Genomic DNA, 44,154 nt, shown 5'->3' with positions numbered 1-44,154 from the left:
GCCCTCCGGGCGCTTCCTTCGTTTCCGACTCTATCAGATCTTTCCGACCCGATTTCCTCGGTGCTTTCCGGTCCCGAATTCGATTTCCTCGGGGCCTTCCGGCGGGGTCAAACATTACCAGGCTTTCTCCGTCCCGCTGACCACTCGCCCGCTCGCTCCGTGAAGAACCGGGGCAGGCAGAGGTGTAGACCACTGGGGTTAGGATCTGGCTTGATTGGTGCTGCCGACCCACGACTCAAGGCCGCGTTGGGGTCAGGCAGGAGTACGACAGTACATCCCACCGTCAGTAGAGGCAAATCGTTCCCGGTAGTTCCTAGGTCCGCCAAGTGGTACGTCTCGTGCGGAACTGGGACTTCTTATGACTTACGCTTCTGAACAGTACGCGCCGCCCAGGACAGGTGTGGCGGCGCCACACGATCTCCGCCCCTGGGAGGCTTCCCATGACAACCGTGACGTCGCCACTTGCTGGACGCGCCATCGGTCTCGCCAACGTTCCCGACCCGGTCTTCTCCGGTGCCATGGTCGGGCCCGGCACCGCCATCGATCCCGTACGTGAGCCCTCCGAGGCGGTCTCCCCCATCGACGGGGTCGTCGTCTCCATGCACCCGCACGCCTTCGTCGTCGTGGACGGCGAGGGGCACGGGGTGCTGACCCACCTCGGCATCGACACCGTCCAGCTCAACGGGCAGGGCTTCGAGCTGCTCGTGAACAAGGGTGACACCGTGACGCGCGGACAGGCCGTCGTGCGCTGGAACCCCGCCGAGGTCGAGGCCGCCGGCAAGTCCCCCATCTGTCCCATCGTGGCCCTGGAGGCCACGGCCGACTCGCTCTCCGAGGTCCGTGAGGACGGCGACGTGAAGGCCGGCGACCAGCTCTTCGCCTGGAGCTGAGCCCGGTCCGTCGTCCGGACGGCCGCGAGTACGACATTCAACGCGGCGGCACGGCCGCCGCTTCTATCGGAGACGGGTGAGATGGAGACAACGCTGCGAGGCGTCGGCGTCAGCCACGGAGTGGCGATCGGCCAGGTGCGGCACATGGGTACGGCGGTTCTCGAACCGCCCGCCAAGCAGATCCCCGCGGAGGAGGCGGAGCGCGAACAGGGGCGCGCCCGTCAGGCGGTGGAAGCCGTCGCCGCGGACCTGATCGCGCGCGGCAACCTGGCCGGCGGTGAGGCGCAGGCGGTGCTGGAGGCCCAGGCGATGATCGCCCAGGACCCCGAGCTCATCGCCGACGTCGACCGCAGGATCGCGGTCGGCAGCACGGCCGAGCGCGGCATCTACGACGCCTTCTCGCACTACCGCGAACTGCTCGCGGGTGCCGGCGAGTACATGGCCGGCCGGGTCGCCGACCTCGACGACGTGCGGAACCGGATCGTGGCGCGGCTGCTCGGCGTGCCGATGCCCGGCGTGCCGGACAGCGACGAGCCGTACGTGCTGATCGCCCGGGACCTGGCGCCGGCCGACACCGCGCTGCTCGACCCGGCGCTGGTGCTCGGGTTCGTGACCGAGGAGGGCGGGCCGACCAGCCACAGCGCCATCCTGGCGCGCGCGCTGGGCGTGCCGGCCGTGGTGGCGCTGCCCGGCGCCGGCGAGCTGGCCGAGGGGACGCAGATCGCGGTGGACGGTTCCACCGGCGAGATCTTCGTGGACCCGAGCGAGGAGAAGAAGGCGACGCTGACGAAGGCCGCCGAGGCGCGGAAGGCGGCGCTGTCCGCGTCGAGCGGTCCGGGGGCGACCTCGGACGGGCACAAGGTGCCGCTGCTCGCCAACGTCGGCGGTCCCGCCGACGTGCCGGCCGCGGTGGAGGCGGGCGCCGAGGGCGTCGGTCTGTTCCGCACGGAGTTCCTCTTCCTGGACGACAGCAAGAAGGCTCCGTCCGAGGAGAAGCAGGTCGAGGCGTACCGCAAGGTGCTGGAGGCGTTCCCCGAGGGCCGTGTGGTCGTGCGGGTGCTCGACGCCGGTGCCGACAAGCCGCTCGACTTCCTGACGCCGGTCGACGAGCCGAACCCGGCGCTCGGCGTCCGGGGCCTGCGGTCGCTGCTCGACCACCCGGAGGTGCTGCGGACGCAGCTCACCGCGCTGGCGAAGGCCTCCGAGGGGCTGCCGGTGTACCTGGAGGTCATGGCGCCGATGGTGGCCGACCGGACGGACGCCAAGGCGTTCGCCGACGCGTGCCGCGAGGCGGGGCTCCGGGCGAAGTTCGGCGCGATGGTGGAGATTCCGTCCGCCGCGCTGCGGGCGCGCTCGATCCTGCAGGAGGTCGAGTTCCTGTCGCTGGGCACCAACGACCTGGCGCAGTACACCTTCGCCGCCGACCGCCAGGTCGGTGCGGTGTCCCGGCTCCAGGACCCGTGGCAGCCCGCGCTGCTCGACCTGGTGGCGCTGTCCGCCGAGGCGGCCAAGGCCGAGGGCAAGAGCTGTGGCGTCTGCGGCGAGGCCGCCTCGGACCCGCTGCTCGCGTGCGTGCTGACCGGCCTGGGCGTCACCTCCCTCTCCATGGGCGCCGCGTCGATTCCGTACGTGCGGGCGACGCTGGCGAAGTACACGCTGGCGCAGTGCGAGCGGGCGGCGGCCGCGGCGCGTGCCGCGGACACGGCGCACGAGGCGCGGCTGGCCGCGCAGGCGGTGCTGTCCGGGGAGTGATCCCGGGGTCGTAGCGCGTGGTCCGGAGGGGCTCCCCGTCACCTGGTGGCGGGGAGCCCCTCCGTCGTTTCCCGGGGCGGGTCAGGGGTGGCCGGGATGGTGGGCGTGCGGGTCGGGGGCGAGGGGGAAGCCGGCGCGGTGGTCGACGCCGTGCTCGGGCGGGAGGGGTTCGCCGGTGCGGGCGTCGGTGCAGTAGGCGGCGAAGACCTCGGCCTCGGTGAGGGGGCCGAGGGTGCCGTCCGCGAGCCGCCAGCCGTGGAGCCGGTCGGGGCGGCCGGGGCGGGTGGCGCGCAGGACGAGTCCGCCCGGCGAGGCGAGGACGAGTCCGGCGGCGAGGACGGCGGTGAACTCGGTGGCGGTGGTGGGGTCGTGGTGGCTGGTGCCGTGGTCGTCGCGGGTGGTGTGGAGGACGGCGATCAGGTGGTCGCCGGAGGCGGGGACGCTGCAGACGAGGTGGTGGGTGCCCGCCCCCGCGCCGTCGAGGAGGCCGAGGAGGAGGCGGGTGGCGCGGTCGAAGGCGTCGCGGCCGAGGTCCAGGCCGCAGTCGGGGCAGTCCCCCGCGGTGGCGAGGACGGTGGTGGCGTACTCCCAGGTGGCGCGGCGGACGGCCGTGTCGACCAGTTCGGGGAGGAGGACGGTGAGGGGCTGTCCGGTGTAGGTGACGCGGGCGCCGGTGGTGGCCAGGTGGTCGGTGAAGCGGCTGCGGCTGGTGGGGTGGTCGGGGTCGAGGCCGGTCTCGGCGCAGTAGGAGGCGTATTCGTCGGGGTCGAAGAGGGCGACGGTGGTGTGGGTGCCCTGGCGGGCGAGGGCCTTGAGGAGGGCCTCGACCTCCTGGAGGTAGGTGGGGTGGTCCTCGAAGGCGAAGGTGCGGTAGCGGCGCATGGCGGCGAAGTCCTGCTCGTCGGCGAGGAGTCCGACGGTGCTGGGGATCTCCCGGCGCAGGGCGCGGCGGAGGCGGGTCGTGGTGGTGGTCGTCATGGCTCCCCCTCGGATGTGGCGCTCCGATCAGACCGATCGATGCTCACTCACCGTAACCTTCGCCACTGACAGTGACGGTTCGGGGCGTTCGACGCGGTCGCGGAGGAGGCGGTGCTGGGCCGCGCCGGCTCCGACGAGGGCGAGGCCGAGCAGGGGCCAGGCGAGGGGGCCCGCGGTCATGACGCCGGTGACGAGGAGCGGCCCGGCGAAGCGCTGGGTGGACTGGGCGAGGCCGTGGACTCCGAGGTAGGCGCCCTGGGCGTCGTCGGGGGCGAGGGCGACGGAGAGTTCCCAGGAGGAGGTGGCGTGGACGATCTCGGCGAAGGTGAGCGCGACGACGGCGGCGACCAGGGCCGTGACGGCGAGGGCGCGCCCGCCCGCGGCGGAGGCGGCGAGGGCGAGGGTGCCGGCGACGAGGAGGCCGCAGAGGGGGACGAGCAGGCGCCGGGCGGCCCGGGTGGTGGCGCCGAAGCGGGCGAGCGGGACCTGGAAGAGGACGACGAGGACGGTGTTGAGGACGAGGAGCAGCGGCGCGAGGCCGACCGGGGCGTCGGTGGCGTGGACGATCCAGAGGGGGACGGCCACCTGGAGGATCGTGTCGTCGAGGAAGAGGGCCGCGTCGGTGGCGGTGTAGCCGAGGAAGGTCCGGTCCCGCCACGGGCTGGAGGCCTTGGGGCGGGGGGCGTCCGTGCCGGTTGCGGCGACGCGGGAGGCCGCGGGCGGCTCGGCGCAGCGCAGGGTGAGGACGGCGATGGCCAGGAAGGAGAGGACGTTGCCGACGAGGAGGTAGGCGTACGCCTGGGGGGAGCCGGTGGCGAGGGCGGCCGCGGCTCCGAGGCCTCCGATGGACCAGCCGATGTTGACGGTGGTGCGCTGGATGGCCTGGTAGCGGACGCGCTCGGCGCCCGCCTGGCGGGCGGCGTACAGCTTGACGAGGACGCTGCCGGCGCGGTCGGGGAGGGCGCCGAGGGCGGAGTAGAGGGTGAGGAGGAGGAAGTGGTCGGTGGTGAGGAGGGCGAGGAGGGTCAGTCCGCGCACGAGCTGGGTGGCGGCGATGACGCGGACGAGGGGGAAGCGGTCGGCGAGGATGCCGGCGAGGGGGGCGCCGGCTATGCCCACGCCGCCGGAGACCGTCATGAGGAGGCCGACCTGGGCGAGGCTCATGCCGGAGACGTAGGTGAAGTAGAGGGCGGTGCAGCCGGCCCAGAGGCCGGTGCCGGTCTTGTCGACGATGCTGACGACGAGCATGCGGCGGCCGTCGCGGCCTCCGGGGATGCGGTCGAGCGCGGTGCGGTGCCATGAGAGCGGACGGCCCACGGGTTCCCCCTTGACTGACATTATGTATTGATACATAATCTTGAACGTGGCAACACAATATTCGATCCAGGGGACGACGGCCAAGGGGATTGCCGCGTCCGTCGAGCGCGGCGTGACCGAGGGCGAGCTCGCCCCGGGCGACGCGCTACCCCCCGTACGGAGACTCGCGGACGAGCTCGGGGTGAGTCCGGGCACGGTGGCGACCGCCTACAAGGAACTGCGCGGGCGCGGACTCGTGGTGACCCGCGGGCGCGGCGGGACGGTCGTGGCGGAGGCGCCCTCGGAGGCGTCCCGGCGCCCGCCCCGGATGCCCGAGGGGCTGACGGACCTGGCCAGCGGCCTGCCCGATCCCGCCTTCCTGCCGGTCCTGCACCCGCCGGGCGAGGTGCGGCCGGTCTACGGCTCGCACCGGGCCGCGCCGCGGCTCGCGGCCCTGGAGGAGCTGACCCGGGCGTGGTTCCGGCGCGACGGGGTGCCCGCGGAGCGGGTGACCTTCGCGCACGGGGCGCTCGACTGCGTGGCGCGGCTGCTCTCGGTGGAGCTGCGGCCCGGGGACGCCGTCGCCGTCGAGGACCCCGGCTTCCACCACCTCCTCGACCTGGTGCCCGCGCTGGGCCTGCGGATGGTGCCGGTCGCGGTCGACGGCGAGGGGCTCACGCCGGACGCGCTGCGGACCGCGCTGCGGGCCGGGGTGCGCGCCGTCGTCTTCAGCCCGCGGGCGCAGTGCCCCACCGGAGCGTCGCTCACGCCCGCACGACGGGACGAACTGGGTTCCCTCTTCCGGGAGTTCCCCGAGGTCCTCGTGATCGAGGACGACTATCTCGCCGAGTTCGACGGGCCTCCGGCACCCTCCGTGGGCGCGCTGGCGCCGGGCCGCTGGGCACAGGTGCGCACGGTGTCGAAGCGGCTGGGCGTGGACCTGCGGTGGGCCGGTCTGACCGGTGACCCGGTGACGCTCGCCCGGCACGACGGCCGGATGCTGATGACGTCCGGCTGGGTCAGCCACGTGCTCCAGGAGACCGTGGTGCGGGTGCTCTCCGATCCGGGGACGACACGGCTCGTGGCACGCGGGGAGGCCGCGTACACCGAGCGGCGGCGGGCTCTGATCGACGCGCTCGGCGCACGCGGGATCCGCGCGGTCGGCGCCGGGGGGCTGAACGTGTGGGTGCCGGTGCGGGACGAGTCCGCGGTGGTCAACGGGCTGCGGACGCACGGCTGGTGGGTGGCGGCCGGGGCCCGCTTCCGGATCGACGCGCCGCCCGCCGTGCGGATCACCGTCTCCACTCTGGTGCCGGAGGAGGCCGGGCGGCTGGCGGCCGACTTCGCGCGGGTGCTCGGGGACGCGCAGGCGACGTACGGGGGATGAGGAACGGCGCGTGCCCGCCGCCCGGGCCGGGGAACGGCCGGGCGGCGGGCACGCGCGCGCGTGGCGGGACGGTCAGCGGGTGCGGTAGGCGTTGCCGAGGGTCTGGTCGAGGGTGTTGCCGGCGGCGTCGGTGAGCGTGGCGCGCAGCGAGACCGTGCCTCCGGGCGCGGGGCTGCGGATCTCGACGGCGCCGTCGGCGACCGGGGCCTCGGACCAGGTGGTGCCGCCGTCGACGGAGACCCGTACGCGGAGCGCGGCGGGGTCCGCGCCCGCGGCCGGCCCCTGGACCGCGACCGGGACGCGGAGCGCCGTCCCGGCGGGCGCGGTGCCGTCGAGGGCGAGCGGCGGCGTGAAGCGGACGACGCTCAGCGGGAGCGCGGCCGGCGCCGCGGTCGCGGCGGAGTCGAAGGTCCAGACGGCGGTGGTGCGGCCCGCGCTCGTGCCGGTGCCGTGCAGGGCGGTGGCGGTGAGCCGGTAGCGGGCCCGGTCGGGGGTGGTGAGCGTGAAGGCGGCCCGGCCCGGGGCGCCCCGGCGGGTGCCGACCGGGACGCCGTCGCGGTGGAGGGTGGTGACGGCCGAGCGGAAGACCGGGTCGGAGGGGGCGTGGCCCTCGCCGTCGGCGAGCAGCGGCAGGTCGAGGGCGATCCGGTCGCCGTCCCGGACGAGCGCGGGCGGCGCGCCGGGGGCGGGGTCGAGGGACGGGCCGCGGACGTCGTTGTCGAAGGTGTGGGTGGTGGTGGCACCCGGGCGGACCGGGAGGTCCCGCGCCTCGTACAGGTTGGGCCGTGTCCCTGGCGTGCCGGGGGTGGTGTACGAGAGGTCCCAGGTGCCGCGTTCGGGGGTGACGTGGAAGGTCGCGGTGCCGGGGCGGAGGAGCTCGCTGGTGAGGCCGACGGTGGTGCCCTCGGACGGCTGGATCGCGGCCGCGCCGACGCCGCCGGCGCCGTCCCGGTCGGCCGCGGCGGCCTTGAGGGTGGCCAGGTCGCCGGCGGTGGGCCTGCGGACGAAGCCGGTGAGGGCGCGGCCGGAGGTGAAGCGGTAGCCGAGGCCGTAGTCGGACCGCTCGCCGATCCAGTAGGCGTCGAAGGTGGCCGTCACGGAGCCGGGTTCGGCGGCGGGGCCGAGGTGGGCCACGCGCAGGCCGGCCGCCGAGGACATCAGGTTGACGGAACGGGTCCGTCCGCCGTGGCTGACCTCGACGAACGACATGGCGTGCCGGGGTTCGGCGCCGGTCTCGGGCGGGCGCACGTCGACGGCGGACGTGGTGCGGGGGTCGAGGGTGACGGTCGTGTCCCGTTCGAGGTCGAGGCGGGGCTGGACGAGCCAGTCGGTGCCGGCTCCCCGGTGGAGGGGGTACACCTCCGAGTCCAGGAGGTAACGGCCCTTGGGCAGGCGGAGGGTGAGGGTGCCGGAGGAGTCGTGGGGCGATTCCCTGACGTCCTCGCCCGGTCCGGAGATGCCGGTCACGCGGGTCGAGTAGGCGTCGGTCGGGGCGCCCGTGCGGTCGAGGTGGCGGAGGGTCAGGGTGACCGTGCCGTTCTCGGCGGCGGAGGCCGGGACCGCGGGCGGAGCGGTGAACGCCGTGGCCGTGAGGGCGGCGACGAGGGCGAGGACGGGGAGGGCGGGGCGGAGCCCGGACCGCTCGGTCCGGGCCGCGAAGGGCGCGTTCCGGAGGGTGGTTCCGGTCTGCCGGTCGTCGGTTCCGGTCTGCCAGGAAGGGGATCCGGCCTTCCTGGCGCCGGATCCGGTCCTCCTGAACGGGGATCCGGTCTTCCGGAGGGCGGAGCCGAGGGGCCGGGACGCGGATCGTGGCGTCGGGTGTTCGCTCATGCAGGGAACTGGCCCGGGAACGGGCGGAGTTCCCGTGACCTGGGACACAGGGGACGGAGGGTGTGGCGCGGGTCACGGGAACGCGGCCGAACCGGCGGTCAGTACCCGGTGTGGAACAAGAGATGAGAGAACGTTTCCGGGCCGGGGATCCCTCCGCGCTCGGTGAGGCGTACGACGCGCACGCACGGGTGCTCTTCCGGTACGCGTACCGCATGTGCGGCGACCGGGCCGCCGCCGAGGACGTCGTGTCCGCGACCTTCCTGGAGGCCTGGCGCTGCCGGGACAGGGTCCACGCCGAGGGCGACGGCCTCAGGCCGTGGCTGCTCGGCATCGCGACGAACGTGCTGCGCGGGGCCGCGCGGGAGGCGCGGCGGCGCGACGCGGCGCTGGCGCGGATGCCCGACCGCGGGGTGCTGCCGGACTTCAGCGACGCGGTGGCGGCGCGGCTCGCCGACGAGGAGCGGCTCCGGGCCGCGCGGGTGGCGCTCGGCCGGCTCCGGCGCCGCGAGCGCGAGGTCTTCGGGCTCGTCGTGTGGGCCGGCCTCGACTACGCGACGGCGGGCGAGGCGCTGGGCATCCCCGTCGGCACGGTGCGGTCGCGGCTCTCCCGCGCCCGGGAGCGGCTGCGGTCGCTCGCCGAGGCGGAGCTGCGTTCCGGGCGGCGCGGACGCGGCCGGCGCCCGGACGCCGGCGGTCCGGGTCCCGTCCCGGATCACGCCGTCTCCCCCGTCGCCCCCCGCGCGGCCCCGCCCACCGCCTCGTCCGGCGCCTGCCGGCCCGTGAGCACGGGCCGTACCGTCCTCGTCCCCCGAACCTCCCCGGAGAAGCCGGCATGAACGCCATCGATCCCCGTCCTCAGGACGCGCTGCGCGCCGAGCTGACGGAGCTGCTGCCCCCGCCCGCCGTACCGGAGTTCGCGCCGGAGCGGGAGCGGGAGCTGCGGCGGACCCTGATGGCCGCGGCGCGGCCCTCGCGCCCGGCGGTGTGGTGGACCCGGAAGGCCGTGCGCTTCGCCGTGCCCGCCGTGGTGTGCGGCATCGCGGCCGGGGCGGTGCTCGTCGCCGCTCCCCCGGAGCCGCGCGAGCAGCGCCCGGCGGTGCGGGCGGAGGGCGCCGCCGCGGTGCTCTCGCGGGCGGCGCTCGCCGCCGCCGCCGCGCCCGCGCCGGACGCGCGGCCGGAGGAGTACGTGTACGTCGAGAGCCTGGTGTCCCGGGCCGGGCGTCCGGCAGGCGGCGGGGCCGCGGTCGTGGAGCCCGTGCACCGGCGGCAGGTGTGGCTGTCGGCGGACGGGAGCCGGGCCGGACTGCTGCGGGAGGAGGGGGCCCCCGACGCGGAGCTGTCGCCGCGGCTGCCCGTGTACGGGCTGGAGCACCGGGGCGCCGAGCCGCGGAAGACGTTCATGGAGCCGGAGGGGCCGTCGGTGACCGCTCCGACGCACGCCTTCGTGGCGGGGCTGCCGACCGACCCCGAGGCGCTGCTGCGGCTGGTGCGGGAGCAGACCCGTGGCGGCGGCGGGGACGCGGACCAGCGGGCGTTCGCGGCGATCGGGACGCTGCTGGCCGAGACCTGGGCGCCGCCGGAGGTGACGGCGGCGCTGTTCGAGGCGGCCGCGCGGATCCCGGGCGTCGTGACGGTGGGGTCGGCGCGGGACGCGGCCGGCCGGGAGGGCGTGGCCGTCGCCCGTACCTCCGGCGGCGAGCGGACCCAGTGGGTCTTCGACCGGTCGACGTCCGCCTTCCTCGGGGAGCGGACCGAGCTCGTGACCGCCTCGGACGCCGGGCCGGCCGGGACGGTGCTCGGCCAGACGGCGGTGCTCGCCAAGGCCGCCGTGGCACGCGCCGGTCAGCTGCCGGGCTGAGCCGGGCACGTCGTGGAGGGGCGCCCCGTCGTGGGGCGCCCCTTCCGCGCGTCAGCCGCGGCGGGCGGCCGCGAGGGCCTCGTAGAAGCGCAGGAGGCCGAGGTCGTCGACCGAGCCCGCGTTGACGGCCTTCTCCAGGGGGGTGCCCTGGAGGAGGCGCTTGACCGGGACCTCGATGCGCTTGCCGGTGAGGGTGTGCGGCACGCCCGGGACCTCGATGATCTCGTCGGGGACGTGGCGCGGGGAGAGTTCGGTGCGGATCGTGGCCTTGATCCGGCCGATCAGGTCGTCGTCGAGGGTCGCGCCCTCGGCGAGGTGGACGAAGAGGGGCATCCAGTAGCCGCCGTCCGGTTCCTCCAGGCCGATGACGAGGGACTCCCGGATCTCGGGGAGCCGCTCCACCGCCTCGTAGATGTCGGCGCTGCCCATGCGGACGCCCTGGCGGTTGAGGGTGGAGTCGGAGCGGCCGTGGATGACGACCGAGCCGTGGTCGGTGATCGTGATCCAGTCGCCGTGCCGCCACACGCCGGGGAACATCTCGAAGTAGCTGTCGCGGTAGCGGCTGCCGTCGGGGTCGTTCCAGAAGTGGATCGGCATGGACGGCATGGGGTTGGTGACGACGAGCTCGCCGACCTCGCCGACGACCGGCTTGCCGGACGGGTCCCAGGACTGGAGGTCGGTGCCGAGGCCGGCGGCCTGGAGCTCGCCGATGTGCACGGGCAGGGTGGGGACGGCTCCGGCGAAGCAGGAGCAGACGTCGGTGCCGCCGCTGACGCTGGCGATCCACAGGTCCTCGCGGACCTCGTCGTGGAGCCAGCGGAAGCCGTCGGGCGGCAGCGGGGAGCCGGTGGTGGCGACGCACCCGACGGCGGACAGGTCGAAGTCGCGGCCGGGGTGGACGTCCGCCTTGGCGCAGGCCATCACGTAGGCGGCGGAGGTGCCGTACAGGGTGGCGCCGGTGCGCTCGGCGACGCGCCACTGGGCGCCGGTGTCCGGGTAGCCGGGGCTGCCGTCGTACAGGACGACGGTCGTGCCGGTGAGGAGGCCGGAGACGAGGAAGTTCCACATCATCCAGCCGGTGGAGGTGTACCAGAAGAAGACGTCCTCGGGGCCCAGGTCGCAGTGGAGGCCCAGCTGCTTGAGGTGCTCGACGAGGATGCCGCCCTGGGACTGGACGATGGCCTTCGGCAGGCCCGTCGTGCCGGACGAGTACAGGACCCACAGGGGGTGGGCGAACGGGACCTGCTCGAAGACGGGTTCCACGTCGGCGGCGACGAGGTCGGCCCAGTCGAGGGCGCCCTCCGGGGCGGGGGTGCCGAGGAGCGGGATGTGCACGACGGCGCGGAGGGTGGGGAGTTCGGCGCGGAGCTCGGCGACGGTGTCGCGGCGGTCGTGCTGCTTGCCGCCGTAGCGGTAGCCGTCGACGGTGAACAGGACGACCGGCTCGACCTGCTGGAAGCGGTCGAGGACGGAGCGGGCGCCGAAGTCGGGGGCGCAGGAGGTCCAGACGCCGCCGACGGCGGCGGTGGCGAGGAGGGCGACGACGGCCTGGGGGACGTTCGGCAGGTAGCCGCTGACGCGGTCTCCGGGGCGGACGCCGAGGGCGCGCAGCTCCGCGGCGAGCGAGCCGACCTGGCGGCGGAGCTCGGCCCAGGTGGTCGGGGTCGGCTCGTGGGTCTCGTCGACGTGGAGGAGCGCGGTGTCCCGGGGACGCTCGTCGGCGGCGCGCAGGGCGTGCTCGGCGTAGTTGAGGGTGGCGCCGGGGAACCACTCGGCGCCCGGCATCGCGCGGTCGCCCAGCACGCGCGCCCAGGGCGTGGAGAAGCGGACGTCGAACCATTCGGCGACGGCCTGCCAGAAGGTCTCCGGCTCGTCGACGGACCAGCGGTGCAGCGCCGGGTACCCGCCCTCCGCGGGGGCCCCGTGGCGCTCGGCCGCCCATGCCTGGAAGCGGGTCACGGCGGCGCGGGCGATGCGCTCCTCGTCCGGCTGCCAGAGCGGCTCGGTCGGCTCGGTCGGCGCAGATGTCATCGGGTGGCTCCCTGGCTGTACGCGGGTCGGCGTGTGTCGCGCGCACGTGCGGGGGTGTGCGCGTGACGCGGCTGACAGGACGATGCCACGGGAGCGGCTTTCGCACCAGGGCCGCCCGCCCGCGGTCGGCAAGTTGAACATGTGCTCCCACCACGGGTGAACGGCGGCTGAACGGAGCTCGTGAAGCCGCTGGTGGGTGGCAGGGTGACCCCCATGGACGGTGGTGGGACGGTGCGTTCGGTGAGGGTGTTCGGCGCGGTGCGGGGGTTCGGGACGGTACGGGCGGCGTGGCGGCGGCTGCGGGCGGACGCGGCGGGGCCGGCGCCCCGGGGGGCGGAGCGGGCCCGGGTGCCGGGCCTGGTGGAGGGGGCGGAGGCGCTGCCGGGCGGCGGGATCGTGCGCTTCGCCCGGTCCGAGCTGCGGGTGTGCGTGTCGGCGGGCGGCACGGTCTTCTGGGGGTGGGACGGGGCCGGGCCCGACCCGTCGTACGCGCTCGCGGGCGGGGCGCCCGAGCCGGATCCCCGGGCGGTCCTGGAGCCGGACACGGACGGCGGCTGGCGGGTGGTCTCGGAGCGGGTGACGGTGGTCGTCTCGCGGCACGGAGCGGTGGAGGTCCGTACGCCCGGCGGGGTGATGCTCCGGCGCGATCTGCCGCCGCGCTGGTGGGAGCCGGTGGACGGGGGGCCCGCGCGGTGGACGCAGCGGGCCGAGGTACCGGCGGACGCGCGGTTCTTCGGGCTGGGCGGCCGGTCGGCGGGCCCGCGGCTGCGGGACGGCACGTACCGGCTGTGGAACACGGACCCGAAGGGACGCTTCGGTCCGGACGACGATCCGCTGTACATCACCATGCCGGTGCAGTTCGTCGTCTCCGACGCGGGGACCCACCTGGCCTTCCACGACGACTCCTGGGACGGGCGGGTGACCCTCGCGGAGGGCGAGGAGGGCGCCGGGTCGGGGCACGACCGGCCGGGCCGGGTCGAGGTGCGGATGGAGGGCGGGCCGCTGCGGTGCTGGGTGGTCGTCGGAACCCCCGCGCGCGTGCTGCACAACTGGGCCGCGCTGACCGGGGCGCCGGCGCTCCCGCCCGCGTGGGCGCTGGGGCCGCAGCACGCGCGCTGGGGGTTCGGCAGCGCGGCGGAGGTGCGGCGGGTCGTGGCCGGGTACCGGGAGCGGGGGCTGCCGCTGTCCGCGGTGCACCTGGACATCGACCACTACGACGGGCACCGGGTGTTCACGGTGGACCGGGAGCGCTTCCCCGACCTGCCGGGGCTCGCCCGGGAGCTGCGGGAGCAGGGCGTGCGGCTGGTGTCGATCGTCGACCCGGCGGTCGCGGCCGAGCCGGGGAACGTGCTGTACGAGGAGGGACGGGCGGCCGGGGCGTTCGTGCGGGACGCGCGGGGCGGGGAGGTGCGGGGGACGGTGTGGCCCGGGGAGTGCGCCTTCCCGGACTTCACGGATCCGGCGGTGCGGGAGTGGTGGGGCGGGCTGTACGAGGAGCGGCTGCGGCAGGGCTTCTCGGGCGTGTGGCACGACATGAACGAACCGGTGTCGTTCGTCCCGTTCGGCGATCCGACGCTCCCCCGGTCCGCCCGGCACCACCTGGACGGGCGCGGCGGCGACCACCGCGAGGCGCACAACGTGTACGGGCTCCAGATGGCCCGGGCCGGGTACGAGGGCCTGCGGGCGCTGCGGCCCGGGGAGCGGCCGTTCCTCTTCTCCCGCTCGGGGTGGGCGGGGATGCAGCGGTACGGGGGCACCTGGTCCGGCGACGTGGCCACCGGGTGGCCGGGGCTGCGGGCCTCGCTCGCGCTGGTCCTGGGGCTCGGGCTGTGCGGGGTGCCGTACTCGGGGCCGGACGTCGGCGGTTTCGACGGGAGTCCGTCGCCCGAGCTGTTCCTGCGCTGGTACCAGCTGGGGGCGTGGCTGCCGCTCTTCCGGACGCACGCGGCGCTCGGCGCGGGGCGGCGGGAGCCGTGGGAGTTCGGTCCCGAGGTGCTGGAGCACGCGCGCGTGGCGCTCGCCGAACGGGAGCGGCTGCACCCGTACTTCCTGACCCTGGCGCGGCTGGCGCGGATGACCGGGGCGCCCTATGTCCGGCCCGTCTGGTGGAGCACGCCGGAGGACCGGGCCCTGCGGGAGTGCGAGGACGCCTTCCTGCTCGGCGACGCCCTCCTCGTGGCGCCCGTGCTGCAGCCGGGCGCGGACCGGCGGGCGGTGCGGCTGCCGCGCGGGCGCTGGTACGACACGGCGACCGGCGAGGCGTACGAGGGGCCCGGGCAGGTGCTCCTCGACGCGCCCCTCGCGCGCGTGCCGGTGCTGGTCCGCGCGGGCGCGGTCCTGCCGGTGCGGGGTGAGGACGGCGGGCTCGTCCTGGAGGTGTGGGCGCCGGCGGCGGGCCGGACGGGCGGCGGTCTGGTCGTCCGGGACACCGGCGACGGCTGGGAGCCGGCGGAGATCGAGCGGTACCAGTCGCGGCTCGTGGAGGGCCGGGTGGTGGTGGAGCGGATGACGGAGGAAGGGCCGGTGGAGGCGGGGCTGCCGGTGCGGGTGCGGGGGGCGTGAGGGCGGGCGGGGCCGGCTCCGGTACGGAGAGGGGCGAGGGCGGGCGGGGCCGGCTCGGGAGCGGCGCGGGTGGGGCCGGCTCGGGAGCGGCGCGGGTGGGGCCGGCTCGAGAGCGGCGCGGGTGAGCGGTGCGCGGGGGGAGGGCGTTGTCGGACCCTCCGCCTAGCATCCGGGGCATGAACCCCGAAGCCCTGCTGGGCGATGACGTCGAGCTTCCTCCGGGCCGCCTGGTCACGGCCGACGAAGGGAGTGGCGACATATGGCCGTTGTGGCTGAGCGACGGACCCGCGCCCTTCGGGGCCTGGGGGCGGATACGAGCCGCGCACGCGCGGACCGGGCTGTGGCCGCTGCTGCTCGAACCGCTGCACCCGGGCGCCGGGGAGTTCCGGCCGTGGGCCTCGGGCGAGCTGTACCCGGAGGGCATGTCCCGTCCCGCCGACCACGCTCCCGAGGCGGTCCTCGTCCGCTGGTGGGAGTCCGCCGTCCCGGTGGAGGAGGACGACGTCCTCTCCACCGAGCGGCGGCTCGCCCTCACCGCCCCCTACGGCGCGGTCTGGCCGGGGCTCGCGCCGGGGCGGGAGCCGGTCGAGGACCCCGGCCGACTGGCCGCCGAGCACGCCGACCTCCTGCTGTCCTTCGGCATCGAGGCGCGGCTCGGACTGGTCGAGGCGGGCTCCGGGGCGGAGGCGCTGGCCGCCGTCGGCTGGTCGGGTCCGGCCAACCACGAGAACGACACCGCGCGGATCGCCGCCGTCGTCGCCGACTGGGAACGGCGCTTCGGCGTGCGGGTGTTCGCCGTGGGCTTCGCGACGCTGCGGCTCTCCGTCGCCGCTCCCCCGGCCACCACGGCGGAGGCGCTGCGGGTCGCCGCCGAGCACTTCGCCTTCTGCCCGGACAACGTGTGGCAGGGGTCCTGCGAGGATCTCGCGGCGTACGCGGAGCAGCTGGTGGGGGCGGACCAGTGGACCTTCTGGTGGGACTGAGCGGCGGGGGCCGGAAGGTCAGCCGTAGGCGCCGGCGAACCACTTCCTCATGGCCTCGGTGTGGAGGGGGAAGACCAGTTCCCGCGGTTCCGGCACGACGAGGCGGTCGGAGGTCTCGGAGGTCGGGGTGAAGGCGGGGAGCGTGTCCGCGGGGACCGGCGGGAGGAGGCCGAAGACCAGCAGGTGCTCGGGGGAGCCGAGGACGTCGGCGAGCCGGACCGCGCCGGGGTCGGCGTCCAGGCCGGTCTCCTCGCGGAGTTCGCGGACGACGGCGGTGCGCCAGTCCTCGCCGTGGTCGATGAAGCCGCCGGGGAGGGCGGTGCCGCCGTGGCCGGGATGGATGGCCCGGGTGACGGCGAGGAGGCCGGTGCCCTCGGGGGAGGTCACCGGCAGGAGGGCCACGGCGACGGGGAGGGGGTTGCGGTAGGCGGTGGTCCCGCAGGCGGGGCAGGTGCGGGGCCACTCGGCGGGGCCGGCCGTGTGGCGGGCGCCGCAGGCCGAACAGTGTGCGTGGAGGGTGGGCTCGGTGTCGGTCACGGGGGGACCGTAGCGAAGAGCTTTTCCCGGCGGGGGCGGAACGGGTATACCCGGTGCGCATGACCGGACTCGTCTCCGCCCTCCGTTCCCTCGCCGTCACCGGCGCGGCCGTCCTCCTGGCCTGCGCGGGGGCCGTCGCCTCCCCCGCCGCGGCGGTGCCCGAGCCGCGGGCGCCGCGGGAGTTCGTCGCGCTGGACGCGGTGGACCGGACGATCCTCCGGGAGATGCGGTACACCACGGCGCACAACTTCGTCGGCGAGCCGGTCGACGGCTACCGGCAGCCGCTGTGCGTGCTGACCCGGCCCGCGGCCGAGGGGCTGCGGCGGGCGCAGCGGCGGCTGCTGGCGCGGGGGTACACGCTGAAGGTGTACGACTGCTACCGGCCGCAGCGGGCGGTGGACCACTTCGTGCGGTGGGCCGGGGACCTGGCGGACGAGCGGATGAAGGCGGAGTTCTACCCGCTGGTGGCGAAGGAGCGGCTCTTCGCGGACGGGTACATCGCGGAGAGGTCCGGGCACAGCCGGGGGTCGACGGTGGACCTGACGGTGGTGCGGCTGCCGGCGGCGCGCACGCGCCCGTACGTGCCGGGCGAGGAGCTGACGTCGTGTTCCGGGCCGCGTGCGGAGCGGTTCCCGGACAGCTCGGTCGACATGGGGACCGGGTACGACTGCTTCGACACGCTGTCGCACACCGAGGACCCGAGGATCACGGGTGCGCAGCGGGCCAACCGGCAGCTGCTGAAGGGCGTGCTGGAGGCGGAGGGGTTCGTCAACCTGCCGGAGGAGTGGTGGCACTTCACGTTCAGGCCGGAGCCCTTCCCTTCGACGTACTTCGACTTCCCGGTGGCGCGCCGGTCGGTGGCCGGGCACTGACGTCTTCCCCGGCCGGGGAGCCCGTGCCAGACTCGTCACCAGAATTCTGACGTATCGTCAGATCGGTGGGAGGTCCCGGAGATGGCACGGACGCGCAGGCCGGTGGTGGCCGGCTGGTTCACCGACGACACGGTCCCGGACGGGGAGTTCCGGCTCCTCGGCACCCGGTGCTCCGCCTGCGCGGCGGTGTACTTCCCGCGCGAGGACGACGCCTGCCGCAACCCGGTCTGCGCGGGCGGCGGCACGCTCGACGAGACGCCGCTCTCCCCGCGCGGGCGGATCTGGTCGTACACCGACGGGCGCTACCGGCCGCCCGCCCCGTACGTCTCCGACCCGGACGCGCCCTGGGAGCCGTACACCCTCGTCGCCGTCGAGCTCGCCGCCGAGGGGATGGTGGTGCTCGGGCAGGCCGCGCCCGGCGTGCGGACCTCGGACCTCGCGGTGGGGATGGAGGTCGAGGTGGTGCCGGGAGTCCTGAACGAGGACGCCGAGCACGTCTGGACCACCTGGCGTTGGCGGCCGGCCGGGACGGGGGAGCGGGCGTGAACGACATCGCCGTCATCGGGGCCGGGATGCACCCCTGGGGCAAGTGGGGGCGCGGCTTCGTCCCGTACGGGACCGCCGCCGCCCGTGCCGCGCTCGCCGACGCGGGCGTGGAGTGGCGGGACGTCGGCGCGATCGTCGGGGCCGACACCGTGCGGTGCGGCTATCCGGGGTACGTGGCCGGGGCGACCTTCGCGCAGGCCCTCGGCTGGCAGGGGGCACGGGTCACCAGCGTCTACGCGGCCTGCGCCTCGGGGGCCCAGGCCATCGGCGCGGCCCGGGCCCAGATCCTGGCGGGGCTCGCCGACGTGGTCCTCGTCGTGGGCGCGGACTCCGCCCCCAAGGGCTTCCTGGCCCCGGCCGGGGGCGAGCGGCCCGACGACCCGGACTGGCTCCGCTTCCGGGTCCTCGGCGCCACCAACCCCGCCTACTTCGCGCTGTACGCCCGCCGGCGGATGGCCCTGTACGGGGACACGGTCGAGGACTTCGCGCAGGTCAAGGTGAAGAACGCGGCGGCCGGCGCGCTCAACCCGATGGCGCGGTACCGCAAGGCGGTGACGGAGGAGGAGGTCGCCGCCTCGGCGGTGGTCGCCGATCCGCTGCGGCTGCTCGACATCTGCGCCACCTCGGACGGCGGCGCGGCCCTGGTCCTCTCCGGCCTGGACTTCGCTCGTCGGCACGGGCACCCGGACCCGGTGCGGATCCGCGCGGTGTCGACGGTCTCCCCCGCCTACCCCAGGGCGGTCCTCGACCTGCCCGACATCGCGACCGACGCGACGACCGCGCTCGCGCCGTCCCCGACGGCCTTCCGCGCCTCCATCGCGCGGGCGGCGTACGAGGAGGCGGGGCTCGGTCCGGGGGACCTGTCGCTGGCGGAGGTCTACGACCTGTCCACGGCCCTGGAGCTGGAGTGGTACGAGGACATCGGACTGTGCGGGCGCGGCGAGGGCGCCAAGCTGCTCAGGGACGGGGTGACCCGGCTCGGCGGCGCGCTGCCGGTGAACGCGAGCGGCGGCCTCGCCTCCTTCGGGGAGGCCGTGCCGGCGCAGGCGATCGCGCAGGTCTGCGAGCTGACGTGGCAGCTGCGGGGCACGGCGGGCGACCGGCAGGTGCCGGGCGCGCGGGCCGGGATCACCGCCAACCAGGGCCTGTTCGGACACGGTTCGGCGGTGGTGGCGGTCCGCTGAGGCGGCGGGCCCCGGCGGGGGCCCGCCGGTCAGGTGGCGGCGGAGGCGTGCGCCCGGTCCGCGAGGACGAGGGCGTGCTCGACGACGGCGACGAGGACGCTCTTGACCGACTCCCGGTCACGGGCGTCGCACAGCACCAGCTCGACCTCCGGGTCGAGGTCGAGCGCCGCCCGCACGGTCTCCACCGGGTAGCGGCGGGCGCCCTCGAAGCAGTTGACGGCCACCGTGAAGGGGATGCCGCGCCGCTCGAAGTAGTCGATGGCGGCGAAGCTGTCCTCCAGGCGGCGGGTGTCGGCGAGGACGACCGCGCCGAGCGCGCCCTGGGCCAGCTCGTCCCAGAGGAACCAGAACCGGTCCTGCCCGGGGGTGCCGAACAGGTACAGGACCAGGTCCTCGCGGAGCGTGATCCGGCCGAAGTCCATGGCGACCGTGGTGGTCGTCTTCGCCTCGACGCCGTGCAGGTCGTCCACGGGACGGCCGGCCTCGGTGAGGACCTCCTCCGTCCGCAGCGGCCTGATCTCGCTGACCGCGCCGACCAGAGTCGTCTTGCCGACCCCGAAGCCACCCGCGACCAGGATCTTCAGGGTCACCGGCTCGACGGGGGTCTTCTTGCGGCTAGAGCGCCCGAAGGCCATTGATCACCTCGCGGAGGATGCTCACGTCCGGCAGCTGGGCCGGCGGAACGGGGCGGGTCACGTGCACGAGTTCCTCGTCGACGAGGTCGCCGACGAGGACGCGGACCACCCCGACGGGGAGGTCCAGTCCGGCGGCGAGCTCGGCGATCGACTGGGGCTGCTCGGAGCAGCGTTCGACGATCTCCACGTGCTCCGGGGAGAGCGACTGGTCGCGTCCGGGGTCGTCGGCGGCGGGTTCGGGGACCACCACGGCGATGAGGTCGAGCCGGTGGCGCCCGGCGGCGCTCGTCCGGCCGCGGGTCATCGCGTACGGGCGGACGACCGGTCCGGCCTCGTCGTCGTACCAGTGGTGGGGGACGGCCGTCGCCCGGCCGGGGTTCTCCCGGCCGGGACGGCCGCGCTCGGCTGCGTCGCTCATACGGGGCGGCTCACCCTCCCGTGGGCAGACCGGTCCGGGGGGCGGTGCCGAGATGGGTGCCGACCCGCTTGACCATCAGGGTCATCTCGTAGGCGACCTGGCCGACGTCCGAGTCGGCGTCGGCGAGGACGGCGAGGCAGCTGCCGTCGCCCGCGGCGGTGACGAAGAGGAAGGCGTCCTCCAGCTCGACCACCGTCTGGCGGACCCTGCCCGCCTCGAAGTGGCGGCCGACGCCCTTGGCGAGGCTGTGGAAGCCGGAGGCCACGGCGGCGAGGTGCTCGCCGTCCTCGCGGCTCAGGTCCTTGGACGCGCCGGTGGGCAGGCCGTCGCTGGACAGCACCAGGGCCTTGCGGATGGCGGCGACGCGGTCCACCAGCTCGTCCAGGAGCCAGTTCAGCTCGCCGTTTCCGTGGACGGAGCTGGAGCTTGCTGCGGCGTTCGGTGCGGTCATCGACCGTCCCCCTCGGGTGTCGTTCCGTGTGCTGTGGTGTCGTCCGGTCCGGTGCCGTCCCGGCGTCCGCGCTGCCAGCCGCGCTGCATGGCGGCCATCCGGGCCCGCACCTCCTCGGCGTCGCGCTCGAAGCCGTCCTCGGCGGAGGCGGAGGCCGGTGCGGCGGACGGCGGGGCGGCGTCCGGTGCGGGGCCGGCCGGGTGCTCGGGCTCGCGCAGCTGCGGCACGAGGCTCGCCTGCCGGACCCGGCGCGGGAGTCCGTCGAGCCGCGCGCCGGGGTCGGCGGGCGCGGCCCGGTCCGGCGCGGGCGCCGGGGCCGGGGACCGGTCCGGGACCGCGGAACGCGGCGGGAGCTGGGCGTGGACCGGCGGGGCCGGGACCGCGGGGGCGTCGGCGCGCTCCGGGCGGGCCTCGGTGCCCGCCGGGCGCACCGGGACGAGGGTGGGACCGGCGGGGCGCGACGGCACCCGGTGGTCCTCCGCGCGGCCGGCGCCGGGAGCGGGGTGGGCGCGGCCGGGCTCGTCGAGGCGGCGCCCGCGGTCGACGACCAGGGTCGGCGGGCGGCGGCGGGGCAGCGGCACCGGGCCGTGGACGCCGTCGTCGTCCCGGTCGTCCTCGCCCCGGGCGCCGCTCTGGTCGGGGGCCTGCTGGTGCTGCTCGCCGGCCGGGAGGAGGCCGCCGCGGCGGCGCTGGGGGCGGAAGAGGCCGCCGCGCTCGCTCTCGCTGTCGAGGAGGTCGGCGGAGCGGTCGAGGAGCGAGTCGATGTCCTCGGGGCCGAACGGCGGCTCCAGCTCCACCGGGCCGTCCAGGGGGCGGCCGAGCGCCCGGTCCGCGACCGCGTCGAACGCCCCGTCGGTGCCGGGCCGGTGACCGGCCGGTCCCGTGGCGTCCGCCAGGTCGGGCACGCGCGCGAGGGCGGGCCGGCGCTGCGGGAGGGGGGCGTCGTCGAGGACGCCGCCGGGCGCCCCGGAGGCCGTACGGGATCCGAGGGCGGCGGTCCGCTCGTCGCCGTCCTGGGCGCGCGGGTCCGGGCCCGTGCGGTCGAGGCGGAAGCCGGCGCCCTGGGTCTCGGGGGCGTCGGTGAGCAGCGCGGCCGGGATGAAGACGACGGCGGTGGTGCCGCCGTACGGGGAGGTCTGGAGCGAGACGCGGACGTTCTGGCGCTGGGCGAGCCGGCTGACCACGAAGAGGCCGAGGCGGTCGGTGTCGGAGAGCTCGAACTCGGGGGTCTCGGCGAGCCTCAGGTTGGCGTCGAGCAGCACGTCGGGGCTCATGCCGAGGCCGCGGTCGTGGATCTCCAGGGTGAAGCCGTTGGCGACGCGCTCGCCGAGGACCTGGACGGCGGTGTGCGGGGGCGAGAACACGGTGGCGTTCTCGAGGAGTTCGGCGATGAGGTGGGTGAGGTCGGCGACGGCGGGGCCGCCGACGCCGAGCCGGGGCAGCCGGCGGACCTCGATGCGCTCGTAGTCCTCGACCTCGGCGACGGCGGCCCGGACCACGTCCATGAGCTGCACGGGCTTGCGCCACTGCCGGGAGGGGGCGGCGCCGGAGAGGATCACCAGGCCCTCGGCGTGGCGGCGCATGCGGGTGGTGAGGTGGTCGAGGCGGAAGAGGTCCGCGAGCTCCTCGGTGTCCTCGGTGCGCCGCTCCATGGTGTCGAGGAGGGTGAGCTGGCGGTGGAGCAGGACCTGGTTGCGGCGGGCGAGGTTGACGAAGACCTCGGAGACGCCGCGGCGCATGTCGGCCTGCTTGACGGCGGCCTCGACGGCGGCGCGCTGGAGGGTGTTGAGGGCCTGGCCGACCTGGCCGACCTCGTCCTGCCCGTATCGCAGGTGGGGGACCTCGGTCTCGACGTCGACGTGCTCGCCGGCGGCGAGGCGCCGCATGACGCTGGGCAGCCGGACGCCGGAGACCTCCTGCGACTCCTTCTGGAGGCGGCGCAGGTCGCGGACGAGGGAGCGGCCGACGCGGACCGAGATGCCGACGGAGGCGAGGAGGGCGAGGAAGCCGAGGACGCCGGCGACGCCCGCCTTCAGCAGGACGCTGTACGCGGCGGGCTGGACGCGGTCCTGGTAGCGGTCGCCCGCCGCGGTGTTCTCGCGGGCGAGCCGGTCGAGGACGGGGCTGGCCTCGTCCTGCCAGTAGGCGGCGGTGACGGAGCGCGGGCGCTCGGTGGGGCCCGCATCGACGAAGGCCTCCTCCGAGGTGCGCAGGGCCGCGGTCTCGGGGCTGCGCCAGTACTGCTCGAAGCGCTGCCGCTCGGAGGCGGGGAGGAGTTCGAGGTTGACCTCGTAGAACTGCTTGCGGACGGCGATGAGGTCGGAGACGGCCCGGATCTCCTGGGTGGTGACCCGGCCGGCGACGAGGGCGGAGAGGACCAGGGCGTCCTCGCGGGAGAGGAGCTCGCGGGCGCGGGTGATGCCGACGAGGGCGCGGCCCTGCTTGTCCATCTCCACGTTCTCCAGGGCGTGGAGGGTGATGAGGAAGCTGTAGCAGGGGTCGACGAGCCGGTTGTAGAACTCCAGGGCCTGGAGCCGGCCGACGCTTCGGTTCTCCACCGAGCGGCGCAGGGAGGTGATCTCCTCGAAGGCGGCGAGGAGCGAGTTGAGCTTCTGGGTGGTGACCGGGCGCATCTCCTCGCGGACGCCGGCGTCCTGGGCGTTGGCGCGGATGCGGGCCATCTGGCGGTCGGTGGCGAGGCGGGCCTCGCGGAGCTGGGTGAGCGCCTCGGAGCCGCGCGGGTCGGCGAGGTAGACGAGGGACTGGCGGCGTTCGAGCTGGATGACCCGGGCCGTGTCCTCGACGGGGTAGCCGACCTTGTCGACGATGTAGCCGACGTCGAGGAGCTGGTCGGCCTCCCGTCCGGTGAGGGCGGTGGCGAAACCCCAGAGTCCGGTCAGGGAGACGAGCGGTACGAGGAGCAGCGCCACGATCTTCCGGCGGATGGACTTCCCGCGAAAGCGCATGGCCTCCCCCAGTACGGCCCCCGCGGCCACGGAGGTCCCTCGAACGGCGTCGCCGCGTCAACACGGCGCGTCAACCTTCGGTTTCAACAAACGGCGGCGCGAGCCTACTACTGCATCGCGACCATCTCGAAGGTGTGTCTGGGCGATTTTCAGCCTGTCGAGTGATCGTTGATCATGAGATGTCCTGGTATTCCAGGAGTTGGGATCGGCCACTGTGGCACAGGACACGTCACAGTGCGCAATTTCCCACCCTGAGCGCAATGGCTGGAATCGTTCGTTCCGTTCATGTTGCCGGGTGAAGTGGGGAAACCTTTTCCCTGTCCGGAGCGTCATGAAGTACGGGGGAACGCCCGCCCGGAGACGGGCGGTGCGCGGAGCGGCCGTTCGCGCGGTGCGAAGACGGTGTAGAACCGCCGGAATCGGGCAGCCACCCCCTGGGAGCGTCGTGCGGTGGGGAGTGGACGGAACATGGATGACGAGGCGCGGACCGCGCGTCAGTTGTGGGTGGAGGACGAGCACGGGCTGCGGAGGATGCCGGATCCGGTGCGGAACGCGGCGGTGCGGGCGGTGATGATCACCTCGGTGACGATCATCCTCGCCCTGGTCGCCTTCCTCACCTCGGTGACGGGGTCGTGGCTGGCCTATCCGATGACGATCGCGGCCGTGGTCGCGACCGTGGTGGCCACCTGGAGCGTGCTGGACATCTGGATCACCCGCCAGGTCTGGCGGCAGCGCAACGGCGTGGTCTCCGAACCGAGCAGCACCGCCTACCAGGCGCGGCGCGAGCGGGTCGCGGAGGAGCAGGTCGCCTGACGTCGGCCCGGCACGCACGGGGAAGGCCCGGACCCTCGGGGTCCGGGCCTTCCCCGTGCCGCGGGGCGGGGCTACGGCGCCGGCGGGGGTTCCTCCTGGTGGCGGCGGAACATCCGGGTCGCCGTGATCTCGCCGTGGATCGTCTCGCCCTCGGCGGTCGGCTGCGGCAGACCCGGGCGCAGGTGCTCCTCGACGCTGATGTACTTCAGTCCGGCCCTCAGGTCGGCGTCGTTGCGCAGCCGGATCACCAGCGGGAACTCCGCGAGCGCCGTCGTGTCGAACAGGCCCGTGGTGTACAGCAGCTGGACGCCGAGCGCGTCCGACACGGCCCGCTGGAGCTCCAGGAGGTACGTGGCGTTGGCCCGGCCGATCGGGTTGTCGAGGAAGAGCGTGCCCGCGTGCCGGTGCTTGTCGCGCCCCCGGTCGTTGGAGCGCAGCGCCGCCATCGTGCAGTACAGGGCGATGGCCGCGGTGAGCAGCTGCCCGCCGGAGAAGACGTCGCCCATCTGCCCGACCGGCACCCGCTCGGCGCGCAGCACCGCGTCCGGCTTCAGGATCTCGACGGCGATGCCCTTGGGTTCGAGCGCCGCCTGCACCCCGCGCAGCAGCAGTGACATGCCGTCACGGCGCAGGTCGGAGTTCTTCCTGACGGCGGCTCGGGTCGCCTCGTCGACGACCTCGCCGAGCCGCTCGGTCAGGGTCGCCTGGTCCGGCTCCTCGAAGCGGATCCGCAGGAACTCCTGACCCGACCACTCCCCCAGCCCCTCGGGGAGCCGGGAGAGCCGCTGGGCGGAACGGAGGGTGGCGAGCGAGGTCTCCACCAGGCCGCGGAGCCGGTCCACGATCGAGTCGCGGTTGCGCTCCAGCTGGGCCAGCTCGTCGGTGAGGACGCGGAGCCGGGGCGCGAAGGCCTCGGCCCACTTGGCGGCGTGCTCGGGCAGCGCGGAGGCGGGCAGTTCGCGGATCTGCTGGCGGGCGGGGGTGCGGACCTGCTCGTAGCGGGTCGAGTTGGCGTGCCGGACGAGGATGTCGCTCGCCTCGCGGACGGCGGCGTCGGCGGCGGACAGCTCGGCGGTGCAGGCGCGCAGCGCCCGCCGGGCCTCGCCGGCCGTGTTCCGGGCCTCCTCCAGGGTGCCGGGGTACGGCTCCTGCTCCTCCTGCTCCTCCTCCGCGTGGTCGCGCAGCAGGTCGCGCAGGAGCGCGGCCGTCTCGTCGAAGCCGCCGGCGCCGTCCTCGGCGGCCCGGTGGTCGCGCAGCAGCCCCGCGTGGGCGGCGCGGGCCGCGTCCAGGGCGTCGCTGCGGGCGGCGAGCTCGGTGCTCGCGGTCCGCAGCAGGGCCTGCGCACGGTCGGCGTCGGCCGGGACCAGCTCCTCCGGCAGCTCGGTGTGGGCCCCGCCGTCCTCGGGGGCGAGGCGCTCGGCCTCGCCGCGCAGCCGGCCGAGCTTCTCGCTCGCCTCGGAGGCGCGGGACTCCAGCATCTGCACCAGGGCCTCGGCGCGGGCCGCGGCCGCCTGGCGGGACGGGCCGTCGGCGCCGTCGGTGGACTCCAGGAGCTGCTCGGCGCGGGTGCGGACCTTGTTGGTGAGCCGGTCCAGCTCGGCGAGGGCGGCGGACTCGTCGCTCTCGGCGCGGGCCTGCTCGGCGCGCAGGTCGGCGCCGACGCCGACCTTCTCGTAGACCTGGGAGGCGGCCCGGTAGGCCTCGCGGAGGGTGGGAAGCGCGGCGCGGGGCGCGGCGGCGTCCCCGTCCGGCAGCTGCTCGGGGGCACCGGCGATCTCGGCGCGCTCGGCGCGCAGCGCGCGGGCGGTGCGGTGGGCGTCGTCGGCGGCGCGCTGGGCGGCCCGGCGGTCCTCGTCGGCGGCACGCGCGCGCTCCAGGCAGGTCTGGGCGCGGGCCTCGGCCTCGGCGGCGTCGTCGGCGAGCTCGCGGAGCTTGGCCTGCCAGGCGGAGCGCTCCCGGAGCCGGAAGGCGAGGCCGGCGAGGGCGTCGGCGGCCCGTCGGGCGCGCTGGGCGGCCTCCTGCCGCTCGTCGCGGGCCGCGAGCGCCTCCGCGGCGGTCTCCTCGGTCTCGGCGCGCGCGGCACGGGCCTCTTCGAGGACGCGGCCGGCGGCCTCGGCGGACTCGCGGGCGGTGGCGGCGACGGCCGCGAGCTCGGCGAGCATGCCGGGCGGGCAGTCGGCGCGCCAGGCGCCGATCCGGGCGGCCAGCGCGCGGTCGCCGGCGAGACGGGCGGCGAGGGCGCGGATCTCCTCGTCCCGGGCGGCGGCGCGGGCGCGCAGCGCCTGCCGCTCCTCGTCGGCGGCGTGCTCGTCGTGCATGGCCGGGTTCGGCGGCACGAGGAAGACCCCGGTGTCGTCGCCCGCGTCCTGGGCCGGTACGGGGGCGAGGAGGGCGGCGGCGGTGCCGACGGCGACGGCGGAGCGGGGCAGCAGGGCGGCCGAGCCGAGGACCTCGCGGGCGCGGCCGTACGAGACGGCGTCGGTGATGACGACGCCGTCGACGAGCTCGGGGCGGGCCGCGAGCACGCGCGCGTGGTCGGCGGGGTCGACGGACTGGGCGAGGTAGCGCCAGCCGGGGAGGGCCGGGATGCCCTGCTCGCCGAGGAACTCGACGGTGGCGAGGACGTCGGGGCCGGGCGGCAGCAGGCCGCCGTCGCCGAGGGCGCCGAGGATCCGGGAGTCGTCGGCGGCGGCCGTGCGCAGGTCGAAGAGCTGGCGCTCGGCGGAGGTGACGGCGCCGTCGAGGAGGCGGCGCAGTTCCTCGGCGTAGCGGTCGACGTCGGTGACGGAGAGCGGCGCCCGGGCGTCGGGCTCGTCGGCGGGGGCCTCGCCGGCGGCAGCGGCGGCGCGCTGCCCGGGGAGCGGGGAGCCGGCGCCGGGCAGGCCGAGCAGCTCGGCGAGGCGTTCCTCGGCGGCCAGTGCCTCGGCGGCGCGGCGTTCGGCGTCGTAGGCGTTGCCGGCGGCCTCGGCGGCGTCGGCGGCGCGGGCGGCGGCGAGTTCGGCGCGGGCCTCGGCGGCGGCGGTCTCGCGGGCCCGGTCGCCGGCGGCGCGGGCCGTTTCGCGGGCGGCGTCCCAGGCGGCGACGGCGGTCTTCTCGGCGTCGGCGGCGGCGAGGGCGGCGCGCGCCGGGTCGGCGTCGGGGGCGCTGTCGTCGAGCCAGCCGGCCCGTACGGCCTCGGCGGTCTCCTGCTCGACCTCGGCGAGGCGCTGGCGCAGGTGGCCGGCCTCGCTGCGGGCGCGCTGGGCCTCGGTGGCGGCGGCGGTGGCGTCCCGGTGGGCGGCCTCGCCGGCCTCCTGGAGGGTGGTGGACCGTTCCTCCTCCTCGGCGGCGTGGCGCTCGCCCTCCTCGGCGGCGGCGGCGAGGGCGCGGACGAGGTCGGCGGCGGCCTCGGCGCGGGCGGCGAGGGCGGGGGCCGCGTCGCGCTCGGCCTCGCGGATGGCGGCGGCCACGCGCGCGGAGCGGTCGCCGGCCGCACGGTGGCGGAGCACCGACTCGGCGGCCTGCCAGGCGGAGTGCAGGGTGCGGGCCTCGATGAGCTCGCGGCGCTGGGAGGCGGCGCCCTTCTCGGCGGCGCCGAGCGCCAGGGAGGCGTGCCGGTAGGCGAGTTCGGCGGCGATGAGGGCGCTGCGCTCGCGGGCCGTCTCGGCGTCGGAGACGGCGTGGCCCGCGGAGGTGACCTGCTGGGCCAGCTCGGCGGCGCGGGCCCGTTCCCCGGCGGCGCGGCCGGAGAGGCGGCGGGCGAGGCCCCGGGTGCGGCGTTCGGCGGCGGTGTGCACCTCGCGCGCGCGGGAGCGGGTTCCGGCCGCGTCGACGATGCGGGTGAGGAGGTCGACGGAGCCGGCGGTGAAGTCGCGTTCGGCGGTGAGCTCGGCACGGCGGCCGAGCTTGTTGCCGAAGCCGCCGACGAGGTCGGCGAGGCCGTCGGTGTCCCGGGTGTCGGTGACCGCGCGGAGGAGGAGGTCGGTGAAGTCGGAGTCCTTCTTGACCGCGAAGAGGCCGGCGGCCTCTCCCTCGTCGGCGTTCATCTCGCGCTGGTAGCGGAAGAGTTCGGGGTCGAGTCCGAGCTCGCCGAGGTGCTCGTTCCAGCGGTCGTGGATCTCCTCCCACACCACGTCGAGGTGCGGGTAGGCCTTGCCGGCCTCGGTGAGGGCGTCGCGGAAGCCCTTCATGGTGCGGCGGCGGCCGGAGGCGCCGGAGGCGCCCTCGGCGGCGGGACGGACCGCGTTCGACTCGGCGACCGGCAGGTTGTCCAGGCTGAGACCGGGGCCCGGGCGGAAGGAGTACCAGGCCTCCGCGAACTTCCGCGGGTCGTTGGAGACCTGGCGGCCGCGCCACTCGCTGACCTTGCCGACGACGACGAGTTCGCCGGTGAGGGTGTGCTGCCACTCCAGGGCGACGTGGCCGCAGTCGTCGGCGAGCAGGAACTTGCGGAGCACGCCGGAGCTGGCGCCGCCGAGCGTGTTGCGGTGGCCGGGGAGCATCACCGAGAAGATCAGCTTGAGGAGGACGGACTTGCCGCCGCCGTTCTCCAGGAAGAGCACGCCCGCGGGGGCGGGGCGGCGCGGCGGGCCGACGGGCTCCTCCTCGAAGAACTCCGCCTGGGTGGGGGCGGGGTTCGGCACGGGGGCGCCGACGCCGCGCAGGTCCAGGACGGTGTCGGCGTAGCGGGCGCCGGCGGGGCCGATGGAGTAGAGGCGGACCCGGGACAGCTCGTACATGGCGAGGGACTCTCGTGCTCTCGTGCTCGGGGAGTTCGGTGGCGCGGACGGGGTGCGGCGCCCGTGCGGGGGCGGGGCGCGGCGGGGCGGTGCGGTTACGCGTGGAAGGGCAGGCCGGCGTCGGCGACGAGGTCCAGGTCGTCGCCCTCGGGCGGCGGGACGAGGGTGGCGGTGCCGTCGCTGACGGGGACGATCCCGAGGTCGAGGAGTTCGGTCAGGGCGGCGGATCCGGCCATGTCGCGGACCTGGAGCTGGTAGCGGGCGGTGGTGCGGTAGGAGCCGCCGTTCTCGTCGCCGGTGCGCTGGAGGAAGCCGGAGTCGGTGAGGAAGGCCACGGCCTTGGCGACGATGCCGGTGGTGGAGCCGGCGAGGCGGCGGGCGTCCTTGGTGGCGCCGGTGGTGGAGCGGCGGGACCAGACGCGCCACGCGGCCTCCAGGCCGGGGGCGTCGGAGGCGGGGTCGGTGTTCTCGCCCTCCTCCTCGGCGCGCTGCTCCAGGCGGAGGCAGGCCTGGCGGACGAAGGAGTCCACGCCGTTGACGGTGAGGCGGCCGATGTACGCGTCGTCGGCGAGGTCCTCGGGGCGCGGGAACGCCATGGCGGCGACAGCGAGGTGGGCGAGGCCGTGCAGGAAGCGGTCGGCGGAGTCGGTGGCGGCGCGGCGGGCGTAGTCGCCCATGCGGACGGCGAAGACGGAGTCCTCGCCGGCGGTGACGGCCATGCCGGCGCGCGGGGAGACCTCCAGGACGATCAGGCCGAGGCCGGTCGCGACGGCGTCGGCGAGCCGGGCGAAGGCGGGGTCCTCCCGGTAGCGGCGGAGCAGCTCGGCGTACTCGGCGTCCCGGGCGGGCAGCAGCTTCGGCTGGAGCCCGAAGGAGACGAGCCGGGCGGCGTCGGCGGCGTCGGCGGGGGTCACGGCGGCGTGCGCGGGGGCCGGGGCCTGGGGCCGGGGGGACTCCTGCTCGCTCCACGCGTCCGCGTACTCGGCGTGCTCGGAGTACGCGGTGTGCTGGACGGCGTTGTCGCTCACGGCTGGGGCTCCTCGGTACGGCTCTCGTTCGGTACGGCTGCGGTGCCGGCGGCCCGGTGGAGGGGCAGGGGCACGGGGGTGACGGCGGCGGGCGGCGCGGGGGCCCCGCCCGGTGCGGGCGGCGGCGCCTCCGGGGCGGCTCCGAGGCGCACGGCGCGGACCATGGGCAGCTCGTGGCGCCGGCGCCCGGTGGCCCGGGATCCCTCCGGGAGGGACACGGTCCCGACGCGCGGCCGGTCGCCCGCCTCCGCGCCGGCCCCGGCGGCTCCCGGCGCCGCGACGGCGGCGGGCGAGTCCACGAAGGGGGCCAGGACGCGGGGGCCGGGGGAGACGGGCGGCCGGACCGGCTCCACGGGCGGGCCGGGGGACGCCGTCACGGGCCGGGCAGGGGCCGCCGTCACGGAGACGACGGGCTCGGTCGGCGCGGTGGGCGCAGGGGGCGCGGTGGACTCTGCGGGCGCGGCCGGCCCGGTCGGCTCGACGGGGTCCGCCGGTTCGACGGGGTCTGTCGGTTCGACGGGGGCCGCCGGCCCGGCCGGATGGGTGGGCGCGGTCGACTCGGCCGGCGTGGTCGTGGGGTCCGTCGGTTCGGCGGGCGCGGCCGGCTCTGCGCGCTCGGCCGGATCGGTCGGCTCGTCCGGATCGGTCGGCTCGTCCGGATCGGTCGCCGGGTCCGTCGGCTGCGCGGGCTCGGTCGGGTGCGCGGGCTCGGTCGGCTGCGCGGGCTCGGTCGTGAGGTCCGTCGGCCCGGGCGCGGCCTCGGCCGGGGGCGTCGCCGGTGCGGTGGGGGCCGGCGGGGTGGTGGGCCTGGGGAGCCACGCGCGCGTGGGGCGCGGGGCGTGGGGGGTCCGGTCGGCGCCGGGAGTCGGCGGGGTGGTGTCGGAGACGTACGTCACGTCGCCTCCGTGCGGTCGGCTGCCATGCCGACGGCGTCGAGGAGCGCCGTGCCGACGATGAGGTCGGCGCCGCCGAAGCCGGGGTCGTCGAGCGGGGTGCCGTCGTCGACCGCAAAGAGCAGCCGCTCCTCGCCCTGCCGGTAGGCCGTGCCGACCGGCGGGCTGGCCGCGTGGACGGCGAGCAGGGCCACCAGGTAGGCGAGGTCCTCGCCCCCGGCGGCACGGGCGTCGGCGAGCAGGCCGGAGAGGCGGCGCGGGGCGTCGTGCTCCAGCTCCAGCAGCGCGAGCGCGTCCGCGAGCTGGCGCTCGCTGAAGCGGGAGTCGTCGGGGGTGGCGATCAGCTCCGGCTCGGGCATCTCGGCGCCGAGGTGCTCGCGCTCGACCGGCGGGGTGAGCAGCAGGTCGACGAGGTCGCCGAGGCGGACGGAGGCGGGGGTGCGCAGACCGGTGCCGCGCGCGAAGAAGGCGTCGGTGACCCGGGTGGCGCGCTCCACGGGGAGCGGCAGCAGGGGGGCGACCAGCTGCCCGTACAGGTCGAGGCCGGTGTACCGGGTGGGGGAGGCGAAGGCCTGCCGGTCCTGCTCGGCGCGGAAGAGCGGTCCGGCCTCGAGCAGCCGGGACTGGAGCTGGGTGTGGCGGCGGATGCAGTCCTTGACGATGTCGACCAGCTCCGCGGCACGCCGCTTGTGCTCGGGCTCCTCGGCCTCGTCGCGCGCCTTGCGGATGTTGGTGAGGATCGCGTTCTCGTGGCGGTAGCGGTCGGCGACGTGGTCGAGCGCCTCGGCGATCATGTCGGGGACGCCGTTGAGCCAGTCCACCGCGCGCACGTTGCGCCGGGTGGCGTCCAGGGTCCTGCGGAGGGTCTCCGCGTACTGCACGGTCCGGTAGCGGGCCTGTTCGGCGGCGAGCTGGGCGTCGGCGAGGCGGCCCCGGCTGATGAGGACCTCCAGCTTCACCTCGGCGGCGATCTGGGCGCTGGTGACGTCGGTGTCGAGGGCGCCGACGAGCACGTTGACGGCCTCGTCGGTGGTCCGGAGGCAGACGGCGCCGCCGTAGCCCGGGACCTCCTCGACGAGCTTGAAGTCGTAGTCCCGGCGGACGTAGACGCCGTCGGTGCCGAAGGTGCCGTACACGGCGCGGAAGCCGCGGTCGACGCTGCCGACGTTGATCAGGTTCTCCAGGACCCAGCGGGCCACCCGCTCGTGCTCGGCGGCGGGGCGGTCCGGGGCCTGGGCGGCGACGCGGGGCAGCAGCCGGGCGACGACCTGGTCGTGGTCGGCGCCGGTGTCGAAGTCCATGTGGAGCGTGACGAGGTCGATCGCGGCGAGGGCGACCTCGGCCATCGCGTAGACCGTGTACTCGCCGGCGAGGTTGGCCTTGCGCGCGTCGAGGTCGTGCAGCGGCGCGGTGCACGCGAGCGCGCGCAGGCGCCGCGCGAGCCCTTCGTCGGCGGCCGGCCCCTGCGCGGGGCGCGGCCCCGCGCTGAGCTGGGGCGGAGCGAGGTCCGTCGAGGCAGGCGAAGTCACGGTGCACAGAGTAGGTCCTCGCACTGACATGGGTCGAAACGGCGCAGAAACCACCGCCCCCGCCCCGGCCGGCGCGGTACCCTCCGGCGCCGCCGCGCTCCCGGGGACCCGGGCCCGCCCGGCACGGGGCGGTCCGCCGGCGGACGCGAGGCCCCCGCGGAGCGCGGTCCGCCGGTGCCCGGCCGTCCCGCCGGCGCGGCTACTCCGCGGCGGGTTCCTCGACGGCCCGGGCGTAGGCGGCGGCGACGCGGTCGATGGAGTCGTCGAGGTAGCGGGCGAGGAGGCGTTCGGCGGCGCCCCGCTCCCCCGCCCGCAGCGCCTCCAGGATCTCCTTGTTGCGGGCCAGGTAGGGCTCGTGGAGCGCCCGGGGGCCGTCCACCACGTGGAAGGCGAGCCGGAGCTCGGCGAGGACGCTCCGCATGAGCTCGTCGGTGCGGGCGCTGCGGGCGAGGGCGACGAGTTCGCGGTGGAAGTGGATGTTGGCGGTGGAGACCGCGCGCCAGTCCCCCGCACGGGCGGCGGCCTCGCCCTCGGCGACGGCGGCGGTCAGGCCGTCCACGGGGAAGGGCGGCCGGCCGAGGCCGCGCACGACGGCGCACTCGACGAGCCGGCGGGTGCGGTAGATGTCCTCGACGTCGTCGACGGCGAGGACGCGGACGAAGACCCCGCGGTTGAGCTCGTGGACGAGGAGCCGCTCGTGGGTGAGGAGCCGGAAGGCCTCGCGCAGGGTGTTGCGGGAGACCCCGAGGGCGCCTCCGATGCTCTCCTCGGAGAGGCGGGTGCCGGGCGGGAAGAAGCCTTCGGCGATGCGGGTGCGCAGGATGTCCGCGACCCGTTCCGCCGTGCTGGTGCGCCCGAGCAGCACCCTGTCCTCGGCCAGTCCCCCGGTCGTCCCGGCGCCGCTCGCGTCCACGGTCCCCCTCCCTCTCGGGCCGGTCGGCCCCGACGTCGTCCCGGCCGCCGAGTCAACCGCAGTTTCGGGTCCGGGACAACAGAGCTCTTGTCGAATCGTTGAACAATCCCCTACCTTGGCGCCACCGCACACGGTCACCACCGGCACACGCACCGCCCTCTCGTACGTCTCTCAGGCACGCCTCCCCCACCTGCGAGGTGCAGATGAGCACGACACGGACCCGGCAGCACTCCCCGGACGACCGGTCCGACCCGACGGGGCCCTTCGGCTGGCTGCGCGCCCTCGGCCCGCGCGGACGGCGCGCCTTCGGCGGCGCCTTCGGCGGGTACGCCCTGGACTCCTACGACTTCTTCACCCTGCCGCTGTCGATGGTGGCGATCGCCGCCTACTTCAACCTCGACAAGGGCCAGACCGGACTGCTCACCACCGTGACCCTGGTGGTCTCGGCGGTGGGCGGCGCGCTCGCCGGGGTCCTCGCCGACCGGGTCGGCCGGGTCAAGGCGCTGATGATCACGGTGATCACCTACGCGCTCTTCACCGTGCTGTGCGGCTTCGCGCCGAACTACGAGACCCTGCTGGTCTTCCGGGCGCTCCAGGGCCTCGGCTTCGGGGGCGAGTGGGCGGTCGGCGCGATCCTGGTCGCGGAGTACGCCTCCGCCCGGCACCGGGGCCGCACCCTCGGCGCCGTCCAGTCGGCGTGGGCGGCCGGCTGGGCCCTCGCGGTGATCGTCTACACCCTGGTCTTCCAGTTCTCCGAGGCGGACCTGGCCTGGCGGATCCTGTTCTGGACGGGCGCCCTGCCCGCGCTGCTCGTGGTCTGGGTCCGGCGGCACGTGGAGGACGCCCCGCAGGCGGCCGCGGCCCGCGAGGCGAGCGCCGATCGGGGCTCGCTGCGGGCGGTGTTCCGGCCGGGACTGCTGCGCGTCACGCTCTTCGCGACCCTGCTCTCCACGGGCGTGCAGGGCGGCTACTACACCCTCGCCACCTGGGTGCCGACCTTCCTCAAGACCGAGCGCGGGCTGACCGTGGTCGGCACCGGCGGCTATCTGACGCTGCTGATCTCCGGCGCCTTCACCGGCTACCTGACGGGCGGACACCTGACGGACCGGATCGGCCGCAAGCGGAACATCGCGCTCTTCGCCGTCCTGTCGGCGGCGTCGGTGATCGCCTACACCCAGATCCCGGCCGGCTCGAACACCCTCCTCCTCTTCCTCGGCTTCCCGCTCGGCTTCTGCATGTCGGCCATCTTCAGCGGCTTCGGCTCCTTCCTCGCCGAGCTGTACCCGACGCCGGTGCGGGGCACCGGCCAGGGGCTCACGTACAACACCGGGCGGGCGGTCGGCGCGATCTTCCCCACCCTGGTCGGCTTCCTCTCCGAGAGCTGGGGCGTCGGCGGCGCGCTGGTCTTCGGCGCGGTGGGGTACGGGCTCGCGGTGCTGGCGCTGCTCGGGCTGCCGGAGACGCGCGGGAAGGAGCTCGGGTGAACGGCCCCGGCCGACGGGAGGACCCCGCCGCGTCCTGAGGCCCCCACGCGCGCGTACCGCCGCCCGACCGCCCACAGCACCACAGCACCACAGCACCACAGCACCACAGCACCACAGCACCACAGCACCAGCGAAGGGAACAGCACCATCATGAGCGGGGTCTCGATCGACCTGAACGCCGATCTCGGCGAGGGCTTCGGCCGCTGGACGCTGACCGACGACGAGCGCCTGCTCTCCGTCGTCACCAGCGCCAACGTGGCCTGCGGCTTCCACGCGGGGGACGCGGTCACCATGCGGCGGGTGTGCGAGCTCGCCGCCGAGCGGGGGGTCCGCATCGGGGCCCAGGTCTCCTACCGGGACCTGGCAGGCTTCGGGCGGCGCGCCATGGACGTGCCGTCGGCGGAGCTGGCCGCCGAGGTCGCGTACCAGATCGGGGCTCTGGAGGTCTTCGCCCGCGCCGCCGGTTCCCGGGTGGCGTACGTGAAGCCGCACGGGGCGCTCTACAACCGGGTGGTGCGCGACGGGGAGCAGGCCGCGGCGGTCGTCGACGGGGTGCTCCTCGCCGGCGGCCGGCTGCCGGTGCTCGGGCTGCCCGGTTCGCGGCTGCACGAGGCGGCGGAGCGGGCGGGGCTCCCGGCGGTCGCCGAGGCCTTCGGCGACCGCGCCTACCGGGCCGACGGCTCCCTGCTGCCACGGGGGCGGGAGGGGGCCGTCGTGCACGACCCGGACGCGGTGGTCGAGCGGTCGGTGACCCTGGTCCGCTCGGGCACGGTGACCGCGCACTGCGGGACGGCCGTGGCGGTGCGGGCGCGGTCGCTCTGCCTGCACGGGGACACCCCGGGCGCGGTGGAGCTGGCCCGGCGCGTCCGCGCGGGCCTGGAGTCCGCCGGGGTCGCGGTGGGGGCGTTCGCGTGAGGGTGCTGCGGGTGGGCGAGCGGGCCCTGCTCGTCGAACTGGCGGACGGGGCCGCCGCCGAGGCGTTCCACGCGGAGCTGCTGCGGCGCCGGGCGGCGGGCGCGCTGCCCGGCGTGCGGGAGATCGTGCCGGCGGCGCGGACGGTGCTGCTCGACGGGGTGCCGGAGCCGGCCCGGCTCGCGGCCGAGCTGCCGGGTTGGGAGCCGGGGCCGCGCCACGCGCGCGTGGGCGGGGTCGTGGAGGTCCCGGTCCGCTACGACGGGCCGGACCTGGCCGAGGTGGCCGCCCGGTGGGGGGTGTCGCCGGCCGAGGCGGTGCGGATCCACTCCTCGGCCGAGTTCCGGGTGGCGTTCTGCGGGTTCGCACCCGGCTTCGGCTATCTGACGGGGCTCGGCGCACGGTACGAGGTGCCGCGCCGGGCGACGCCGCGGACGGCGGTGCCCGCCGGGGCGGTGGCGCTGGCGGGGCCGTACACGGGGGTCTACCCGCGGTCCTCCCCGGGCGGCTGGCAGCTGATCGGGACCACGGACGCCGTCCTGTGGGACACCGCACGCGAACCGGCGGCGCTGCTCTCCCCCGGCACGCGCGTGCGGTTCACGCCCGCGGCGGCCCCCTCGGCCGGAACGGGGGCCGGCCGGTGAACGACCGTGCCGTCACCGTGGTCCGGGCCGGCGCCCTGACCACCGTGCAGGACCTGGGGCGGCCCGGGTACGCGCACCTGGGCGTGCCCCGCTCGGGCGCCCTGGACCCGGCCGCCGCCCGCCTGGCGAACCGGCTGGTCGGCAACGACGAGGGCGCCGCGCTCCTGGAGACCACCGTGAACGGCTGCGCCCTGCGCCCGCGGAGCGCGGTGACCGTGGCGGTGGGCGGCGCGCCCTGCGCGGTCCGGGCGGACGGCCGCCCGCTGCCCTGGGGCACGGCGGCGCGGGTCCCGGCCGGCGCCCTCCTGGAGGTCGGCCCGGCCGTCCGCGGGCTGCGCGCGTACGTGGCGATCGGCGGCGGGATCGCCGTCGATCCGGTGCTCGGCAGCCGCTCCACCGACCTGCTGTCCGGGCTCGGCCCGGCACCGCTGGCGGACGGGGCGGTGCTGCCGCTGGGAGCGGCCGCGGCCGCACGGGGGTCGGTCGACGCTCCCCCCTGGCCGGGCCCGCCGGACGAACTCGTCCTGCGGGTCCGGCTCGGGCCCCGCGACGACTGGTTCACCGGCGGGGCGCTGCGCGCCCTGACCACGCGCGCGTACCTGGTCTCCCCGGCGAGCAACCGGATCGGGCTGCGGCTCGACGGACCGGCCCTGCGGCGCGCCCGGCCCGGCGAACTTCCTTCCGAGGGCATGGTCCTGGGGGCGGTGCAGGTGCCGCCGGACGGCCGGCCGGTGGTCTTCCTCGCCGACCATCCGACCACCGGCGGCTACCCGGTGGTGGCGGTCGTGCGGGAAGCGGACCTGGGGGCGGCGGCGCAGGCGGTGCCGGGGACGCCGGTCCGCTTCGTCACGGCGCCCTGAGCTCCGCCCGCCCGGGGTCGTCCTCCGGCGGGGTGCCGTACCCCCCGCCGCCGGGGGTGCGCAGGACGAGCACGTCGCCGGGGCCGACCTCGGTGGTCGCCGCGCCGGCGAGGCGCTCCACGGTGCCGTCGGCGCGCTCGACGAGGTTCTCCCCGAGCGCGCCGGGCGCGCCGCCCGCCATGCCGTACGGGGGCACCCGGCGGTGTCCGGTGAGGAGGGCGACCGTCATCGGTGCCAGGAACCGCAGCCGCCGCTCCACCCCGTCGCCGCCGTGCCGGCGCCCCCGGCCGCCGCTGCCCTCGCGGACGGCGAAGGAGTCGACGCGGACGGGGTGGCGCCACTCCAGGACCTCGGGGTCGGTGAGGCGGGAGTTGGTCATGTGGGTCTGCACGGCGTCGGCGCCGTCGAAGCCGTCGCCCGCGCCGGAGCCGCTCGCGACGGTCTCGTAGTACTGGACGCGGTCGTCGCCGAAGGTGAGGTTGTTCATGGTGCCGGAGCCCTCGGCCTGGACCCCGAGGGCGGCGTAGAGGGCGCCGGTGACGGCCTGGGAGGTCTCGACGTTCCCCGCGACGGTGGCGGCCGGCGGTTCGGGCGCGAGCATGGAGCCCGGCGGCACCCTGATCTCCAGGGGTTCCAGACAGCCGCTGTTGAGCGGGATGTCCTCGTCGACGAGGGTGCGGAAGACGTAGAGGACGGCCGCCGTCACGACCGCCGTGGGGGCGTTGGCGTTGCCCGGCAGCTGCGGCGAGGTCCCGGTGAAGTCGATGACGGCGGAGCGGCGTGCGCGGTCGACGCGGACGGCGACCCGGATGACGGCGCCGGAGTCCGTCTCGTAGGCGTGGGCGCCGTCGTCGAGGCGGGCGACGATCCGGCGGACGGACTCCTCGGCGTTGGCCCGTACGTGGCCCATGTAGGCCTGCACCGCCTCCAGGCCGAACTCGTCCACCGCTCTGCGGAGTTCCCCGATGCCCTTCTCGTTGGCGGCGATCTGGGCGCGCAGGTCGGCGAGGTTGGTGTCGGGGTCGCGCGAGGGGTGGGGGGCGCCGGTGAGCAGGGCGCGGGTCTCGGCCTCGCGGAACCGGCCGTCGCGGACGAGGAGCCAGTTGTCGAAGCGGACGCCCTCCTCGTCGACGGTGCGGCTGAAGGCGGGCATGGAGCCGGGGGTGATGCCGCCGATCTCGGCGTGGTGGCCCCGGGAGGCGACGAGGAAGCGGAGCTCGCGCCCGGTGTCGTCGAAGACGGGGGTGACGACGGTGACGTCGGGCAGGTGGGTGCCGCCGTGGTAGGGGTCGTTGACGGCGTAGACGTCGCCGGGGCGGAGGTCCCCGGCGCGGCGGCGCAGGACCTCCTTGACGGTCTCGCCCATGGAGCCGAGGTGGACGGGGATGTGGGGGGCGTTGGCGACCAGGTTGCCGTCGGCGTCGAAGAGCGCGCAGGAGAAGTCGAGGCGTTCCTTGATGTTGACGGAGTGGGCGGTGTTCTCCAGGCGGACGCCCATCTGCTCGGCGACGGACATGAAGAGGTTGTGGAAGACCTCCAGGAGGACCGGGTCCACGTCGGTGCCCGCGGCGGTGCGGGCGGGGCGCGGGAGGACCCGGGTGAGCAGCAGGTGGCCGGTGGGGGCCGCGGTGGCGCGCCAGCCGGGGTCGACGACGGTGGTGGCGTCGTCCTCGGCGAGGATCGCGGGCCCGTCGACGGTGTCGCCGGGGCTCAGGTCGTCGCGGCGGTGGAGCGGGGTGTCGGAGGCGGTGGCACCGTCGTGGGTGCGGACGGTGGCGCGGGGGGCGAGGGGGCCGGTGCGGGTGCCGACGGGGACGTGGACGGGGCCGTGGGGTCCCGCCGCGCCGACGGCCTCGACGGTGACGGCCTCCACGACGAGCGGCTTGTCCATGGTGAAGGCGTAGCGGGCCCGGTGGTCGGCGGTGAAGGCGCCGGCCATGGCGGCGGCGGGGCCGAGGTCGACGGGGAGGCCGGCGTCGGTGCCGGCGTAGCGGAGCAGGACGCGCGCGCGGGTGGTGATCGCGCCGTCGGGGAGGCCGTCGGCGCGGAGTTCGGCGCGGGTGCGGTCGGCGAGTTCGGCGGCGACGGCGGTCACGCGCGCGTGGGTGCCGGGGGCGTCGAGCGGGGCCTCGACGGACCGCTCGCGCAGGGCGGTGGCGTCGGCGAGCCCGATGCCGTACGCGGAGAGGACGCCGGCGAGCGGCGGGACGAGCACGGTGTCGACGCCGAGGGCGTCGGCGACGGCGCAGGCGTGCTGGCCGCCGGCGCCGCCGAAACAGGTGAGGGCGTAGCGGGTGACGTCGTGGCCGCGCTGGACGGAGATCTTCTTGACGGCGTTGGCCATGTCGAGGACCGCGATCCGCAGGAAGCCGGCGGCGACCTCCTCGGGGGTGCGGCCGCCGCCGACCTCCTCGGCGAGGGCCGTGAACCGCTCGCGGACGATGCCGGCGTCGAGGGGTTCGTCGCCGCCCGGGCCGAAGACGGCGGGGAAGTGGCCGGGCTGGATGCGGCCGAGCATGACCTGGGCGTCGGTGACGGTGAGCGGGCCGCCGCGCCGGTAGCAGGCGGGGCCGGGGACGGCGCCGGCCGAGTCGGGGCCGACGCGGTAGCGGCGCCCGTCGTAGTGGAGGACGGAGCCGCCGCCGGCGGCGACGGTGTGGATGCTCAGCATGGGGGCCCTCATCCGCACCCCGGCCACCTGTGAACCGAGTTCACGCTCGAACGTGCCCGCGTAGTGCGACACGTCCGTGGACGTGCCGCCCATGTCGAAGCCGATGACCCGGTCGTGTCCGGCCCGGGCGGAGGTGCGGGCCATGCCGACGACGCCGCCCGCGGGGCCGGAGAGCACGGCGTCCTTGCCGCGGAAGTGGGCTGCCTCCCGCAGTCCGCCGTTGGACTGCAGGAACATCAGGCGGATCCCGGCGAGTTCGGCGGCGACCTCGTCCACGTAGCGGCGCAGCACCGGCGAGAGGTAGGCGTCGACGACGGTGGTGTCCCCGCGCGGGACGAGCTTGATCAGCGGGCTGACCTCGTGGGAGCAGCTGACCTGGGTGAACCCGGCGGCGCGGGCGGCGGCCGCCACCCGCAGCTCGTGGTCCGGGTGGCGGTAGCCGTGCATCAGGACGACGGCGGCGGAGCGGAGGCCGTCGCGGTGGGCGGCGGAGAGCGCCGCGGCGACGGCGTCCTCGTCGAGGGGGCGGACGACGGTGCCCCGGGCGTCGACCCGCTCGGGGACCTCGGCCACGCGCGCGTACACGGCCTCGGGGAGCACGATGTGCCGGTCGAAGAGGCGGGGCCGGTTCTGGTAGGCGATCCTCAGGGCGTCGCGGAAGCCCTCGGTGATCAGCAGCAGGGTGGGTTCGCCGTCCCGTTCCAGGAGGGCGTTGGTGGCGACGGTGGTGCCCATCTTGACGACGGCGATCCGGTCGGCGGGGACGGGGTCGCCGGGGCCGAGGCCCATGAGGAGCCTGATGCCGGCCACGGCGGCGTCCTGGCGGCGGGCCGGGTCGTGGGAGAGGACCTTGCGGGTGACGAGGCGCCCGTCGGGGCGCCGTCCCACGACGTCGGTGAAGGTGCCGCCCCGGTCGATCCAGAACTCCCAGCGCCCGCTCATCCCTCCATTGTCGCCGCGAGGGCCGCGGCGAGGGCGGTCTCGGCGCGCGCGTCGAGCGGGCCCGTGCCGATGCCGTCGGCGGGGTGGAGGAGTTCCTCCCCGGCGAGCAGCAGGAGCTGGGGCAGCAGGTCGCGGCTGCGGCGCAGCACCCATCCGGTGCCGGCGGTCGCGAGCCAGAGGGCGGTCTGGGCGCGCGTGGGCGGCGGTTCGGACGCGTCCGGGGAGGGCGCGGGCCCCCGGGCGAGCCCGCGCTCGGCGAGGAGCCGGTGGAAGGCTCCGGCGACGGCGCGGTGGCCGCGCTCGCCGGGATGGAGCCGGTCGGCGCTCCACCACCGCCGGTCGTCGGTCCAGGCGGGTTCGGCGAGGTGGAGGTGGACGGCTCCGTGCCGGGCGGAGAGGGCGTGCACCACCGCGTTCACGGACCTCCCGCGGCGGGCGAGCGGGCGGGCCAGCGGCGCGGGCAGGCCCAGCATCCGCCCCGGGTCGGGCAGACAGGCGGTCAGGAGTACGGCTCCGGTCGCGCCGAGCGCGGCGAGGACCCGGTCCAGGCGGCGGGCGAACAGTCCGATGTCGAAGGTGTGCCGCAGGGTGTCGTTGACGCCCACCACGACGGAGGCCAGGTGCGGCCGGAGGGCGACCGCGCGGGACGCCTGGTGTGCGGCGACGTCCGCGCTGAGCGCGCCGCTGACGGCGAGGTTGGCGTACTCCAGGCGCTGCCCCGGTCCGGCGAGCCCTTCGGCGAGCAGCGCGGCCCATCCGCGCCAGGCCCCGGCGGCCCGGTCCCCCACCCCCTCGCTGAACGAGTCGCCGAGCACGACGAACCGCACCGGCCCCCCTGTTCCGGCCCGCCCGAGCTCCTCGGCCCCCGGCCCGGCGCCGGCACCCGGGGCGGGAGCGGGGGACGGGGCCGGCCACGGGACCGGGGCAGGGGCCGGTCCGGGGACCGGGACCGGGGCAGGGACCGGGGCAGGGACCGGGGCAGGGGCAGGGGCAGGGGCAGGGGCAGGGACCAGGGTGCGGCCTTCCCGGACCGGGGTCATCCGCCGACCTCCTGTCTCCGGGCCGGAACCGCGCCGAGCGGCTCCGTGACCCGCTTCAGCGGACCGGACTCCCGCTCCGGGGCCGCGCCCGGGGCCGGGGCCGGAACGGAAACCGGGGCCGGGACGGGAGCCGGGACCGTACTCGTGCCCGAAGCCGAAGCCGGGGCCGCGCCCGCGCCCGAGGCCACGCCCGCGCCCGAAGCCACGCCCGGGGCCGCCTCGTGGGCGTGGAGGAAGGCCGTGACCGAGCGGTCCCAGGTGAAGAGCTCCGCACGCGCGCGTGCGGCGGACCGCCGGGCGGTCTCCGGCAGGGCGAGCAGCCCGAGGGCCGCGGCGGCGAAGGCGGCCGGGTCGTCGGCGGCCGCGGCGCCGGCCGGGCCGACGACCTCCGGGAGGGCGGAGGAGGCGCTGACGACGACCGGCGTCCCGCAGGCCAGGGCCTCCAGGGCGGAGAGCCCGAAGGTCTCGGCGGGGCCGGGGGCCAGGCAGAGGTCGGCCGCCGCCTGGAGGTCGGCGAGCTCCTCCCGGTCGGCGACGTGGCCGAGGAACCGGACGGGGAGCCCCCGCGCCCGGGCCCGCCGCTCCAGGCCGGGCCTCAGCGGCCCGTCGCCCGCGACGACCAGCCGGGCCGGCACCCCGGCGTCCCGCAGGACGGCGAGCGCCTCCAGGGCGGTACCGGGCCGCTTCTCGACGGAGAGGCGGGAGCAGAGCACCAGCAGGACGGCGGCGTCCCCGGCGTACCGGGCCCGTACGGCGGCGGTGCGGCGGCCGGGCCGGCAGCGTTCCAGGTCGACGCCGAGCGGAGCCCGCACGACGTTGGCGGCCCCGACCCGGGCGAACTCCTCCTCCGCCCAGGCGGTGGTGCACACGATCCGGCCGTAGGCCCAGGCGGTGCGCCGGTTGAGCCGGTCCGCGGCGCGGGCGGCGAGCGGGGCGGGGACGCCCCAGGTGCGCAGGACCCCGTCGGCGGTCTCGTGGGAGACCATCACGGAGGGGACCCGGGCGCGGCGGGCCCACTCCCCCGTCCAGCGCAGGGTGGTGCGGTCGGAGACCTCGATCCGGTCCGGGGCGAGCCGGTCCAGGAGGTCCGCGAGCCGGCTCCGGTCGGCCAGGACGCGGTAGCCGCCGGTGCCCGGCAGTTCGGGGCCCGGCAGGGTGATCACCCTGCCCTGCTCGGCCGGTTCGTCGGCGGCCGTGGCGCCCGGGACGACGAGGACGGGCTCGTGGCCGGCCGCGCGGTAGCCCCGGCCGAGCCGGTCGAGGGCGGTGCGCAGCCCGCCGGAGGTGGCGGTGACGAAGTTCGCCAGCCGCACGATGCGGAGCCCGTCGCGTCCGTACGAGGCGCGGTACGCGCGCGTGGGGCCCGGCTTCCCGTCGCGCCCGGGGTGCCCGGTGGGGTCGGCCCCGTGGGTCCGCCCGTTCACGCCGCCACCGCCGTCCGCTCGCGCAGGACCTCCAGGTAGTGGCCGACGAGCTCGTCGCCGAGGGCTTCCCAGGTGCGGCCCTCGACCTCGGCGCGGCCCGCCCGGCCGTAGGCGGCGCGCAGACCGGGGGCGGCGGCGAGGGCGGCGACGGCCTCGCGGAGGGCGAGGGGGTCCTCCGGGGGCACGAGGAGGCCGGTGCGCCGGTGGGCGACGAGGTCGAGGGGGCCGCCGGCGGCCGGGGCGATCACCGGGAGCCCGCTGGCCATGGCCTCCTGGACGGTCTGGCCGAAGGTCTCGTACGGGCCGGTGTGGGCGAAGACGTCGAGCGAGGCGAAGATCCTGGCCAGGTCGTCGCCGGTGCGGCGGCCCAGGAAGCGGGCCCCGGGGAGGCGTTCGCGGAGGGCGGGGCCGCTGGGTCCGTCGCCGACGACCACGAGCCGGACGCCGGGGAGCCCGTCCGTGGCGGCGAGGAGGTCCACGCGCTTCTCCGGGGCGAGCCGGCCGACGTATCCGACGAGGAGCTCCCCGTCGGGCGCGAGGGCGCGGCGCAGGCCGGGGTCCCGGTGGCCGGGGTGGAAGCGGGTGGTGTCGACGCCCCGGCCCCAGAGGCGTACGCGCGGGACGCCGTGGGCCTCCAGGTCGCGGAGGGAGGCCAGGGAGGGGGCGAGGGTGCGGTCGGCGGCGCCGTGGACGGCGCGGAGCCGGCGCCAGGCGGTGGCCTCCCCCGTGCCGACGTAGGTGCGGGCGTAGCCGGCGAGGTCGGTCTGGTAGACGGCGACGGCGGGCACCCGCAGGCGGGTGGCGGCGGCCATGGCCCGGACGCCGAGGACGAAGGGGCCGGCCAGGTGGACGAGGTCGGCGCGGTGGGCGGCGAGGGCGGCGGCGACGCGGCGGCTGGGGAGGGCGACCCGGACCTGGGCGTAGCCGGGCAGGGGCAGGGAGGGGACGCGGACCACCGGGCACGGCGCGTCGGCGTCGGCGGCGGGGTCGGGGACGGCCGGGGCGATCACGAGGGGCCGGTGGCCCCGGCGGACGAGGTGGCGCGCGGTCTGCAGGGCGCAGTGCGCCACACCGTTGATGTCGGGGGGAAAGGATTCGGTGACGATG

33 protein-coding genes (1 of these 33 running past the window's edge) are annotated in these 44,154 nt (G+C 76.2%); 15 read left to right on the top strand and 18 right to left on the bottom strand.

Features of this window, described 5'->3' with window-relative positions:
* The first annotated feature begins 440 nt into the window (after window positions 1-440).
* Window positions 441-890, top strand: coding sequence for a PTS sugar transporter subunit IIA (locus tag IE287_RS32100; RefSeq protein WP_189852761.1), 450 nt, complete (start codon window positions 441-443; stop codon window positions 888-890).
* An 81-nt stretch (window positions 891-971) separates the two neighbouring features.
* The gene (ptsP, locus tag IE287_RS32095) at window positions 972-2,642 is read left to right on the top strand and encodes a phosphoenolpyruvate--protein phosphotransferase (RefSeq protein ID WP_189852760.1); all 1,671 of its coding nucleotides are present in this window, start codon (window positions 972-974) and stop codon (window positions 2,640-2,642) included.
* An 81-nt stretch (window positions 2,643-2,723) separates the two neighbouring features.
* Here the strand turns inward: ptsP and IE287_RS32090 are convergent, their stop codons facing one another.
* Together IE287_RS32090 and IE287_RS32085 are read right to left on the bottom strand one after the other, a co-directional pair.
* Window positions 2,724-3,620 (bottom strand): DUF8829 domain-containing protein, encoded by an 897-nt coding sequence (locus tag IE287_RS32090; protein WP_189852759.1) that lies wholly within the window; start codon window positions 3,618-3,620, stop codon window positions 2,724-2,726.
* Between the two features lie 27 nt (window positions 3,621-3,647).
* Entirely contained in the window at window positions 3,648-4,958 is a 1,311-nt protein-coding gene (locus IE287_RS32085) for an MFS transporter (RefSeq protein ID WP_308436901.1), read from the bottom strand.
* A 25-nt stretch (window positions 4,959-4,983) separates the two neighbouring features.
* Between IE287_RS32085 and IE287_RS32080 the strand changes: the two genes are divergently transcribed.
* A complete protein-coding gene (locus tag IE287_RS32080) occupies window positions 4,984-6,303 on the top strand; it encodes an aminotransferase class I/II-fold pyridoxal phosphate-dependent enzyme (RefSeq protein ID WP_189852758.1) in 1,320 nt (439 codons plus the stop codon).
* A 72-nt stretch (window positions 6,304-6,375) separates the two neighbouring features.
* Here the strand turns inward: IE287_RS32080 and IE287_RS32075 are convergent, their stop codons facing one another.
* Window positions 6,376-8,133: a serine protease gene (locus IE287_RS32075; protein WP_189852757.1), complete on the bottom strand. Its 1,758-nt coding sequence runs from the start codon at window positions 8,131-8,133 to the stop codon at window positions 6,376-6,378.
* A 122-nt stretch (window positions 8,134-8,255) separates the two neighbouring features.
* Here IE287_RS32075 and IE287_RS32070 point away from each other — a divergent pair, with 122 nt between their 5' ends.
* Both IE287_RS32070 and IE287_RS32065 read left to right on the top strand, forming a co-directional pair.
* Window positions 8,256-8,969 carry an RNA polymerase sigma factor gene (locus IE287_RS32070; protein ID WP_189852756.1) on the top strand — a complete coding sequence of 238 codons (714 nt, stop codon included), beginning with the start codon at window positions 8,256-8,258 and terminating at the stop codon, window positions 8,967-8,969.
* On the top strand, window positions 8,966-9,991 hold the full coding sequence (locus tag IE287_RS32065) for a CU044_5270 family protein (RefSeq protein WP_189852755.1): 1,026 nt from the start codon (window positions 8,966-8,968) through the stop codon (window positions 9,989-9,991). The genes IE287_RS32070 and IE287_RS32065 overlap by 4 nt, the downstream gene beginning before the upstream one ends.
* A gap of 51 nt (window positions 9,992-10,042) precedes the next feature.
* Here IE287_RS32065 and IE287_RS32060 read toward each other — a convergent pair whose 3' ends face one another.
* The gene (locus tag IE287_RS32060) at window positions 10,043-12,022 is read right to left on the bottom strand and encodes an acetoacetate--CoA ligase (RefSeq protein ID WP_189852754.1); all 1,980 of its coding nucleotides are present in this window, start codon (window positions 12,020-12,022) and stop codon (window positions 10,043-10,045) included.
* A 213-nt stretch (window positions 12,023-12,235) separates the two neighbouring features.
* On the opposite strand from IE287_RS32060, the gene IE287_RS32055 reads away from it, so the two are divergent.
* Together IE287_RS32055 and IE287_RS32050 are read left to right on the top strand one after the other, a co-directional pair.
* On the top strand, window positions 12,236-14,584 hold the full coding sequence (locus IE287_RS32055; protein ID WP_189852753.1) for a glycoside hydrolase family 31 protein: 2,349 nt from the start codon (window positions 12,236-12,238) through the stop codon (window positions 14,582-14,584).
* Between the two features lie 176 nt (window positions 14,585-14,760).
* Window positions 14,761-15,567, top strand: a complete 807-nt coding sequence (locus IE287_RS32050; RefSeq protein ID WP_189852752.1) for a DUF4253 domain-containing protein — start codon at window positions 14,761-14,763, stop codon at window positions 15,565-15,567.
* Between the two features lie 18 nt (window positions 15,568-15,585).
* Here the strand turns inward: IE287_RS32050 and IE287_RS32045 are convergent, their stop codons facing one another.
* Window positions 15,586-16,104: an NUDIX domain-containing protein gene (locus tag IE287_RS32045; RefSeq protein ID WP_189852751.1), complete on the bottom strand. Its 519-nt coding sequence runs from the start codon at window positions 16,102-16,104 to the stop codon at window positions 15,586-15,588.
* A gap of 59 nt (window positions 16,105-16,163) precedes the next feature.
* On the opposite strand from IE287_RS32045, the gene IE287_RS32040 reads away from it, so the two are divergent.
* The 3 genes from IE287_RS32040 to IE287_RS32030 all read left to right on the top strand — a co-directional run bounded on the left by IE287_RS32040 (window position 16,164) and on the right by IE287_RS32030 (window position 18,706).
* Window positions 16,164-16,976: a M15 family metallopeptidase gene (locus tag IE287_RS32040; RefSeq protein ID WP_189852750.1), complete on the top strand. Its 813-nt coding sequence runs from the start codon at window positions 16,164-16,166 to the stop codon at window positions 16,974-16,976.
* 81 nt (window positions 16,977-17,057) lie between these two features.
* Entirely contained in the window at window positions 17,058-17,522 is a 465-nt protein-coding gene (locus IE287_RS32035; protein WP_189852749.1) for a Zn-ribbon domain-containing OB-fold protein, read from the top strand.
* Window positions 17,519-18,706: a lipid-transfer protein gene (locus tag IE287_RS32030; protein WP_189852748.1), complete on the top strand. Its 1,188-nt coding sequence runs from the start codon at window positions 17,519-17,521 to the stop codon at window positions 18,704-18,706. The genes IE287_RS32035 and IE287_RS32030 overlap by 4 nt, the downstream gene beginning before the upstream one ends.
* A 29-nt stretch (window positions 18,707-18,735) precedes the next feature.
* On the opposite strand, the gene IE287_RS32025 is transcribed toward IE287_RS32030, so the two are convergent.
* Genes IE287_RS32025 through IE287_RS32010 form a run of 4 tightly spaced genes read right to left on the bottom strand, consistent with a single transcriptional unit; the run spans window position 18,736 to window position 23,176 of the window.
* A complete protein-coding gene (locus IE287_RS32025; protein ID WP_189852747.1) occupies window positions 18,736-19,341 on the bottom strand; it encodes a GTP-binding protein in 606 nt (201 codons plus the stop codon).
* Entirely contained in the window at window positions 19,322-19,759 is a 438-nt protein-coding gene (locus IE287_RS32020; RefSeq protein WP_229883871.1) for a DUF742 domain-containing protein, read from the bottom strand. The genes IE287_RS32025 and IE287_RS32020 overlap by 20 nt, the downstream gene beginning before the upstream one ends.
* Window positions 19,760-19,769: 10 nt before the next feature.
* Window positions 19,770-20,210: a roadblock/LC7 domain-containing protein gene (locus IE287_RS32015; RefSeq protein ID WP_189852746.1), complete on the bottom strand. Its 441-nt coding sequence runs from the start codon at window positions 20,208-20,210 to the stop codon at window positions 19,770-19,772.
* Window positions 20,207-23,176, bottom strand: a complete 2,970-nt coding sequence (locus tag IE287_RS32010) for a sensor histidine kinase (protein ID WP_189852745.1) — start codon at window positions 23,174-23,176, stop codon at window positions 20,207-20,209. The genes IE287_RS32015 and IE287_RS32010 overlap by 4 nt, the downstream gene beginning before the upstream one ends.
* A 468-nt stretch (window positions 23,177-23,644) precedes the next feature.
* Between IE287_RS32010 and IE287_RS32005 the strand changes: the two genes are divergently transcribed.
* A complete protein-coding gene (locus IE287_RS32005) occupies window positions 23,645-23,989 on the top strand; it encodes a hypothetical protein (RefSeq protein WP_229883870.1) in 345 nt (114 codons plus the stop codon).
* A 71-nt stretch (window positions 23,990-24,060) separates the two neighbouring features.
* Here IE287_RS32005 and IE287_RS32000 read toward each other — a convergent pair whose 3' ends face one another.
* From IE287_RS32000 to IE287_RS31980, 5 genes are all read right to left on the bottom strand, one after another.
* On the bottom strand, window positions 24,061-28,707 hold the full coding sequence (locus IE287_RS32000) for a hypothetical protein (protein ID WP_189852743.1): 4,647 nt from the start codon (window positions 28,705-28,707) through the stop codon (window positions 24,061-24,063).
* A gap of 95 nt (window positions 28,708-28,802) precedes the next feature.
* On the bottom strand, window positions 28,803-29,735 hold the full coding sequence (locus IE287_RS31995; protein ID WP_189852742.1) for a hypothetical protein: 933 nt from the start codon (window positions 29,733-29,735) through the stop codon (window positions 28,803-28,805).
* Window positions 29,732-30,631, bottom strand: coding sequence for a hypothetical protein (locus tag IE287_RS31990; protein WP_189852741.1), 900 nt, complete (start codon window positions 30,629-30,631; stop codon window positions 29,732-29,734). The genes IE287_RS31995 and IE287_RS31990 overlap by 4 nt, the downstream gene beginning before the upstream one ends.
* Window positions 30,628-32,157: a hypothetical protein gene (locus tag IE287_RS31985; protein ID WP_189852740.1), complete on the bottom strand. Its 1,530-nt coding sequence runs from the start codon at window positions 32,155-32,157 to the stop codon at window positions 30,628-30,630. The genes IE287_RS31990 and IE287_RS31985 overlap by 4 nt, the downstream gene beginning before the upstream one ends.
* Before the next feature lie 199 nt (window positions 32,158-32,356).
* On the bottom strand, window positions 32,357-33,070 hold the full coding sequence (locus IE287_RS31980; RefSeq protein ID WP_189852739.1) for a GntR family transcriptional regulator: 714 nt from the start codon (window positions 33,068-33,070) through the stop codon (window positions 32,357-32,359).
* Window positions 33,071-33,273: 203 nt separating this feature from the next.
* Here IE287_RS31980 and IE287_RS31975 point away from each other — a divergent pair, with 203 nt between their 5' ends.
* The 4 genes from IE287_RS31975 (at window position 33,274) to IE287_RS31960 (ending at window position 36,970) form a co-directional block, all read left to right on the top strand.
* The gene (locus IE287_RS31975; protein WP_189852738.1) at window positions 33,274-34,554 is read left to right on the top strand and encodes an MFS transporter; all 1,281 of its coding nucleotides are present in this window, start codon (window positions 33,274-33,276) and stop codon (window positions 34,552-34,554) included.
* Between the two features lie 150 nt (window positions 34,555-34,704).
* Window positions 34,705-35,469, top strand: coding sequence for a LamB/YcsF family protein (locus IE287_RS31970; RefSeq protein WP_189852737.1), 765 nt, complete (start codon window positions 34,705-34,707; stop codon window positions 35,467-35,469).
* Window positions 35,466-36,110, top strand: coding sequence for a 5-oxoprolinase subunit B family protein (locus IE287_RS31965; RefSeq protein ID WP_189852736.1), 645 nt, complete (start codon window positions 35,466-35,468; stop codon window positions 36,108-36,110). Before IE287_RS31970 ends, IE287_RS31965 begins: the two co-directional genes overlap by 4 nt.
* On the top strand, window positions 36,107-36,970 hold the full coding sequence (locus IE287_RS31960) for a 5-oxoprolinase subunit C family protein (RefSeq protein ID WP_189852735.1): 864 nt from the start codon (window positions 36,107-36,109) through the stop codon (window positions 36,968-36,970). Before IE287_RS31965 ends, IE287_RS31960 begins: the two co-directional genes overlap by 4 nt.
* Here IE287_RS31960 and IE287_RS31955 read toward each other — a convergent pair.
* The 4 genes from IE287_RS31955 to IE287_RS31940 all read right to left on the bottom strand — a co-directional run.
* Window positions 36,957-40,583, bottom strand: a complete 3,627-nt coding sequence (locus tag IE287_RS31955) for a hydantoinase B/oxoprolinase family protein (RefSeq protein ID WP_189852734.1) — start codon at window positions 40,581-40,583, stop codon at window positions 36,957-36,959. The two genes, IE287_RS31960 and IE287_RS31955, sit on opposite strands and share 14 nt — an antisense overlap.
* Window positions 40,580-41,410 (bottom strand): SGNH/GDSL hydrolase family protein, encoded by an 831-nt coding sequence (locus IE287_RS31950; protein WP_229883869.1) that lies wholly within the window; start codon window positions 41,408-41,410, stop codon window positions 40,580-40,582. Before IE287_RS31950 ends, IE287_RS31955 begins: the two co-directional genes overlap by 4 nt.
* Window positions 41,411-41,619: 209 nt before the next feature.
* Window positions 41,620-42,939, bottom strand: a complete 1,320-nt coding sequence (locus tag IE287_RS31945) for a glycosyltransferase (protein ID WP_229883872.1) — start codon at window positions 42,937-42,939, stop codon at window positions 41,620-41,622.
* 104 nt (window positions 42,940-43,043) lie between these two features.
* Window positions 43,044-44,154: the 3' portion of a glycosyltransferase family 4 protein gene (locus tag IE287_RS31940; RefSeq protein WP_189852732.1), read on the bottom strand. The gene runs 11 nt beyond the window's last position; the window shows 1,111 of its 1,122 coding nt (coding positions 12-1,122); its start codon lies beyond the right edge, outside the window; it ends in the stop codon at window positions 43,044-43,046.

Source organism: Streptomyces omiyaensis, assembly GCF_014650895.1.
Taxonomy (GTDB): Bacteria; Actinomycetota; Actinomycetes; order Streptomycetales; family Streptomycetaceae; genus Streptomyces; species Streptomyces omiyaensis.
This window is presented reverse-complemented; position numbering and strand designations above follow the sequence as displayed.

Coding starts and splice junctions, on each gene's coding strand:
- IE287_RS32025 (WP_189852747.1), bottom strand. CDS start 19,341: ATGGCCTTCGGGCGCTCTAGCCGCAAGAAGACCCCCGTCGAGCCGGTG.
- IE287_RS32100 (WP_189852761.1), top strand. CDS start 441: ATGACAACCGTGACGTCGCCACTTGCTGGACGCGCCATCGGTCTCGCC.
- IE287_RS32000 (WP_189852743.1), bottom strand. CDS start 28,707: ATGTACGAGCTGTCCCGGGTCCGCCTCTACTCCATCGGCCCCGCCGGC.
- IE287_RS32050 (WP_189852752.1), top strand. CDS start 14,761: ATGAACCCCGAAGCCCTGCTGGGCGATGACGTCGAGCTTCCTCCGGGC.
- IE287_RS32070 (WP_189852756.1), top strand. CDS start 8,256: ATGAGAGAACGTTTCCGGGCCGGGGATCCCTCCGCGCTCGGTGAGGCG.
- IE287_RS32005 (WP_229883870.1), top strand. CDS start 23,645: ATGGATGACGAGGCGCGGACCGCGCGTCAGTTGTGGGTGGAGGACGAG.
- IE287_RS32035 (WP_189852749.1), top strand. CDS start 17,058: ATGGCACGGACGCGCAGGCCGGTGGTGGCCGGCTGGTTCACCGACGAC.
- IE287_RS32040 (WP_189852750.1), top strand. CDS start 16,164: ATGACCGGACTCGTCTCCGCCCTCCGTTCCCTCGCCGTCACCGGCGCG.
- IE287_RS32015 (WP_189852746.1), bottom strand. CDS start 20,210: ATGACCGCACCGAACGCCGCAGCAAGCTCCAGCTCCGTCCACGGAAAC.
- IE287_RS32055 (WP_189852753.1), top strand. CDS start 12,236: ATGGACGGTGGTGGGACGGTGCGTTCGGTGAGGGTGTTCGGCGCGGTG.
- IE287_RS32075 (WP_189852757.1), bottom strand. CDS start 8,133: ATGAGCGAACACCCGACGCCACGATCCGCGTCCCGGCCCCTCGGCTCC.
- IE287_RS32010 (WP_189852745.1), bottom strand. CDS start 23,176: ATGCGCTTTCGCGGGAAGTCCATCCGCCGGAAGATCGTGGCGCTGCTC.
- IE287_RS32065 (WP_189852755.1), top strand. CDS start 8,966: ATGAACGCCATCGATCCCCGTCCTCAGGACGCGCTGCGCGCCGAGCTG.
- IE287_RS31955 (WP_189852734.1), bottom strand. CDS start 40,583: ATGAGCGGGCGCTGGGAGTTCTGGATCGACCGGGGCGGCACCTTCACC.
- IE287_RS32090 (WP_189852759.1), bottom strand. CDS start 3,620: ATGACGACCACCACCACGACCCGCCTCCGCCGCGCCCTGCGCCGGGAG.
- IE287_RS31970 (WP_189852737.1), top strand. CDS start 34,705: ATGAGCGGGGTCTCGATCGACCTGAACGCCGATCTCGGCGAGGGCTTC.
- IE287_RS32060 (WP_189852754.1), bottom strand. CDS start 12,022: ATGACATCTGCGCCGACCGAGCCGACCGAGCCGCTCTGGCAGCCGGAC.
- IE287_RS32085 (WP_308436901.1), bottom strand. CDS start 4,958: ATGTCAGTCAAGGGGGAACCCGTGGGCCGTCCGCTCTCATGGCACCGC.
- IE287_RS32020 (WP_229883871.1), bottom strand. CDS start 19,759: ATGAGCGACGCAGCCGAGCGCGGCCGTCCCGGCCGGGAGAACCCCGGC.
- IE287_RS31975 (WP_189852738.1), top strand. CDS start 33,274: ATGAGCACGACACGGACCCGGCAGCACTCCCCGGACGACCGGTCCGAC.
- ptsP (WP_189852760.1), top strand. CDS start 972: ATGGAGACAACGCTGCGAGGCGTCGGCGTCAGCCACGGAGTGGCGATC.